This window comes from Spirosoma arcticum (assembly GCF_054779955.1).
In genome coordinates, this window is sequence record NZ_BAAGXG010000015.1 from 56,738 (window position 1) to 110,981 (window position 54,244).

Below are 54,244 nucleotides of genomic sequence, written 5' to 3' on the forward strand. Positions count from 1 at the left end.
GGTATCATGATCGTGGCGTCTCCCAACCGAACCGCTTTATGATCCGTTGGCCCCGCTCCTCCTTTTCGCCCCCCCTTGTCAGCGAATCCGTCCAGACGTAAGCCATACGCCTGTAGTTCAGTCAATAATTCGGCAGTATTCATAGCTGATCGATGCCTTCCTTGATTACTATGCTTTTGTCACTGACGTCGACATGCCTGTAAGCCGTTTTATCGATCACCACCGATAGTAACTCAGGCCGGGAATAATGGCCAACCGAGTCCATCATCCGCTTTCGTTTATCAATTAGTTTCATATCGAGATCGGCATACAGGATCCCTTCCCCTTCGGTTAGTGGCGTTGCCAGGTGTTTTCCATCCGGGGAAATGATCATCGTATTGCAGCCTCCACGCAGCGCCTTTTGCAGTTTATCGTCCGACGTGATCGACTTGATCTGCTCGTCGTCCAGCCAGCCCGTCGCGTTAATCACGAAACAACCGCTTTCCAGGGCATGATGCCGCATAGTGACTTCCATCTGATCGGCGAAAACTGGCCCCACCAGCGACCCTGGAAACTGGCTACAGTGGATTTCCTCATGGTCGGCCATCAGGGCATACCGGGCCAGCGGATTGTAGTGTTCCCAGCAGGCCAGCACGCCGATCCGGGCAATTGTCGTATCGACGGCTTTCAGGCCACTGCCATCCCCCTGTCCCCAGATCATGCGTTCATGATAGGTGGGCGTGATCTTCCGTCGTTTCAGCACGATCTGGCCATCCGTATCGAAAACAAGCTGGGTATTGTATAACGTACCGTAGTCCCGTTCATTAACGCCTAGTACCACCACCATTCCGCATTCCCTGGCCGTTGCCGCAACCAATGCAGTGATGGGCCCGGGTACAACCACCGCTTCGTCGTACAGCCTGAGGTGGTCAGGGCCTTGTGAAACCGGAGGAAGAACGAAGGAGAAGTATGGGTAATTCGGCACGCATGTTTCGGGAAATACAATGATGTCAGCTCCCTGCGATGCGCTTGCGCGAATCATGTCACAAATCTTTTCAGTCGTGGCAAGGCTATCATTCAATACTGGTTTCAATTGCGCAGCCGCAGCTTTGATAACAGATTTAGTGGCCATAAGAGAGCTGATCAACTTGATTTACAACGTCCAGGTGTCGAAAATGAAGGCGCCTTCTTTCCGGTGCAGGAGCTGAACATCAAGCACGTCAAGCGGGCTGATGGGTATCACGCCGGGCACCAGGTTAGGCTCGCCCATGCCGTACAGGGCTTGCAGCGCAAAGCGACAGGCGTACACCTTACCGCCCTCAGCAATAAATTTTAGCAGCCGATCGGTATAGGCCATGTGACCAGGGAAAGCTTCATCGCCAATTTTAGGGAACCCCCGTTGTACGCCCAGTAGAACGCCCGGGCCATACAAGAGGATCGAGGTCTCGAAGCCTTTTCGCAGCAAACGGGTGGCGGTGAGCATGTTGACCAAGCCAATAGACCCTTCAAACGCAACGGTGTGAAACGTTACCAGCGCCTTCTGGCCGGCCTCGGCCTTCACATCTTCAAATACCTTTTCTTCATAATCAACAAAGAAATCTCCAGTCTTATGTGGGGCAACTTCTACCTTAGGCATAGCAAAAACGATTAGATTGTGTTTAATACTGTTTTTTTAGATTTCTCAAAATTAATCACTAAAATAGTGTGTTTTTAAAGGTATTTATGGAGGTTTCTACGTAAAACGCGGAATTTATCATCAATTGTAGACCTATTTTATAAAATCTATAATTTTTACAAGGCAGATTTTATCCGCTTAGAGGGTCTATTTCGCTGACCACCACCGCCGACAGGCAGCGCGTGAAGGTGTTGACGACCCGGCTGACGGATGCGCCCGCTAAACGGGGTTCTTCTTCCAAACGGATACTGTTGGCGAATTCAAGCGGTGGCAAATTTTTGTTGGATTAACCGCACAAAAGTACCTTTGGCTAAAACTCGTCAAGCAGCTTTTGTACGCTTAATACCTCAGTCGATGGCCTTGGGATGAATTCGCCAACAGTATCCAAACGTGTGGATTTACACGCTACTAAATTAAAGGCTTAGTTTACCTGTCGAATCTCGAAGCGGCCGACGGTGGGTGGAGTCAAGGTCACCTGAATTAGTAAACAAGTGTTTATTTGAGTACAGTATTGGCCAGCCTCATCCAAACAGTGAGTAGCTCGAAAACCTATCATTATTGACCCGTGAATAAGTTTGTAAAGTCTTTTACATGGTACAGGCCATGTGAGTGATGTACGGTCTGAAAAGCGTCTTTACCACTTTACAGACTTATTCACGAGTCTATAAGCTTATGGTGTGCTTGCGTCGCGTTTTCTTTGCGCAATTTATCTGTTTATATCCGTACAGGCTCCCCCCTACTCTACTGGCCATTTTCGGTCAATAAATGGGTAGAAAATGCGATTTAATGAACTTGTTATTTTGCTATCAATGAGTGGATTGTGTTGATAGCACCTACCCCTGGAAATCGTTCAATAAATCATCCGAATAATTGCTCTCAAGTAGTCCGCTCATTAACTGGGTATGCTCAAGGGCCAGCAGCAAACAGAGCCGATACAGGTGAATTCTTTGCATGCGTCAATGGGTTGTACTTTTCCGCCAATGGACCGACACCCGGTAGCGGGTGCAGCCCTGTTTTATTCTTACCCCAGCGCCTCTTTCGCCTCGTTACCTCTATTTTTACAAGGGGTAGGCTCCGGTGCTGCTGACCTACGAGGCTCGATCAGGACCACAGCTTGAGAAATCGGGCAGCGTGATCAAAAATAGGTACGGTTCCAGGGCACCGACACTGCTGAAAGCCCTACACTGAGTAATCTCATTGAGATCGGGATTGTAGCGCATCTCGACAAAGAATCGATCAATGGCGTATAGATTCAGATAGTCCCGTCCATCCCGGCAACTGACCACGAAGTTACTTTGCTCCCAAACGGCAGTCTGTTGATCCTGATCGGATAAGGCATTGAATTCGTAGAGCGTCATGACCAATGAAAGATACGGCTTTTCACTTTTTTTGGCGTTCAACGTACACTTCGTAATCTGCCTGCGCCCTCATCCAATATTCGGCCGGCTTGCCTAAGGCTTGTTCCAGCTTCAAGGCCATAGCCGCAGATATATTCCGCTTGCCTTTTATTAGCTCAACGATTGCGCTGGGGTAAGCTCCAATTGTCAGCGCAAAGACTGACGGCTTCATGTCTCGCTCATCAAGGTGTTGCTGGAGTAGTACGCCCGGATGAGGGGCGTTATTAGGGGCGTGTTTAGCCTTGTCAGAACTGATGATGGTCGTCATTTGGAAGTACCGTTGATTCGTCTGGTGACAATGATATGGGCTATTTATATTAGACTTCTTCCAACCTTTTCTAAGGTCGTACGCAGTGGTCGCATATTTTGCAGGTACTCCCATTTTTGTTCATTCGACAACGTGCGCTCAATTGCATGGAATTGATCGGAGGCCTTATTTCTGCCTTGCTGAGCTAAACGAAGGAAACCCTTTGCTTTAAATTGGGTCTGTACTGACCACGCCAGTACGATTAACCCAATCAACCAGCCCCATCCGGTAGAAGTTATCGAATAGCTTAGCGATAGCACAACACCGCCTGTAATGACAGAAGCCGCCAGCAACCAGTAAGCTTGAGCCATAAATTTGTGATATTCAAACACATTGACGTGTTGCTCCTTAATCTGTACGAAGATCTGATCGAGTTCGGTTGATTTGGTATTCATGGCAGATTAAGATGATTGATTAAGGGCAGCACTCCCCGCCTTAATTGTTGATCAAAAGTAATAGGCTAAACTGATATTACCAAATTTTGGTAAACAAATATTGGTAATATTATTATGATCTATCAAGCCTCAGGATGCTCATGCAACGAAAAAGCCTTGGTCAGATTGACCAAGGCTTCCTGCTATTATGTTTCCGCTGCACCTGATTTCAATCTAAGACCTTGACGGAGGTAGACTCACTGCGTAAATGCAACGAGCAACAAGGAGTAAGTTAGGGATTAGCCGGAACGGTGACCATTCGTCCTGACCAAAGTAGAGGCCTACCACATTGATTATGATCACTAAAATTGCCACCTTAAATGGCGAGAGAAACGCCAGTAGTTTATCGATGTCATTCATAATCGAAGTCAGTAATTAATAATTAATTAGCGTAACAAAGATACGGGTTTTCACCGTTTGAGCCGAACCAGCATTCCAGGGCTCAATCAACAGATGAGGCATTTAGGTAGAACCAATTCCCTTGACTTGATTCCAAAAATCTAATCGAGTGTCAGCCGTATGGAGAAGAACGGGTTGAAGAGTCAGGTAGTAGCTATCGCCAAATTCACCGCCTGTTGTTCGGGGCTGTAATGTCCAGCTTATTGTTAACTCGTCGCCGTACCGCAAAACATCACCCTTGAGTCGGGGTGTTTCAAAGTCACCCTCGTCGGGCAGTGGTCCACAGTCAAAGTAGTCGGTGGCCAGCTTACGGGCAAACACCTCAGCAACGGATAGCTCCGGGAATAACAGAAAATCTTGGCCCTCGGACGCGCCGTTGCGATCCTGATGGTCGATAGCCAACAAGTATGGACATGGAGCCAGAGCGGTCGGATGGGGCTCGGTTTGAGCGCTTACGTTGGTCATAGAGCTGATAAGTAATTTAATAAATCAATGCTTACTACCGTTTGAGCCTTTCCACTAATCCTATGCTTAGGAGCACACCCAGCAGCATCCCTGTAATAAATACCCCTTTGTGCAGCGTAGTCAGTTCACGGTCGACAAGAATCGTCGAGAGAGCAATTATGCATCCAATAAACATAGCAGCCAGCCCGATCAGCGCCAGGCTCAGGCGTAGCAAGCGGCCAGCAGGCCGGCGCTTTTGAAGAAATGTTGGTTCCATTGTGTTAAAGGGAAGTAAGTAGTAAATCAAATGTGCCGGTCAGTACCGGATTCCTCTGAGTGATACCGGCACCTGTGGCGTACATGGTCGCCTGGAATGTGCCGGTGATACGATAAAGCCCGCTTGAGCCTTCCGTTTTGATCAAAGTAGCTTCTGAAATTGTTAGACTACCTGACTCCGCGTAATACAGTTGCGGACCGGGTAAGTAGAGCAGAAGATCCGCTAACTCTCCCCGAGGGCCGGGCGATGCCAGTGTTCCCATCTGATACGTTCCGGGGGTTCTGGTGTTCATGATCAACAAACTGCCGTTTGATCGGTACTCCTGGGGCACAATATCCCGCTGCCTGTAATTTCGGGGCTGGCCAAGGGTGAAGTACGTACTCACGTCTTCCCGGTTAATATTGCCCAGTACGCCCGAGTAAGTATTCGTGCCGGCATTTAACTCCTCCGGACCTTCCGCCAGCAGCGTCAAACCCGGCCCGTTGATCTCTATTCGTCCCGATCCGGTGTATCCTTCCAGCGAAGCCGGTACGCGCAGGTAGCCCGGTAGTGCCGGTTGTGGTTCTTCCTTTGGGCCGCACGACCAGACGGCCACCAGCCCGATTAACACCCATGCTTGTTTGATGCTGAAGCGCTTCATATCCCTTCCCCTTTCCAACCTTTTAATGTATTGGCAACAAACGCTTTGAAACGGGCAAAGGTTGAAATTGGAAGGTACTCACTAACCGCTGGCTCACTCTGAGTCAGCAGCACGGGCGTAGGCTTGTCTTCGGTTGGATCTGGAGTGAAGCGATCCGCCCGGTAACGGTGCGTATAGAAGGCAATCAGTAGCGCTTTACTGGTTTCGCTCAAAAAGGAACTCCGATGGACTTCTTTCTCCAGTTTGCGGCCGTACTTAACCCAGCTAAATTGAGCCTCTTCATTGTGATGTTTATCTTTCCAACGCTCATGGGCATATCCGGTTGGGATCAACCAGTTCAGAATTAAAGAGGCTGTCTGGTTTCCTTCACACTGGCCAAACTCTACTAAATACGGACTGTCTTTCAGGTAAAGACCCCGTTCTGCCAGAAAGCGATTCATGTGTGGGCTTGAGACATCATCACAACGCTTGCAGTGGGAACAGGTGCCGGTGTTCTCGTGAAAGGGCGAGGTGGGCCGACACTCCAGGGGCGTGTCGAGCCGCTCGTAACAGGTTTCACAGAAGAACTGAGTGTACTCGGTTGAGCTAAGCGTGAGCAGATAGGCCATAAACTGCTCCACTAGGTCATAATTAGTGCTGCTGGTCGTTGCGGGTTGCATACGCTTACTTTTTAGGGCCGTACAAGATCATTTCATTGCGGGGTTGACTCAATTCGTCGTACCGCTTTTTTGTCTCCGTACTCATGTTAGCGGCTAAAGCCGTTATTTGCTGGTAAGCCTCCGACATCCTGACGTGCAGCTCATCAATCATCTTCAAACGTTCCGCATCAGTGAGCTTAAGCGTGGGTGAATTGTAGTAATCAATCGGGATTTTGAAGTTATCGATAATCGAGCCGACTAACCCCGACAGCGCCTTGGCCCCGTTGCCGCTGGCCACGCCGACGATGGCCGAACCTAAACCCGGCACCCCGAATATTGATCCGGCGATGTTGCCAATGATAGCCAGATTCTGTTTGTTCGAGGCAGCAAGCCCCGCCTTGAAAGCTTCGACGAACTCTTTATTGGCCGCTTCAATCTCCGCTCTGATTTTGGCCTGTTCAGCGGCCGGCAGCGCGTTCAGGTCGGCTTCTGATTTGATACCGTGAGCGGCCATGATCTGGGCAACCGAAGCGGCAAAGTCCGCGCCCGGATCACTCGAACCGGCACTGATGCTGAAGGTGGGCATGGCCGGCAGGACGATGGGTGCACCTGACGTCAGCAGGATGGTCAGTTGATCGTTAATGGCCTTTGCTCTGGAGGCGCATTCGGTCATTTCGATCATGTATTTATAGGCAAAGCCGTTACCACCAGTAGCGGCAAATCCAGGATTTGCCTTTTCAAGATTTCCTGCCTTTGTGACGTATTTAGATCGGTATTGCCAGATGTTTGCGTTCATCTTCTGGATTTCCTCTACTTTATAGTAACCCAGAACTCCTTTGGAGACGATGATGCGTGAGTTTAGCTGAGTCACCGTCAACTTATTCAACCGCTCCTGAAGGATGCGGATCAATTCGAGCTTCGCGGCCTGCTCGGTACCGGTATCACCCGTCAGGCTGATGGTGGGGCCGTCGCCGTCCTGAGCGAGCAGCGTCGAGGTGGCCAGCATAGCCCCGGTGAGAATGGGAAGAAAAAGCTTTTTCATGTCTGGTTCAGTTTAACCTATGGTAGTTTTTGTTGGAAATGGTTCTGTTTCGCCCCGTTCGTAAGCAGACTGGAGTTCTGCCGACAAGGCATCGAAGCGGCCGGCCCCAACATCACTTTTCATTTCTTCGTCCCAGCGGGACTCGCGGTGTTGAGCCAGCCAAGTCGCTAACTGCCGGAGTTCGTCAGTCGTCAGTTGTTCAATGGCATCCTGGATTTCTGGTAAGGTCTTCATCGTAATCGGTTTGATTTAAGGTTTATTACGCAGTAGGTTATCCAGGAATTTGGATTTACCCGAGCCGGGTCGGCCCATGACCAGTATACCTCGGAATGCCAACGGCACGTCCCTAATCCCCATCACCCTTTTTATAAATCTGATTAGCTTACTCATATTGGTACTTGTTTTATGGTACAATTTGAAAGCTTAGCCGAATCGTGTCTGGCTGGGTGTAGCCCCGCTCCTGCCGGGCAATCAGCACCACCTGACAAGCGCCCGTTGCTTCGGGCGTGAAGCTCCATGAAGAGGCTCCCAGGGGTAAAGCGACTGGTACGTTCTGCAGAACGGGTACCGACTCCACATCACTACCCCGGCTCAGCCTACCCAAGCCCGTCTGTTGGTAGTACACCAGCTGGTGACCGTATTCCGAGTAGTAAGAGTCGGTGAGCAGTTCCAGCGGCAAGCCGTAGCGTTGGTGCAGCTTAAGTGCCGCCCCCGGTGAGGCCGCGTTGAGCTTAATTCGGTAGGGAGCCCGGATATCTAATGACTCCGACTGGCAGCCCATGGCCAGCGTGATCAGCGTGAGATAGAGTAGCTTTTTCATTACTAATCAGAATCAGAAGTGAGAATGAATTTAACGCCCACGCCGGCGTTGAAACGGGTCGGGGTGATGCTGGAGCGGAACAGGTAGTACTCCTGCGCTTTGGCCACCAGGATGGTGCGGCCCGACAGAATGAACTCCCATTCGATGCCGAGGGTAGGGCCGACGATCCAGTTAGAGCGGTTCATCAGGTTGGCCCCCTCGACGGTGCGCCGGTCCTGATTGATCGACTCGTATCCACCCGCTACGCCCCCGCCCACGTTGAGCACCCACGACTTACCCACCAGGCCCATGACCCGCGTGAAGTAAGTAGCCTCACCCAGCCACTGCGAGACCGGTACCAGTGACCGGTCATAGGCGTAGTATTTCTGGTTGAGGTGCACCGCCCCTTTCCAGTAGGCGTAACGGGTCCGGTATTGGCTGTAGGAAAGGCCAGCGAAGTAGCCAAAATTATCCTGACCGGGCAGCTTGAAGCCGTCGAGCAAACCCGCCGACAATTCCACCGAGGCCTGCCCTTCCTGGTGGATTTGAGCCCTTGCCGACAGACTCAGCAACAGGATGATAAGGGGGGCAACAATGAGGTTTCTCATGGGAATAGGGAGAGTAAGTAAGGATAGATTACAGGGGCCGAGCGGTTGCTAATTCTTCGGGGCCAATGGAGATCACAAGCTGACGGCCGCCACTCTCCTCCCCCACCTGCACCACCAAACGCCGGTCCTTCTCCAGTGTCAGCCGCTCGATGGCAATGACCTTGGTAAGCTGATCCCGGCGCGGAATCACGCCCTCACTCTCGTCGAACACCTTGATAGGATCGACCGGCACATCCTGGGTAGCCGAGCTCTCCCCTACCCGCTTCATCTGAGTGACGTAGGTACGCAGGTAGTCGATGTCGTAATCCAGTTTGGAGGTGTTCTCCAGGCCCAGCACCAGGTACATCACATCGTCCTTATAGAGCAGGTTCTTCAAATACAGGTTCATGCCCTGCGTTTTGTAGCCCACGTGTCGGATCTTCCGGCGACTGTTCATGGCCTGCTCGCCCTGCCGGTTGAGGTTGTCGGCTAAGCGGGCTTTGGAGCCCGAGCTAACCTTAGCCGCTTTACTGACTGCGCCATCGAGCAGCATCCGGGTCAGGTCGTAGGTCAACGCATCGGGGTTTTCCTTATAGGCGACCATGAAGCTAAACAGCCGCCCGTCGGCCGTCACGACCGTCAAATTGGTTTCCAGCATCGGACTGCGACTAACCGCCTTGAGCCGGAAGACGTTACCCGCTTTCTCGACGGCTTCCCCTACTATCTCTTTACTGCCCAGATCGGCGTAGCGGATTTCGTGGGGAAAGATCAGGTGAGTGGTTTTACTGGTACTCACGTAGAGGCCGTAGGCAGGCCGAATGCTTTCGGGCATCATGGGCAGCACGTAGGCGATTTGGGCCATGAGCGGGGCCGCAGCCAGGCTCAAACAGAGGGGAAGCAGGAGTAGACGTTTCATAAGGAATTATTGAGCTTTTAAGAATAGGTTATAACCCGCCCGCAGCCGGATCGTGGCTTGCCGCAGCGAGTTGGATGCGCCCATGCGGGCCGAATTAAGGACCGTGTTGGCCAGCCCCCCGATACCCGGAAGCTGCACGCCCTGAATGGCCGAGGAGCGCACCTGACCACCCACCTGAGCGTTCTGACTCAGGCCTGGTACATTGACACCCATCGAGCCATCGGTATCGTAGACGTCCAGATCGAGCGGGATGAGCTGGCCACCGAGTTGCAGGTTGCGCACCGTTAGGCGCAGGCGGTCATCGGAGAGTTGGCAAATGGCGTACAGAATCGTGTTGGTCGGGATGGTGATGCCGTCGGCCGTAATCTCTTTGAGTAGCCGCAGCTTCACTTGCTGACTATCCCGGATGGCCTGATCTTCGTGCACCACGACCGGGATCATCCAGGCGACCGTCTTTTTAGAGCCGTAGCCACTTCCCCCACTCAGCACCGCCCGGTTAGGCTGGGGCCGGGAGCCGCCCGTTGGCGCCGTGTGAAACACATCATCGGCACTGGGTGATTCATTTAGCCGGGAAGCCGTCAGGTTATCGCTGAGCGCAACGGACGCGGCTGGTTCGTCCTGGGCAGTAACCGGCGAGATCGGTTCGCTTCGGGGCTGAATTGTACTGTTGTTAGGAGCCGGCATATTGCGGCTCCGTTCGTAAGCCTGCATCTGATAGGCCAGTTGTTGGTCCGAAGCCGAAGCGGTGTAGTACGAACCCGACCGGGGCGGTTGGTAGGAATAGGTCTGACCTTTTTTGGTTCGCCCGGTAGCGGCCAGGGCAGCTGCGTTCGATCCTCTGATTACCTTCGCTCCCTGATTCGGACTTGTTGAGCCCAGACTTGAAGCGTGAGTAGCCGTGCTGACGGAAGCCGGGTCACCGAGCGCAATTGGCTTCAACCCACTCGAAACCGAATCTTCGTGTGAGACCGTGAAAATCGACAGCACCTGCCCACCGGTCGCCTTGCCGTAACCAGGCCCCTCCACGTTTCGTCCGTCCATTGAGCCACCTTTGGCAATGGGCATCTGAGCATTGAAGCCACCCGAACCGGCCTGGTTAGCCGCTTCATCCTGAGCGATGTGCCTTTCCCCCTTTCCACCCTTACCGATAAAAAAAAGGGCCGTGATGAAAGGAATCACGATTAGGGGATAGACCAACATCGGTTTTCGCTGGCGCAGGAATACTTCGTCGCTGCTTAGTTGTGTCACTGTGGCCGTGCTCATCGGGGTAGCGTAGTTGGAGTGAATGATCGGTTTCGTAAACTGTCGAGTTCCTGCCGGGCCTGCCGGTAGGCTTTATTGTTGTCAGGCTGGGGCACAAACAGCTTTTGCATGGGCTTCATGAACTGATCGGGTGAAGCGGCCGGCAAGGGTTTGCCCAGATCCTGAATGCTGACCACGAGCTTATAGACCCCACCCCCTCCCAGCATCAGCAGGGCCACTAAGACAATGGTTTGACGGGCGCGATCGGAGAGACTCATCAGGTAGTCTCCCAGCCCGATGATGTTGCGGATGAAGGTTCTCATTGGCGCTGACGTTCTTCAAGGTCCGTGTTGTCGCGTACGGCAAACTTTTCGATCAGAAAGCCGTGCGGGTTCTCGGCCGAGCGGCTCACGTTACGCAGGTAGCCAGTAGTGACCAGCTTACGAATCGTGATGTTGGTCAAGCGGACGATCTGCTGGCGGGCGAAAGTCCTGAACGCATACGGATACTGATTCATGTCCAGTTGAATGCTGTCCACCTGTACCTCCTGAGAGGCCGACGCCTGAATGAGCTGACTGTAGTAGCCCTTCTCTTTGGTGTCCAGATAAAGCCGGGACACACTCTCATCGGCGTAGGGCAGCGCTTCCCGGATGTGCTCTTCAATGGCCCTGGCATCAGGATCGAGCGTAAAGAAAAGTTCGTGGAACCGTCGGATGTGATCGCGTCCTTCGACCGGCCGGTTCTCCCGGACGTCGTTACGAAGCGCAGCAATAAGCGACTTACCCTGCTCGACGACGTAGATGCGGCTCTCCGAGTCGGTCTTTACGCTGTAAGCAAAGGCAAGGCTCCCCAGCGCGATAAGCGTGAAGGCCCCCACGCTGACAAAGGCCAGAATGCGGATGTTACGGTACGAAGTCTCCAGGTTGCGGAGTGATTTAAAGAAGGTTTCCTGTGCCATTAGTCCGAGCTTTTAGAAATGTTTCTCATGTTGTTGAATTGCTGTTTGGCGGCATTCCCATAGTAAGACCCGTAGTTGGCTGCGGTCTGACCAAGGGCGGCCGCCGTACTCCACCCAGCCCCAACTACAGCCTTACCTGCCTTCATAGCAGCTCTACCCCCGGCTACAGCCCCGGCTCCAACAGCCCCGGCTACCGGTAGTCCAACGCCCAGTGTTGTTGCCATTGCCATATTGCTCATTCGCTGTAAGGCATGACCGACGCCCGAAGAGGAAATAATGAAGCCTGAGATAGTGGGGATGGTGAGGTAGCTCAGTGTAGCAATGACCATAAAGACCAGGTAGATTATATCCCCACTGGCCGCTTCGTCGGGTACGTTGTTGGTCATTTCCAATACCTGAAGGGCGATAACCCTCCCTTGCAGGTAGCCGACGATAGACCCCAGGATATTAGCCAGTGGTAACCAGAGCGTGATCTGCGCGTAGCGGGCGATCCACATCAGATGTGAATCCTGAAAGCCGGTGAAGATGGCCAGGGCGAAAGCCAGTGGACCAACGATGGTCAGCACGATCAGAAAGAAGGAACGTACCGTCAGAATCACCAGCCGAGCCGCCAGGAAGAGGGCATAGAACAGATTCTTAAGGAACGAATTGAGCGCTTCGTGGAAATAAACATTGATCTTTTCGACGAGCAGCCTAAAGTATTGGCCCGAAACCCAGGTATCAAGATTATCCTGATCCTTATCAATCTTGGCTAACTTTTCCTGAATCTTCTGCTGACGAATCTGCTCTAACTGCTGAATCCTGGTCGTTTGGATATCGACCATGTTCTGAGTGACGGTCTCAACGGGCTTGATGAGTGCCCCAATGAAATCGGTGACCAGCGTAAAGTTGAGTACCAAAAAGCCGATAGCGAAGGGGCGCAGCAGGGGAAACACGTCGATGGACTCCGCGCGGGCGAAGTGGCCCAGCACGCGTATGCCAATGTAAAACGTGGCACCAATGGCAGCAATAGCCGAAGCCACCGCGCCCAGGTTGCCCATGCCGGCCGTCACTTCGGTGAAGGCAGTCGTAACGGCCTCTTCCATCGAAGCAAACTTCTGGTAGAAGCTGTAGTCGATATAGGTGCTGCCACCGGGTTGTTGAAGTAGAATCATGTCGATGCAAAGGGGATAAAATGAACACGACGAATGGACGTGTCGATTGATTAAGCGTGTTCGGGTTTGCGCCGGGCGTCGGCAAAATCAACCAGGGCTACCTGAATGTCTCCGTGATTAGCGGCCGTGCGCCGTTGCACCTCAACCTTTTCCTTTTCTTCCGTGGTGTAGGCTCCGTACTCCTCCAGGCTGACCTCCAGCGCATAGACTTTTGCCCGCTCGCCCAGCGCAATGAAGACCTCTTTATACTTGCGCCTTGGGTCGTTATCCTTGTTGACCGACAGGATTAACTGCTTCTGCTTTTCAGACAGACCCAGCAACTGGCGGACCTCTTCAAAGCGGTGCTGGTATTTACTTTGGTCGAGCAGGATTTTGCAGTCCGAGTTGTTGATGATCGCATCCTTGACAATGTTGTTGCCGATGATATCATCAATCTCCTGAGTGACCACCAGTGCTTCGCCGAAGTGCTTGCGGACAGTCTTGAACAGGTATTTGATGTAGTCGGCCATCGACTCCTTGGCAATGGCTTTCCAGGCCTCCTCGATGACCATCATTTTGCGGATACCCTTCAGCCGGCGCATCTTGCTGACAAAGGTTTCCATGATGATCAGCGTCACGATGGGGAACAGGATGGGGTGATCCTTGATATTGTCGAGCTCAAAAACCACAAAGCGCTTGTTGAGCAGATCCACGTTCATGTTCGAGTTGAGCAGGTAATCATACTTGCCCCCTTTGTAGAAGGGCTGCATGGTGATGATGAACTGCTCAATGTCGAAGTACTTGGCCTGATAGTTTTTCTCCTTCAGATACGCCCTAAAACCGTCCTCAGCATCGCAGTACTCATAGAATCCGTTGAAGCTAACGTCCGCTATCGCCCCCTTTTTGACCCGCTTAATGAATTCTTCCACCGCATCGCCCAGAGCGACCTCTTCGGTGCGGGAGAATGATTCGTCCTCCTTCTTCCACAGCGTCAGCAGCAAGGTGTTAATGGAAGTGATCTTATCGATGGAGTAGAAGCCATCCTCCACGTAAAAGGGGTTGAAGGTGATGGGCTTGTCTTCTTCGTAAGTCAGGTAAACGCCATCTTTTCCCCTGGTCTTGCGCTGCACCAAATCACACAGGCCCCGGTACGAGTGGCCCACGTCCACCAGCAGAATGTGGGTGTCCTGTTCGTAGTACTGGCGAACCAGGTGGTTCATAAAAAACGACTTACCCGATCCCGAAGGCCCGATGATAAACTTGTTGCGGTTGGTGATCCAGCCTTTCTCCATCGGCTCATCGGAGAGATCGACCCAGACCGGTTTACCCTGCCGGTCACACAGCCGGATGCCAAAGGGAGAAGGCGAAGACTGATAGGCGGACTCCAGATTAAAGAAACAAACGGCCTGCTCGACGAAAGTGTAGAATGTTTCGTCGAAGGGTAGGTCTCCCGCATTCCCCGGTATACCCGCCCACAGTAGCCGGGCCGCATCCATCGTGTTTTGCTTGGGCAGGCAATCCAGTTGGGCAATAGCGGCTGACGTGCGCGCCCGGAGATAATCCATCTGTTCGGGCTTCTCGGTCCAGACCATGACGTTGAAATGAGACCGGCAGACGGTGCGCTGATTTTGAATCGCTTCCTGAATGTAATCGAGCGTCGCGTCCCGATTGCTGGCGTTCTCGGCCGAGAACTGCGAGAGTGAATTTAGCGTACGGGCAGTTTGCTCAAATTCCCGCAGGGCTACCTGGGTATCGTCGAGGCAGATGTACTGGTTATAGACGTGGTTGCAGGACAACAGCAGACCAATCGGCAGAACGTTACCCACGGCAAACTGCGTACTGTCGGAAGAGAGTGGCCCATAGCCCGCCATTACGTCGACCGCCTGGGGCATGGTCTCCGTATCCGAGATGGTAAAGCACATTACATCCTTGGAGCCGATACGTACCCGTCCATCGATGTCCCAGTCCTCAAGAATGACCCGCTTGGTTCCGTCGGGCTGAAGCCGGAAGTAGTTGGGAATGATGCCCCGGTCACCCCGCTTACTGACCAGTTCGTCATCCGTCAGCCGCTCGGCCCGAATGCCGCCGTCCAAAAGGATGCGTTCAAACTGGCTCACCGCGTCGAAGAATGGTTGCAATTCTCGTGGACTGATCTGTTCACGGGGCACCAGCCGACGGCGCGTCAGCGAATGCATGTTGCTTTTCTGCTTCTGTCGATTCTTGGGTAGCTTCGAAATGTAGAGGTAGCAGTAATGATTCAGGAAGGGCTGCTCCACGAAGTGCCGGTGGAAGGCCTGGGTGAGAAAGCTGTCGTCACTGTGGTCCAGATCGGGTTTATACTTCTCCTCCGTGAACCAGTCCTGCTTGTGAATCACCGCGCCGACCGGCAGCAGCTTGATAGCTTTGACCAAAGCACTGTGCAGGCTAAGGTAATCTTCCCGGGATTGGGTGAAGATTTCAGGCAGCAGGAGCCGAAACCCCACGCTAACGTCCGCCATTTTACTCACTAAGCAGTTGTTCTCAACGGCCAGCAGGGGCATGGCGGTTTCGAGATTTCGGGCGTCTAATTTCACGGAGGGATCGGAAAGAGTTAGCAGACGAGACAAGAATGGCTTTGGGTTGATTGCGGGTTGCTTCGAGCTTCAAAAGGCCCGACACACCGTATTTATGCGATAGTCGCATGCAGTACCAGATACCTCCACCGCCGTAGCCCAGGACAATGAGCGTGGTGAGGTAGGTGTTTAGACCAAAAAGCCCGTAGAGGATCAGTGCCAGAATCAGGCTACTCACGATGATACCCGCTGAGAGGTATAGATAAGTGCCTTTCAAACCACGAAACTCCACGGGCTTTCCGATGCCCTTGTTGATTTCCAGCATTAGCCGAAGAAGCTGGTCAGAATTGCGCTGACAGCCACCAGAAACAGAGCCGCCCCAAACCAGCTCACCATCGCCTTCTGCGTGTCAGGATCACCGTTGTGCATCTTGGAGTAGACCCGCACGGCCCCGATCAAGCCGATCAGTACCCCCAGCGCCAGGATGATGGTCGTAGCTGAGGTGCCATAGCTACGGATGGTCGTCGCCGTCTGGCTGAGAGCAGCCGCCCCGTTACCAGGTTGCGCCATTACAGCGCCGTTCATGCCGAGGAGGGCCGCTACCAAAGCCGCCTGGATTGCCGAAGTCTTCGTCCGGTTTGTCATGAGTAAAAAGTGATTAATAGTAAAAAGAGTGAATTGTAAATGCACTTTATCCAAATTGTGATACCAAAGTAGTATAAAAAATTAATTAATGATTTTTGCAGTTTTTAAAAAACAATGAATTAATTAGCGACTAAACTAACAATGTGCTGACTATCAATTATATAAGTCTATAAAAAACTTTTGGTGTATATACAAAAACCAGTTCCGCCGTTTACATAAGGTCAATTGCGCGCTAAAATGAGCTAACTATAATGAATATAGGTACATTAAAATCATAATAAGACTCACTAAGTTTGACAATATGCATAATGTGTTAATTTTGTTCCACTGATCAGCAGCGAGTTCTGCTGAAAACAAGAAAAGGCCAGACGTTGCCGCCTGACCTTTTGATGGGAGAGAATAAGCCGAGCCCTAAACAGGCCCTGCAAACAACTCATCCAGATAATCCCAGTGCCTGATTAAGGTCCGTGCTTGTTGATGGCCGGACCGATCACGTTCATTGACATGCTGAATCAATGAAGGAGTAGACTGCTCGGCAGGGCTTGAGTCTGACGCTGGCCGTGTCCAGTAAAGCAGGCATCGAAAGCCGATGTAGCTGCTGAAGAGCATAAGCCAGGCCTGCCCGGCTGAATCAATGGTTCTGCCTACGCGAAGTAGCAAAAGCACAACGGCCAGAAACAGAAAGCTTCCCCATAGCAGTACGAATCGGACATGAACCTGATTCCAGATCACAAAGCGGGACTTTCGGTACGTACTGACTGTGTAACCGATCAGTACAGCCAGCAGTCCCTTGGCCAGACCAAGCGAACCTGCGCGGGCCATATCAATAATGAATCGCTCCGAAAACCGGGCTGTTGCCTGAACTACCCAGTTGGCCAGCCCGAACAGGGCCAGACCAAGTATGATCATCACAATGCTGCCAAAGTCAAGCGTCATCAGGTTCATGTCCGTAAGGATAAAAACAGTTAGCGGGTAAAATTCATGTCGGCAAATTCATCAATACCCTGTTGGTTATTGATTTGTGCCGCTAATCGGGAAGCTGCCGGATCGTTTGGCTCAGTGGCTGCTAACCGGCCGTCCTGATCGGGCTTAATTCGTTTAGCCGTGGCGATGACCTCATCAAGCAGTAATTCCTCTGGATTTTCGGTCTGAACAACGATGGGCAGGCCAATGGTTTCTTCCGAATGCTGACTGATATCGGGGCCGTTGATGTCGACTTCATCCTCATCGATATCACTTTGTATTACCCGGCTTGGTATTGGCTGCGCCGGCTGGGGGGCATTAACCTTAGCAGGGGGATCTGGTAACAAGTTTGCAGCAACAACCTTTTCCCTTTCCGGAACTACCGATTTCGGGGCGGCCGGCACTGGGGTTGGGGCTGGCTGAACAAGATGTTGCGACGAATGATCATCGTCGTCGTAATTACTGACCGCGAATCGGGATTGAACATCGTCGTCCTGGTCATCGGACTCCTCAGCCGCAGCAGCTGGTGCCGGTTTGGCTTTCTGGCCCTGGCCGCTGATCCACTCCCGGAAGTCATGCCGGTAGTATTTCCAGAACACGAACGCATAGTACGGGATGGTTATGGCGAGGATGAACTTAATAAAGTCGCCCCAGGAGTATGCACTGAACATGGTTAGTTTCCTTTTTGATGTTCACGCTGAAGGGCTTCGTGAGCGGGCTCCAGCAGGTTATACAAAATTGTACTTAGCGGCAGTCTGTACTTGAAATGCAGCTCACGTAGCATATCGTGGTGTTCATCGGCGAGCATAATCATTTTGGTGCAGCGGAGGCCCTTAGGTACCGGCTGGTTAATAACCTCGGCTAAGTCCACTACAGTCGTTGACCGGCGAACCCGCTCCTTTCGGACCGTCGTTGTTTTTTGCGGCCGTACCACTTCTGGAGCGGGTACTGATTCGCTTACCGACCGGTCATGATCGGAATCAGCGACGGGCGTTGAAGCCAGGGGCGTCGTAACGACAACCGGATCGGGTGACTCAACAACGGGCTCGGCCACTACAGCCGCCACCAGCGGCACATCAACGGTTGGCGCTGGTGGCGGAGTCGGATCAAAATCATCGTCCGACATAAAGCTACTGGCCAGCTTACTGGCCCGGTCAACGCTCTGTTGCTTGGTGACGTCGGAAAGGCGCTTATTGGTTTGACTCTTCATTGGGTTTGGAGGTTGGAACGGGAAGTAAGCTTTCTATCTCTACAAACAGATCTTTAAGTCCGCTGTGGCGCAGGTACGTCGGGGGTACAACAAACATCGTCGAGCGGTTGGCTGAATCCTGATAAGAGTCCCGCTGCGGAATGCGACTCTTCAGACTTTCGAACCCATGCTTTTTGAAACGGGCTTCCAATTGGTCAACCAGGGCTCCGTCGCGGGCTTCCTTGTACTTGTTCCAAACGATGAGGCACCGCTCAGGAGGCAACAAATCAATCTGCCTAATAGCCTTGAGGTAGCTAAAGCCCGTCGTCACCGAGAACTCAGAAGTTTCCATCGGAGCAATCAAGTAGTCAACGGATCCTAGCGCAGCTTCGTAGCCTTCGACGTCAATGTTGCCGGGCATGTCGACAAAGACCAGCCGAACATCAGGCGGCAATTTTGTCAGAAGACGGGGCACGCTGGCCGGCTCTCCTTTGACGACTAAATAAGGGTCCATGTTCTGGGCATTGAAGCGAACCCGGGTTTCCTCATCCATCTGCTCGGTTTCCCGAAACCTCAGATTGTAGAACGAAAGCTGAGAATCGACATCCAGAACGGCAACCGGAATACGGCGCTTGTAATGAAGCCACGAAGCGACCAGGACGGTGAGGGTTGTTTTTCCCATTCCACCCTTCTGGGTCGCGAAAGCAATGACTACGGGTGGTCCCGTAGTAGCCGCAGCCGGGGCGGGCTGGGTAGTGGGTGTTGACATACAATTATTCAGTTTGATTACGGGGCAATTATAAACCTATAAGTTTATATAAAAAACTAAAGGTTTATATTTTTAAGAATCTCTATGTTTTTAATCCCATAATCTTATAAGAGTAGAAGCCTCTAAATTCATAATTAATCTTCTGTATCGCTTATATACTTAGAAGCCTTTAGGTTTATAAGTATATAAATTTTTAACAACACTGCTCACTAGCAACATGGCCAACGATTGATCTCAATGAATCGCCCATGATACGTCTCCGATTCTTATAGGTTTATAAGTTTTTAGATTTATAAGTCCACTGTGTTGTCTCACCCTTAAAAACACGCGCGTAAGGCCACCGAAAAATGTTTGCTTCTGGCAAAAGCAAGATGTGTTTTTGTCATGACAAAAACCTCTGACCGCCTCACAGCGGTCATTCACTAACGGGCCTCCGAAGTCGGTCCGTTTAAACCAAATCAATCACATGGAAAAAGAATTTTACCGGGGCGGTGCTCCCGAAAAGCCCGAACACGAAAAGCGTTGCCGATTTGTGCAGGTTCGATTCCGGGCCGATGAATATGCATTGATGGAAAAGCGCAAAGCGACTACGTTAGCAACGGATATGTCTGCTTTTATTCGTTCGGTATGCCTTGAAAAACCGCTACTGATGCGGACTCAGATGGAAACTTATCAGGACATTGCCCTCTCACTAATCCGGGAAATGAGAAGTGATGTACTACGCATTGGCGTCAACATTAACCAGTCATCCCGGCGCATTAACAGCACGACAGATTACCGCGACCTACAGCGGGACGTAACCGAAATGGTCAACAACATGGGCCAACTTGATGCCCAGCTACGCGCCTTGATGAGCGCCATCCACCGGGATGGGCAAACCCTTGAACCGGCTCTCCATGGTGACCAGAATCAGTAGTGGCAGCTCACCGGCCGGGGCGGTGTTTTACAATGAGCAGAAGGTTGGAAAGGGGGAAGCAGAGCGGTTGGCGGTTCGCAACTTTGACGCCGTACAGGTCCCATCAGAAAAGTTAACCGCTACGATGGTTGCTGATAAACTGGAGTACCGGGCCGCCCGGTCCGAACGGATCAAGCTTCCAACGTTTCATGCCAGTCTGTCACTGGCCAAAGGCGAACGGGTAGGGGTTAACGATCTGATTGCAATCGCAGATCAGTACATGCAGGGCATGGGCTACGGTAAACAACCTTACGCGGTTTACCAGCATCACGATACTGAGCACCCCCACGTTCATATCGTTTCGGTGCGGGTCAACGAACTGGGTCGCAAGATTTCCGATAAGTTTGAGCGGGAGAAATCAAACCAACTTCGTCAGCAGATTGAGAAGGAGTTCTGCCTGCAGGTAGCCGAAAAGGTAGCCCTCAGGCCCGAGCGGATGGAGCTTAAGCCAGTCGAGTACGGCAAGGGTGATTTGAAGGCGGATATCTCGGCCGTCGTACAAAGCGTACTCAGAGACTTTACCTTCAGTAGCTTTTCCCAGTACAATCAACTGCTCAAAGTTTACAACGTGCAGGCGGTTGAAATCCCTATGGAGGGACTGAAGCCGGGCCTCAAGTATTCTGCCATCAATACCGAGGGCATAGCGCAGGGGGCAGCTATCAAAGCCAGCAGCTTACCTCACCGGCCAACCCGGGAAGTCGTCGAACGGCGAATCAATGCGGGTAAGAAAATCAAGGGAGATCGGGTCAGCCGCTTGCGCAAGGTTGCCGAACCCGTCCTGTTGCAGAGCCGGACCTGGGATGACTTTCAGCAGCGCCTTTCCAAGGTGGGCATCGAGCTTATGCCGCATTTGGGAAAGGATGGCAATCTGTTCGGGGTTTCCTACGTCGATACCCGGCAACGCGCGATCTATACCGGTAGCGAACTGGGGAAGCCCTATACTGCCGCGTCACTCAAGGCGAGTTTGGGAGAAACCTACCAGGCCCCGACGCTAAGGCAAGTAAGGGCCGAGCGGGGTGAGGGTGATAGCTCATTCCAGCGCCAAACGACAAACCAGTCTCAGTCGACGACTCACCAGCGGCCTGATCCCGAATACGCGCCGAACCAGCGCCAGGCCGAGGAGTCACCCAGCGCGCACGTCGAACTGATGCGCCAGATGCTGAACGCCCTCAGCGATGGCAACACCATTAATGATAATGAACACGAACTAAAGAAAATGCTCAAAAAATCACGACTAAAACCCCGATTGTCATGAGAGACGAACGCAAGGAATATAACAACGTGAACGAGATCTATTTAAGCGTCGGCTTGGTCCTGCTGGCCATTCACTTCTACGTTCATCTGCATGGCCTGTTTACTAACTACGGCTTTGCTCACCCCATTTCCGATAAGTTGCTGGCCGGGTTTTCTAAGTCAAACCTGTTTTCCAGCCATTGGACTCTAAAGCTGTTTGCGGGTGGCTGCCTTGCCCTGTACGGCTACGCCAGCCGGGGGGTAAAGTCAGTGACGCTCGAACCAAAGACGGTAGTCAGATCGCTACTTATTGCCATCGTATTGTACGTGGGCAGTACGCTGATTCTGGTTGAGAGCAGATGGCTGTTGAGTTTTGCCGGAATCAACGAAATAAGCATCGTTTACCTGGTGCTCTCGGTGGCGGGGGTACTCTATATCCTCAAGGGCGCGCAGGGCATCAACCGGCTGATGACCGTTAAGGTGGGCAAGGACAAATTCAACTCCGCCAATGAAACCTTCCCCCAGGAAGAGCGGAAGCTAGAGAATCCGTATTCAGTGAACATTCCAACCGAATACATCTACGAAGGCAACCGGAAAGGGTGGTTGAACATATCGGCTCCTTTCCGGGCGCTGCTGGTGATGGGAACCGGAGGATCGGGAAAGACCTACGGCATTATTCATCCCGTCATCCGTCAGCACATCGCTAAAGGGTTTTCTATGTACGTCTATGATTACAAGTATCCGTCGCTCTCGCTGGTGGCCTACAACGCAGTTTTGAGGCATCATAAAAAGCTGCCAAAGGACATGAAGTTCTATGTAATCGACTTTGACAATCCGGTCAAATCACACCGCTGCAATCCGCTGCACCCCGACTATTTGCCTCGCATCGATTACGTGACCGAGTGCGCGCGGATGATGCTGTTAAACCTGAACCGGAAGTGGATTGAGGAGCAAGGAAAATTCTTCGTCGAATCCCCCATCAATTACGTGACGGCCCTGATCTGGTTTTTGCGCTGTTACGACAAAGGCCAGTACTGCACTTTTCCGCACCTGATTGAATTGATCACAATCAACTACCGAACATTATTGCCGATCCTGGTTGATAAACCGGACATCGCCACGTACATGGCACCCTTTGCTTCGGCCTACCAGGGCGGAGCCGTCGAGCAGTTGGAAGGCCAGATATCTTCCGCACAAATCGGTTTAGCCCGGTTGTCGAGTCCAACCCTATACTGGACGATGAGCGGGAACGATTTCAGTCTGGACATCAATAACCCAGATGCACCTAAGATTGTCTGTCTGGGAAATAACCAGGCGCTGGAGGGTACCTACGGCGCTGCATTAGGGTTGTACAATTACCGGATCATGACGCTACTCAACCAACCGGGTAAGCATCAATCCTCAGCGGTGATTGATGAATTGCCCACAATTTACTTCAAAGGACTCTCTAAGCTGATCACCACAGCACGCTCCAACCGGGTGGCCATTACCATCGGTATGCAGGACTTTTCACAACTCGATGAAGACTACGGCCGCACGCAGGCGGAAACCATTAAAAATACGTGTGGCAACATCATCTCGGGTCAGGTTTACGACAAAACAGCCGAGGCCATGCAGAACCGGATGGGCAAGATTGTGCAACGTAAAGACAGCATCAATATTCAGTCCGAAGACGTAACGCACGGCATATCCACGGAGCTGAATTATATGGCACCGGCGGCCAAAATCTCGCAGTTATCGCAAGGCTATATGGTGGGCGTCTTGGCGGATAATGAGGGTCAGGAAAGCCCTCACAAGGCGCTCCACGCCCGGATCGCCATTGACAAAGAGGATTTTAATAACGAGCAAAAAGCGAAGGAAATGCCTAACTTTTCTATTTTTGCTAATGACGAGGTTACAATGAACGAGCGAATCGAAGCAAACTACCTTAAAATCAAGGAAGATGTTGCTCGATTGGTTAGCTCAGAGTTGGCCCGGCTTAACGATAAATACAAAAAGTAATGGGAGAGGTAGACGTGCAAGTTATAGCCCAGCGCCTGAACAGCCTGCGCAAACACCTCGGTGAACGGCTTGGCGAAAATTTAACGCTTGAAGTGTTAGCCAGCAAATCAGGCGTTGAACACCAAAAGATGGTTCGCATTGAGCACGGTAAAGGCAGTTGGGAGTCGTTGATCAAACTGCTCGTATTCTACCGAACGCACGGCTATAACTTGGACTGGATCTTGTTTCCTGACAATACCAATCTACCCATGATACTTACCTCGGGTGACGAGCTGCTGATGTTCAGTGAACTGATGCTAAAGGTAAGCAATCGACTCCAGGAGGATTACTCACAAATGACGGGTCACCTCAGAGAATTGGGTTATTTCACGTTGGACAAAAAACGCTTTACCCCTTCGGAGGTGGAAACACCCTTACCGGTGGAACTCGAACTCTGAAGGAACCACAACCGACGTCGCAGTAAAAAGCAGAATTCAAACGGGTCCAATACGGACCCGTTTTTTTTGATGGTATAGTGAAGGTGAGGGCCAGTTGCCAAACCCGTCTGACCTACACGGCCAATTTCTTCATTAAGCTCGATAGATTGCCCAGGCTTCACGCAGTACCCCTTGAGATGTCCGTAGGTCGTCTCAAATCCGAACGCGTGCTGTAGCTGCACAAAAACGCCTAAGGCGGGGTCATGGCCCACCCGCTTGACGATACCCGCAGCTGTAGCTTTAACAACCATACCCAGCGGAGCACGCACATCCACGCCCTGATGAAAGCGCACCTGATGATGGACAGGATGAAATCGCTTGCCAAAGGGAGAAGTAACGCGAAATGCCTGAAGGGGTAAATCAACGGGGAGTACGCAAGGTAACAGCATCAGATAAGGTGACTCAGGGCCAAAACTGTGCAGTAAACGCTCAATCTGATAGTAGGTCTGCGTTGTCCTCAAAAGAGTAACCTCCAGCGAATCCAGTACCCGCCTTATTGAATCAGAATGAATAGGAGTCGGCCCCAAATCAAGCGTATCAATTACGAGTAATTGCCCGTCAGACTTGGCGTGAGGTGTCTGTGCGCGAATCATGACCGAGAGTGAGAGGGCGAGGATAAGCAGACCATAAAAACGCAGTGGCATAAAAAGCTATTTTTCACAAACAAAGTTGCACATTTTAATTTTGCTATTCTATATTCATTACATTTACCCGCAACTTCTGCTTGTCAACTCGTTAAACCTCTTTGTCTTATGAATCCGTCCTTACAGTACGCCCAGACGCAGGCTGATGGCTATGACAACCTTGCCCCAACACTTTTACAGGCGAAGCAGGCCTGGCAGTACGCCCAAACCGATAACTTCTTTAGTCCAGAGGAAGCCTCGGCCGTGCTACGCCAGCAGCTGGAGCCGTACCGGGCTCAACTGGAAGCCAAGCTAAGCCAGATCGGCTACCCACCGGAACACTTGGCTAAACACCCCCACATTGAAGAAGCGCTGTTCAGTGGGCAGCGGACACCAACGATGAGCGTGTTTATTTCGCCCGACGTGAAAATGGATGGCCGGTTGCGGATTGTTATGTCGGATGACGGTCCGGTAGTCTGCATTACGCCCGTACAGCGTCAGTTAACAATTCCGAACGAAGTGGCAGGAATTCGTTTGTCGAAAGGGGAAAAACAGCAGTTAGCTACGGAGGGGGCTTTACCCCGACCCTTCCTACTGGCCGATCAGGGCGATTACGTGCCCACCTACCTGCGCGTCGACTCAATGACAAACACAGTTGAGTTATGGCGGGTACGGCCCGAACTACTGCCGACCAAGCTGCTTAACATTGACCTGACCAAAGATCAGCAGCTTCAGCTTGCCAACGGGCACGCCGTGCGCCTGAGTGGTTTGTTGGACAAACAGGGTGAACCCTTCAACGCAACGGTTAGCCTGTCGGTCACTCAGAAAGAACTTCAGTTCAGTGATTTTAGCCGATTGGGAGTTACGCTTAAGCCAGATGCTGAAAACCGGCAGCAGCTTGCCATCAACAACGAGGGAGCCAAAACGGACTTGACCCGAAGCCAGGAGATAACGTCTGGGGCAACCACGGTCAGTAATTTTCAGCGGGAAATGATGCAGGAGTTACTGGAGGGCAAGCCAGAACAGAAAATTGGTGGCCCCAAGCAAAGAATTCAATAAGCGATCCTATCCACCCCTACACGACCATGACAAAATTTGATGAACTGAAGGAGCGTTTCCCTAACCTGATCCCCGTTCAGGAGCTCCGCTCGAACGTTTCCATCGTTGAATTGGCTGTTCAGTACGGCTACGAACCGCAGGTCTACAAAGGGCGCTCACGCCCCGTCCTGGAACATCCCCGTTACAAGGACACAATCATCATCAAAAACCCACAGGACCCCGGCCAGCAGGTTTACCAGCGGGCCGGGGACTTCACGGACGCTGGCACAATCATTGACTTTATCCGCAACCGATTAGCCACTGTCTTTTCTACCTTCAACCGACCCGGCGAATCCGAATTCAGGAACATTACCAGCGTGCTTTATGATTACCTGCGCATCGATCCCGAGCACGTCAATCATAACCGAAAGGTTACCACCCGGCTGGCCGAGCCGGGTGTAAAGCAGCCCTTCACCAAGGAGCAGTTTGATTTGCGCCCACTGGGGGATGACAATTACCTCAACCAGCGAAACATTGCACCCCAGACCCTGAGTGGTCCTGAGTTTGTCAATAAAGTCGTTTCCCAGGTGACCTACTTCGACCCCGCTCGTGGTCAGACCGATAACTTCCCCACCGTCAAGGAACACCCCGAGCGCAACTATCTTCAGTACACCAACGTAGCTTTCCCTTACTTCAATGGCCAGTCTACGGAAGTGACGGGCTTGGAACTGAGAAACGAAAACGTTAAGCTGCATGCTCCCGGCAGTGACCGATACAGCAGTGTGTTTGTGTCTAACCCACCCCCCAAAGTTGAACGGTTCTTTATCATGGAAAGCGCCATCGATGCACTTTCCCACCGGCAGCTGCGCAGTATTGAGGGAGACGACAAATTCAACGCAGTCTACTTTTCAACCGGCGGACAGCTCACCCCTCAGCAAGTCAATACGATGAGCCGGTACATGGGGTCTTTTGCCAAAGCGGAGAACTACTCCATCAACTTAGCCTTTGATAATGATGCTTCGGGTCACCGGTTCGACCTTCAGTTTATTCAGCAAATGATGGCCGTTAAGTTTCCCATGACGCCAACGGTTGGCGGTGGTAACCGGATGGCCTACCTGTTACCCGAACAGGAAGAATACCGTCCGATTCGGGCAGCGATGCTGGATCGGATTGAATTATTTAACCAAAATATACAGGCTCAGTTTGTCAGATCGGAAACCGATACGCTTGGTCAAAAAGAATTAAGTAGTCAACTCATCCAGGTCAGCCGAAGCGGGCAACAGGTGCAAATCAGCATTCCCGAAATGATTGCCCCTTTGTCAGTCATTAATAAGCTACTTCTGGAAGAAACGGGGCTTAGTCAGCGAATCAAACTGGAGAAGGCCTGCGCTAAGGATTTTAATCAGGACCTAACGCGGGAAGTTCAGTTAGGAAAGCGTTATGCTTACGGCGTCAAAGACGAGACCGGCCTGGTCATTATTAATGGTATCTCGCCAGTATCGATGGTTAGGGTCATGCAGCACTTGCAGCACCAGGCAGAAAGCGAAGGCCTCACCAAATCCTTTACGCTAAACCAACGCCAGCCCTACGGCTTTGTACGCCCCCATTTTGAGTTGAAAATTGAGAATGGGCAAACCGTTAAATCTACACAAACCCAGGAGCTCAATGGACAAGTTCAAGAAGAGAAGAAAGCCCTGAAACTGCAGCAACCGGACGAACTTCGCCATATAAAGCAGGCTTTGAACCCAGAGAATAAACCGGCCATAGGCCAAGTAGCGAAGCAGGGACACAAGAAGGGCCAGCAACTTAAACCACGCCAAGAATGAACCGGCAAGCTTTAAAGTTCACCAACCTCGACGCATTCCTGTTAGTGATGGAAGAGCAAGGACTGGCTCAACATGTAAGGGGTGTTATTTATGAGGAAGACAGGTTACCTTATCACTCGGCCTATCTTATTCCATTAGACCAACTACCGAAGGTCAACTATATAGAACTGATTGATCAGTTTGACGGCACAATTACTCACGTACAGGAAATTAATTATTTAGGCACGGAGCAGTTTTACACTGATTTTATGATCTATCCGCTATCAAGGAGTGGTTACATTGAACTGGATGGTGTTTCTCTTATTACTTTTACTCCTAATCATATAGAACAGGAGTCAGGTGAGATCCACATGGTTTACGTAATCAATCTCGAGGATGGGAGCGGAGAAGAGTACTTTATAACCTTGGGGGGAGGTCTAGTTGGCCTGTCGTCTAGAGGAATAGAACAACCTCAAGAATTTAAATCGTATCAGCTAACCGCTAAGAGAATCGCTCAGTTGAAACCTAACTATCCACCCATCTGTCGACTGTATGCTGTTGAACGGCGTGAATTTGACAAGCGACGACAAACGATATGGGATGCTGTTAGGAAGACCACGGTAAACGATGAGAATCAGCTTGAATAAAAAAGAGTCACTTTTTTCGGATTGAATTTTGTGCAATCGCCTCTAACAAGGACTTCTTGTGAGATTCGCCAATTGGGAAAGGTCGAGACTGGTTCTGACGTTGTACCCAAAGTTGATGGGCTTCTACAAGGTCAATTTTCTTTTTGGAAACGATAAACGACTTATGAACCCGGACAAATAGTTTTTTTGGCAACTGGCCTTCCATCTCGCCAATGGAGAGTCGAAGGTTGATGCGGTCCTGTTCGGTGAAAATTGAAATATAGTTTCGATCACTTTCTATCCAGCAGATCGTATCAAAGTCGATCCGGTGAAATTTGCCCTCTACCCGCACATAGGTAAAGGAGTCAACGGCCTCCTCCGTCTGAAGCATTAGCTTGGCCTTCTGTACCGCCTTTAAAAAGCGCTCAAACGAATAAGGTTTGTGGAGAAAGTCAATCGCGTTGTATTCGTAACTTTTCAGGGCATAGCCGGGGTAGGCGGTTGTAAAAATATAGCCTTGCTTATCCCCAACAATGTGGACGAAGTCCATCCCATCAATGGCAAAATTCGGCATCTCGATGTCAAGAAAAACCAGATCTACCGAATTGTTTTGCAGATAGGTGACCGCCTGGAAAGGGTCACTAAAGTAGCTCTTCACTTCCAAATAAGGCACCTTGGCGATGTATTTCAGCAAATGCTGAATCGCCATTTCTTCGTCGTCCAACACAATGCAGGTGATCGCCATGGAATTCAGGTTTGGATGGAGAGTTCTACCCGGAAATAGTCCTCATCCTGATCTACCCTAAACGAATAGTTCGTGTCATAGGTTAAAGCCAGCCGTCGGCGCAGATTGGCTAAACCGATGTTGTTGGACTCAACCCGTTGTTTGCGATTTTTTTTGTTGGCAATGAACAAGTTAATCGCCGTTTGGGTCGCTTCGATGCGAATGATTAGTGGGTCACCCGCTTCATTCATCTTACCGTGTTTAAACGCGTTTTCAACCAGGCCAATCAGCAAAAATGGCGGAATCTCTTTTTCATGAGTGGGTCCTGCGACGCTGAAGTCGATGAATAACTGGTGACTGTGCCGCAGTTGATGCAGGTCAATGAATTGCTGCATGTAATTAATTTCCTCGTCAAGCACGACCGGACCCCGGTCATCCTGCATGCTGTAACGCATGATTTCGGCCAGTTTCAAAACGCCTTCCGCCATTTCCGGAGCGACATCCTGACTTTTCATGTAAAAGTAGTTAAGTGTGTTATAAAGAAAGTGAGGATTGATCTGCGCTTTAAGCGCTTTAAGCTCGGCACTTAGGGTTTCTTGCCGGAGAAGTAGACGCTGTTCTTCCGCCTGACTCTGTTCCCGTTCCCGCTCTAACTCTTGTTGATTACTGGCATTTATCGCAACTCGGATATTCTCAGTTACGGTTGGAATGATTCTGTAAACAGATAAGGTGGTTGTTAAACAGAAGTAAGCAGTCAGAAAAGCAATCAGCATGAAGACGAGCCAAATGTTAAAGTATCTTGAGATTTTAGGAGGGTTTAAGCCATTTTTCTGCAGTGTTTCTTTTCTTGCCAGTGCCCAAGACTGATTACTACCCAAAGCTGTTTCATACCGGGACGACTCGGCTGGGGTTAAATAGTTGTATTGATAGGAATACTCGTTACGTACAAAAGTGACATAGATGAGCAGGCCGATGACTGTTAAAAACCAAACGAATGAGGCCGTTCGTCCAAGCAGCATGGCCGACAGAAGAGTAAATGAATGACCAAGTGCAAAATCAGTCAGTATAGCATCACTACTTGGGTTTCCTATCCCGATCATGTGACAGAGACTCATCGTCATCACCGACAGAGCACTTGCCCAACGCATAGTTGTTTCAAGCCTTTTGTCGGTACTTATTCTAATGCTGAATCCCGCCAGACTAATTGTCTTTTTTGAGACAAGCAGAAGAGAACTATAAATAGCTGAGGACAAATTTGTAACCCCAACCAATATGTAGATTACACCTAATATAGGGTTAGGAATGAAGTAACCCGTAGCTATTTTCTCTGAAATAAGGAAAATAGCTACCAATCCTAAGTAACCGAAATTTAAAATGAGCAATAGTCTTCCCTGCGTTTTGGTAAATGGCTCCTTGAGTTGCTGGCGGGAGTTTTCCAACAGGTCTTTCAGCCCAATCTCTTCGTTCCTCATCGATTTAGCCGTTTAAGAGTAGTCAAAGCAGGAAACATACAATGGTCGCTGATTGACCTGCCAGGGGGCATTCGTTCCAACTGACTTAACCAGTACGTGGGTATTTATGCCCGCTCTATAGCTGCTAAAGAGACCCATTGATTTCAGGCTGAGCAATGCCGTCAGCGGGTCCCGCTCGTCGATTTGCCACATAGCGGAATGCAGCCCCAGGTGAGCTAATACACTCTCCAGTAAGATAGGTAGTAGGTGAGCTCGGCCTTCACTATGGTAAAACCCTTCCAATACGGCAAACGCCTGACGGGCCGGATTAAAGTACCAGCGGGTAATCGGGAACACGGGAGCCAGCTTCATAAGAAGAGGCCCCCAAAAACCGGGCATTTGAATGAATCGCCAGCATACGGGATTCGCCTGTACACCAGCAACGATCTGACCACCCTCCTTTAGGACAAAGTATTGACTTTGGTAGCCGATGTAGGCGAATGTTTTAAACGTGTAGTGCCGATAAAAACGGCGTAAAAGAGGTATGATACGGGTGAGATCATCACCCGTTGCCACCCCAAAACGTTTGTCTTTTACCGGAGCGTAACGCCGAAAAAAGTAAGTTTTCAGAAGAGCAATTGAGCGGAAGTCCTCGTTGACCGATATGGCCATCGAGCGTTCATTTTTTTCTTCGATGTACGAATAAAATAGGAAAGGGGAGGAAGTATGCTGTTGTGCGTAATCCATCGCTTTCTGTTTTAGCAAACGGCCATATCCTTTATTTGATCGGGATTCCGCTACGGAGAGGTAGCGGCCGTAAAAGCCGGTCAGTTGGCGATTCTCAATGTCAAGTTGGCGTTCATCCAGGCAATAGATACCAATCAATTCATTCCCCTGCCACAGGTGAAAGAAAGACGGGTTGGCCAGATCCCGGACTTTCGTTTCCTGATTCGTGTGTTGATACCGGATGCCCTTGGTTCCATAAACGGTGTTTTTCAACAGCGTCATTCCATCTGATTCAAGCGCGCGCCCGACGGTAATGCGTAAGTTATCGCACTCATATATGGTTTCTCCACCCGCCCCACGGGGATTGATCGACTCGTTCATGGTCGCTTCTGTCTGGATGCTTATTGACTCAAACGGAAAAGAAAGAAACAGGTTTCGTCCCCCGTTACAACTCGTTCGTCCCTCGGTATGACCTATTGGTACCAGAGTTGGCCATAGTGCTTATCTGATACACGTTTAAGACACAACTTATCCTATAAACAAAGTAGGTAAGTCTTAATCCTCAACACCGTCAGCTATGTGCAACAATCATCACCCGGTTAACTTCCCTCCATCATCGAACACAACTTATCGAGCGTGCGCGCCCGAGTGCAATCATAGCGGAGAAGAGTTTGATGCCGTACAGTTTGTTATTAGCCTGGAAAACGAAAGCGGCCAGGAATTTTTTCTGGCTGAAAGTAATGGGCTAGTTGGTTTTACGGATACCAGTGATCAGTTGCCGATTTTGGTCCAAACGTATCAGGAAATAAGCGCCCATCTAAGTCAACTACGCCGAGAATACCCGCCTACCTGGTGGATATACGCCGTAACTCAAAACGAATTTGAAACCCGACGCCGACAGGGGCAACCTTCTGAACGGGATCAATGAGCAGTCAGTATATCTTTCCACCGGGTAGTGTAACAAGGTGATAGCCACTGTTGCTTCATGTGCCAAGTAGGACTTAAGCCCTGACCCGCCACGCGCACCCGGTCCCGGCCGTAGCGGGTATTGATTTTGTCCATTACCTGGCTTAGTGTCGCCAGCCGCTCATCAGCCACGTCCGTAAATAAGCCGGGTTGCTGAAAGCTGTCCGGTACAAAATCGGAGAGAATAACCCCCACCTTCTGGTAAGCGTAACCAAACCGGTAGATGCTGTTCAGGGCAGCCGCTGCGTAGTGGGCTAACTCGGGCGTACTGCTGGTCGGGTGGGGGAGTTGCAGGGTCTGACTGTTGTAGTACTGCTTGGCCAGCTCCCCATTGGCTGATTTACGAAACCGGTTCGTGTGCAAAAAGACCGTCATCACCCGGGCCGCCGAATGCTGTTTCCGCAGCCGCTCGGCAACCCTGGCCAGATAGGTCAGCAGGGCTTCGGTCATGGTTTGTTTGTCAGGAATCAACTGGCCAAAACTGGGAGCTGCACAAAACGACTTGCGAACGGGCGGATCGGTCTCCATGAGCCGGCACGGTGTACCCAGTAACTCATACTTCAGGCGCAGACCATTAACCGTCAGGTGATGCCGCAGCCAGTCATCGGGCAGGGCCGCAAACTGAGCGGCCGTCTTAACGTCGTTGCGATTCAGTAGCGACTGGTAGCGTCGGCCTACCCCCCAGAGTTCTTTAACCGAGAAATCAGCCAGAGCATCTTCGATAGCGGACGGCGTATCCAGCAGAAAGACACCTTCGGCTTCGTCGAGTCGTTTGGCGTACCAGTTGGCTACTTTGGTCAGACTTTTCGTGGGTGCAATCCCCACCGAAACGGGAATGCCAATGCCCTGATTGACCTGTTCCCGCAAATTGCGAGCAAAGTACCGTAGATCGGGATAAACGCTTTCGTAGCCAGCCAGGTCCAAAAAGGCTTCATCGATGGAATTGACCTCAACCTCTTCCACAAAACGACCCAGTAATGCCATCAGTCTTGACGACGCGCATCCGTACAGGGTATAATTTGAGCTGTAAACGTGGATGTTATGCTCAATAATGAGATCTTCCAACTGAAAGTAGGGTGCCCCCATGGTCACCCCGATCTTTTTAGCCTCGTTCGAGCGGGCAACCACGCATCCATCGCCATTACTGAGCACAATGACGGGCTTTCCTTCCAGGGTTGGGTTAAAGCTGCGTTCTACCGAGCAGTAGAAATTGTTAGCGTCTACGAGCGATAGCATAGGCTAATGAGTGTGTTTGAGCTGCGACTTTTTAAGCCAGTAGGTGACCACCCCGAATAGCTTGAAATCGTCTCCCGGTTCACCGGGATGTACGTAAATGGGCAGGTAGGCCGGGTTTGCCGGCAACAAAACAATAAGGTCATCGGCCCGGTGGTAGCGCTTGACGGTTAATCCCCCGTTGACCCAGGCCACAACGATATGACCTTCATAATTCTTTCTGATCCGGCGATCAACAATCATAATGTCCCCGCTCCAAAGGCCATCGTCGATCATTGAATCACCACCACAGCGCACGAAGTAAGACGTCTCCAGGTGCGTGTCGCACAATTCATCCAAGGAGCAGATCTTCTCAATGTGATCGGTCGCCGGGGAAGCAAAACCGGCTGGTACCAGCGAGGAATAAAAGGGGAGTTTCAAGCCGGTCGCTGAACGGACCTTCAACTTCTCCATGCGGAGCGACTCTGGTTTTTGTGTAGTGTCATCACTCATAGGCGGTCGTAATAGTATAGTTGAAACATAAAACAAGCGGCTATACTATAGTTTTATTATAATACTTGCAAATCCACTTACACACAGGGCTTTCCTATAAGCGTAAAAAAAGGTTGAAAAGGGGAAAGAAAGTCGGCTCAAATTGGCAACGCAACAAGACATACAAGGGCCAATAACTGCCTTTTTTGTGTAAAATATTTACAAAAAACATTACTAAACAGTTGTAAATTTAGTAAAATGATTGTACCTTTAATCTGTAATCAAAACAGAAAAGGACATGACACTGGCAACGGAAGTACCCTTTGATTTCGATTTCAAGTATACCCCCGGCGAAGCAGCCACCCGCGACTATCCCGGCGATGGCCCAGAGGTTGAAATCACTACCGTTCGGCTCAATGGCGTAGCAATCCCGCTGGAAGCCATCACCGCCGAGATGTACAATCAAATGGTCGATGAAGTATTGAACAGCTACTACTAATCCCTTTTTCCGATGAAAACTCAATCGACTATTCCAGCCACCACCCGTTCAGAAGCCGTAAAACTGGCTTGGCAGATTGCCAGAAACGCCGGTTTGCCCTTCGCCCAAGTACAAGCCCAGGCGTGGGCCACCCTTAAGCTGAAAGCCAAGATGCAGGTTCAGCCGGTCAGCTTCTGCTATTTCAAAGAGGACGGTAGCCGACGCTATGCTACGGGTCAGTATGCCACCACTACGACCAAGCCCCTTGTCATTTGCTATTACGACACGGAAGCAAACGGGATTCGGTCATTTCGCATTGATCGTTTGATTGTCGCCTAATCACATACGGCCCGGCTCTATGCCGGGCCACTAACCACCTCTTTAGCTAGCTGACTTTATGAACACCTATAGCAAATACTGTCCGAATGTATTTCTGGCTAAATGTCCAGAACAGCACCAAAAGGGGGAAACGATAACGCTTACAACAAGACATGGGAACGAGAATGAATGCATTGTTTTCAATCTCATCTATGAAAAAGGCGGATTCTTCTTTTACTCGGTCGTGCGGGCCGATGGCTTCAATGTTCAGGAATGGGCAAAACGTCGTGCGGAAAAATATCAGGTATGGGCCGCCAGTGCAGAAAGCCAAGCCGATGCAGCGCACAAACGCTCCCACGACTACGTAAAAGGTATCCCGATGGGCCAACCTATTCTCGTAGGTCACCACAGCGAAAAACGCCATCGCCGGGACTTAGATCGTTCGTGGAATGCACTGGGTAATGCGGTGAAACTAACCGAGAAAGCAGAAGCGCACGAAGAACGGTCGTCCTACTGGGAAAGTCGGGCCAACACAATCAATCTGTCGATGCCGGAAAGTGTAGACTTCTATGAATGTGAGCTGGAAAAGGCCCGGCAAAAACACGAAGGTTTAAAGTCTGGGGCTATCGAGCGGAGGCACTCGTTTTCATTGACCTATGCCAAGAAGGAAGTCAATGAACTCCAAAAGAAACTGGAGATAGCCAACCGTCTTTGGAATTAGCATTAACCACCCCGAAGGTCGGACGGGGTAAGTTCCGGCCACCCCTTTTTCCCCTTTCCAATTTTTACCGCTATGGCAAAGACCAACGCCACCGAAGCAACCAACACCCCTACCGGCTTACTGCCTTATCAGAAGGTTCACGAGTTGACCGGCGAAATTATTGACAAATACAAGATGCTGGAAGGGCACCCCCGTCAGTATCGCTTTGACGCTAAAGAAGGCGTATTCAACATCAACGGCACCGATAAGCTGGGGCGTAGCCTGACGTTTCAGCCCATTGCGTGGCGCATTTTTACCGATGCTATTCTGGGTATGGGTACCAAGAACTGGGCTGAACTGTTCTTCATTGACGATAAGAATTGTGTAGCGTCTATCCTGTTTCACTCCTACAGCGTGGAGAATATATTCAAGATGGTCGAGCCGCTTTATTACGACGATCTGACACTGGCCGATGTGGTGATTACCGCCATTGCCGAGAAGAAGGAGTACACCAAGTCCGTTCCCAAAGGCACGTACTATATCGCTTCGTTCAGCTACAAAATGGCGGACGTTGAGCAGACAAGCGTATTGAAGCGGTACGCGCAGGATCGCAAGATTTACCGGCAGGAAACGCTGACCGATGTAGCCAACGTGAAAACGGCCCTGAACTATTATAACCCTTTGGCCCATGCCGAAGGCTTGGAACAGTTGCCCGAAGGTGTAAGCAATGCGGAGGTGCGCGACGCGGTAGAGCAGCACTACCAGGAGCAGAGCGAGGGCAACACCGAGCAAACCCCGGCTTAATTTATTACAACCCGTTCCGGTCGCTCAGGTGACGAGCCAGCGACCGGACCTAAAACCTACTTTTCTGATGCCTTATTCAAGACGCAGCACCGCCCCCATTGAATCAACTCAACAAGAGATAAGTGCCATCGGTAAACTTCTGTTATGCGCGTGGAGTGCTGAATATGCCCTGCGTGTAACACCCACCGTTCAGGACGCTGAGTTCTGCAAGAACTCCTTAGAGTGGACGTTCCCCCAGGCCTACTATGCCGCATTCTTTTCAGCCCGCGCGGTGCTGGCTTCGGATGGCATCAACATTGCCAACCAGAAAGGCGTGAACCTGCTGATGAATCAACGGGCGGGCGCGGGTTTCTACGGCCCCAGCATAGCCACGGAAAGCAACCCTTATTCGGCCCTGATGGTCTACCAATTGGGCGTTAATGTTCCCACCGTTTGCGTCTCAAGCCTGGAAGCCGTCGCCCTGAATCGAAAATTAGTTGATAGCGTTCATGCCATTGCCATCATTCACGAAACCTACATCCTACACCGCATCGGGGAGATCGCTTATCAGAAGCTAATTGCGGAGGCTCCAGCGTACTTGATTGATAAGTTTGTCGGAGCGCGGAGCACATTAATAACTAATGACAAATAAAATGAACACGTTCTTTGAAGACTGGAAAAGTGGAATTGTTCAACCCGATCAAATAGATGACTACATCGATCGGTGGCACTCAGGCAATTCAGATTTACCCCTGGCGGCTTTTTTAGGTCTAACCCAAGACCAGTATGCCAGATGGCTGACAACGCCCCAGCAGTTACTGCAAATACTTCAAGAATCCCCCTAAGTGCACTCTCTATGTTCACCAATCCCGAGTTCTACCTAACCCCATTTACACCATCTGGTTAGCCGAATGATTAGCCCGTATCAGGGCAAGAACTGGCTACCGAATTAAACAGAGTCCTTATTTTTGTCTTAGCAATTCAACCAATGCACCCATGAAAGCTATTCAGCATTCTTCATTTCCGGCACAACGCCCTTTGCATGATTTGACCAACCGTGATATATGCGCAATAATTGCGGCCCTGTTGACCTTTAATCTGCCCGTTGGTGCGGCCCTTATCGCACAGGTCGGAATCGGGCTGTATCTTCTCTTTACTCAGGAAGAAGCTAAAAGCGATATGAAACGATTACTGCGGGGGCACTACCTGAGTACCGATCCTCAAATTATAGAACGGCTGCAAGCCTATGAGCAGGGGGAAGAAGCCGAGGAATCCGACACGTTTTCGCCGGAAGAGCGGCAACAGTGGTATCAACTGGTCGGCTCACTCACTCGGACCAGCCCAAAGCCCCGGCTACCGCTCTATCAGTGGCGTCTGGATTTGATTTTATTAGGGGCTGCGTTTTTTTATCAGCTTACGGAGCTGAACCGCCTGTATCCTGACGCTGTGGATCGCCTGTTTTTCAGACGCTTTTGATTCATCGCGCTGGTTCGCAATGAAAGAGATCAAGGAGGGGTGCCGGGTAATCGTCAGCGTTTACAAATGGGATATATACATCCGCTCCTACAAAGCGACGGTGAAGGGCTTCACGCCGGGCGGACTCGTGAAGGTTGACCCCGATAGGTACCCCGGCATCAAATGCGTGTCGGCCGATAATGTCAAGGTTGTCAGCGGTTCAGCCATTTGATTGCTACCATGGACTGCTGGCTTAAACCCAGCGCTTTATCGAACTCGAACCCAGGTGTTATAAACAGCAAAACAATCGTTTTTTTAACCTGGAAACGCCTTACACCTCGACCGATTTTGTCCGGGACGCAGCGATCCGGCAACGCTGCGTCTTTGGATCATGTACTTCGACTTCAGTCGATGGCGGACGTCGGCGAACACGATAAACCAGCTGAAGAGGTACGTCGGGCCTTGGAAGACATTCGACAGGTAATGGGGTCAAGTGGTGGATGCGGAAGGCACTGGCATGGCTAATCAGCATTAACCATCCTAAATTAATGGCTTACATAAAACGACATACGTTTGATGAATTGCACACGCTAACGTATGCTTAACAGCAGTTTGTTGTGGGCCTGTTTTGGCTAACCATGCGGGCGGATGGTCCCATCAATGGCGTCGAGCGAACGATGGGTGAAAAGTGGGCCGGGTTGATCGGCATTAGTCGGCTGGTGTACGAAGGCAAGATGGAAGCACTCGATAAACTGGCTGAAGCCAGGTTAAAAGAAACCGAAATCAAATAACCAGCTTAACCAACGAGGATTACCAGTTTATCACAGCCGCCACGGTGGAGGAGGTTGTCATTGGCGACCGATGGTAGAACCGTACTGCTTATTGCATTCGCCCCTGCATTTTGTTGACTGGCGAATGCATCTTGACGCTAACAAAGACAGCAAGGCTATTGTGATGGAATTACAGATTCACCATTCCTCGGATCTGCTGTAAACAAGAGAGGCCAGCCTATACTAGCTGACCTCTACCAAAATTGTAATCAAAACAAATAATATGTAGCAGTACGGACGTGCTTTGGTAAAGGTTCGATTGTGTAAAATATTTACAAATAAACTTACCAAACAGTTCTATTTTTTGTAATTAATAATTACCTTCAGTCTGTAATCAAAACTTAATAACATGCGACTAATTAAGATTGACCCCCAAGCCCAAACCGTCGAGGCCATTGATACGCCCGGCACCCTTGGCGACCTGTACCGGCTCATCGACTGCCGGATGATTGATGTATGCGCCCGGCAGGACAATGGCGATTCGCTCACGGTAGACGACGAGGCCCTGTTCTTGGAGCCGCAGCCCCACGCTTTCATTTTTAACGGGCAGGGACCGATCCACGGCATCGCTCTGCTAACGGGAACCGACGAGGAAGGCGGTACAGAAGAGCCAGCTATGTCGGTCGAAGAGGCCATCCAGTGTATTGAGTGGTTAGGCAACGTATACACCAGACCGTCACTGACGGTAACGTCATTGCCCAGCCAGATATTTGGCTTTGCTTTTCTGAATTAATGCATCCAACCGGGAGGGGTGTGGTAGACCGTCACACCCTTACCTACAAACCTTTTTTCCCTTTTCAACCATGTCATACCGTACGATGCGTCGATACGCCAACTCTGATTTAGGTGAGTTCCGAAACAAACTTTTCAGCAATCAGGCCCTGCGCGTTTCCGGAGCGGCCCAGGTCTTCGGCACACTCTTTCACGGCCTGCTGCTCGAAGCTAAGTTAGCCGATGATGTCAGCCCCAAAATGACTAGCCAACTCAACGCCATGCGTGAGTCGGCGCTGGGTAGCAAGTTTCTGGCTAACGTGCTGCAAGCCGCCCAAGTCGAACAGGTGCGGACCTGGGTTGAGCCGCTAACGGGCCTGCCCTGTAAAGCACAGCTTGATATCTGGGCAGCCGAGAACGAGCTGGTCGTTGACATCAAGACCACCAGTGCCCGTTCCTACGGGGAGTTTCTCAAAAGCTGTGAGGACTACCACTACGACCGGCAAGCGGCCTTCTATCTGGATGGTACACCGGAAGCCAAGCGCTTTGTGATTTTAGGTGTTCAGAAGCAGGCTCCCTACGAAGTGTTCTACTTTGAAGCAACAGCCTGCCGGGGGTGCATTGAAGGCGGTCGCAAGAAGTACCAGGGGCTTTTGAAAGGGGTGCAGCGCACCGGCTTCGTGCCCTCCTCGTGGGGCCTTAAAACAGTACCTCAGCCAACCCCGGCACTTCATGCCGCCTAACGCTTTTTAGCTATGCACTTCGCTAAGATCACTAATTCACACAGCAGTAAAAACAGGTTACAGGAGTACGTCGGTAAGCAGGTCAAACAACTTGAGTGCCAAACGGTGGAGGACCCTCAGGCTTTCGGCAAGCATCTGGAGCAGTTGGTTCACCGGGCGAATTTGAAGTTTCCCCGTTGCCGACCACTGGTGGCCTACTACCATAAGGCTCACACGCAGGGTGACTATAGCGCCGGGGTGGGGGATGTCGTACAGTTCAGCTTGTACGCCCAGCGTGGCGAGTTCAAAGGTGTACAGGCGCACGTGCCTGTCACGCTGGGCGAGGGCTTGCAGGCCAACTTGTTCGCTTGAAGATTCGAAAACCGGGTTCAGCAATGAACCCGGTTTTTTACTACCACCCACAATCCCCTCGGTATTATGAGATTTGCCCGATTATTTGAGTTTAAAGCTGGTCAGTTACTGCTGTGCATTACAACAGACAGCGACGTAGACGGCTATGTTTTGAGTCTGAAAACCTACCATCAGGGAGTTTTCATCCGAACGGGCTTACCCTTTTCCGATCTTAGCGATGCCAGTGAGTCAATGGATGAACTTACCCAGCCGAAAGCCGAACGGTTGCACCAGACGCTAACTCAGTTCGGCACCGATCCCGATCAGAAGGCGCGCAGCAAAACGGGGAATGAGCCGATTGAAAACGTTGAAAAGTGGTTACGTGACGGACCAGATCAGTCAGGACAGTTAGGAGAATACTAATGAAGCCTCTCTCTTTAACTTCGCGCGGGCCACCGGCAACGCATGGCCAGGTGCACCGGATTGACAGCTAAGGGTGTTAAAATGGGGGCGGTGCACCTAATTTTACTTCTAACAAAGATTTTTCTCGATTATCAACCTCAAAATTATGGCATCGAACGCTGAACATATTCGAATTGAAATATTATTCAACTCGGTAGAGGTTGAGCTCGATCGGCGCTGGGCGTTCGGAGAAGTGCCGTCTACCTTCAAAGACCGTCCTGCAGAACACCTCCGCCGAATGGTTAAGGCTTGGTGGCAGATCTACCACGAGTCGGCTGCCGCAGCCAAGGCCCAAAACCGCACCGCCTGGCGACGCAATCCAGCTAACCCGGCCGTCGCTTTGGACACCGCATCACTAGTTGATAGTTTGGGCCAGATCAGCAAGCTTATCAATCTGGATGCCATCCGGGCGTATCGGACGGTTGGATCAGCAGAGTTATCGGCCGTTTGTCTACTCGGAATGATCACGACCTATTACGTTGAGATTAGAACCCAAACACCCACCTGATGGAAACTTTCTTAGTAGATTCGCCCCTAATCAAAGCAGATGATGAAATGGCGTTGGAGTCCGACCTGATAATTCGACATGCCGCTGAGCGGTATTTGGAAGCAGTTAAGAAGGCAGATGAATTAAAAGTAGGAGCGGAAGACCGATTATTTTCAGGAACTCCCGGTTCAATCTACCTCAAGAGGCTGGGCCATCGTGCGCTGACCAAAGAGGAGAAGGAAACTATTGTTAGTGCAAAAGGCACCGAAGAAGACAAGCGGGCAATGGTTGATTTTAGCCTAGCCCAAGAAAACCTCAGTCAGCGACTCAAGCCGATTGGTCAGTTCGTACGCCTGGTACTGGATCAGGCTGAGCTGGCCAAGGCGAATTATTACGCTCGTATGAATAGACCGGTCTTATGGACACCCGATGAAATGATTCGTGTCGTAGACGTACTCACCCGATTACAGATTTAACGACCCGACTAAACGGCCTAATTCGCAATGCTTGACCTGTTCGGCACCCTACTGCTCGGTATAATCCTGGGAGCAATCCTGGGGGTATTGGCCCTCAAAGTATGGGAACTCGTCCGACACTTCAAGAAATAGGGTACGCTAAATAGAATCTGGCTCACCAGCTAACGAGCATCTAGGCAGGAATCATTTTCTTTCTCTATCAATCATCGCAGGGTTATATCCAGGCTATAAGATTATAATCTTATAGGACTATAATCTTATAAAGCTATAGGGTTATAAAATCATGATTCAGGCGAATTGCATTTTTATTCCTTTTTCAACTAAAGCTTAACCTAGGGGGGTAGCCAACATTTGTACGAAATGTTCCACCAAAACTACTTAAACATCTGTATTTCAGCAGTATAAATTTTATACAGACACGCTCAAACCTCGGATGCGGTCAAAGTGGGTAGGGCATGCTACCGTTTTTACTAATCAACGATACCGCTTAGCTGGTCACCCCGCAAGTGTTCGCGCCGAATGCCCAGCTTTTTCATGCGGAACTCCAACGTGCTGGCTTTCAACTGCAAAAGTTCGGCGGCACCGCCCCGGCCGCTGACCTTGCCCTTACAGTGACGCAGTACCCGCAGAATGTGGTCGCGCTCATTGTCGGCGGCTGTTTTGAGGGTCGGATCTTCCGCTATTAGTGCGGTTACCGGTCCGGCCGTGGCCGAAGGGCCGGGTTTGGTGGTGGGTAAATAAAGCTCCTGAATGACCTTGCCCGGACTCAGGATTGCCGCCCGTTCCAGCACGTTCTCCAACTCGCGGATATTGCCCGGCCAGTCGTAGGCCAGAACCTGCCGCATGGCCCGCCCCGATACGCCCTGCAAGGGCTTACCCAGTCGCCGGGCCATCTTTTGCACGAAGTGCGTGACCAGCAGCAGCAGGTCGTCGGGCCGCTCCCGCAGGGGCGGCAGCGTCAGGGGAAAGACCGATAGCCGGTAGTACAGGTCGGCCCGGAACCGCCCGGCCTGCACCTCGGCGGCCAAATTACGGTTGGTGGCCGAGATGATCCGTACGTCGGTCGGGATAACCTTGTTGCCCCCCAGCCGCTCAATCTCCTTTTCCTGAATGGCCCGTAGCAGCTTGGCCTGCAAATCCAGGGGTAGCTCGCCAATTTCGTCTAAGAACAGCGTGCTGCCGTGGGCCAACTCGAACTTGCCCACGCGCCGGTCGGTGGCTCCGGTGAAGGCACCCCGCTCATGGCCGAACAATTCCGATTCGATCAGGTTGGCGGGCAGGGCTGCGCAGTTGATCTTGATGAGGGCTTTAGCCCGGCGGGACGAGGCCTGGTGCAGGGCGCGGACGACGAGTTCTTTGCCCGTGCCGCTTTCGCCCATAATCAGCACGGTGGTGTCGGTAGGGGCTACCAGCCGCAGGTTGTGGTGCAGGTTTTGCAGGGCCGGACTCTGTCCGACCATCTCACCGAGGTTATACTGCTGTTCGACTTCCTCAATCAGGTAGGCGTTCTGCTCCTGCAACTGCTCATTGAGCCGCTGAACCTCCTCATTAGTCAGGATGTTGGCAATTGCAATTGAAATGGTATGGGTAACCGTCTGAAAAAGCGTAAATACAGCAGGTTGAAAGTACTCTTTCTGCAGGGCATTGATGCAAAAGAAGCCGATGGATTTACCCCGTACCGTGAGGCCTGCTGCCAGGCAGTCGCGGTACCCCATCTCCAGAAGGCCCGTACCGCTGATCTGGGGGTAGTCCGGGAATCGTTCCACGAGCTCCTGAAAGTCAAATAGCACCGGCTCCCCGGCCGTCGCCAATTCCTGCATCATCCATTCTGCGGCAGAACCCGTATGCGGAATATTGGCAGAAACGGCGGCAATGGCCTCGTTCCATTCGCTCGGACTCACATCCGGCAGCACAGCCGCTAGGTCCGTGTGGGTTTTTTCGTCCGCACTGACCACAAACAAACCACAGTCGTGAAACCCAAAGAGGGGTTTAATCTTGTCGACAATCAACCAGAGCAAGTCATTGGTTGCTTTCACCTGAGCAATTAGCTCGGTAATCTTAAGTAACTGAGTCTTTTCCCGTTCCCTTTCCAGAATCTCCTCGTTGGCCAGAATGTTGGCTACCGCTACGGCAATCAGGTCAGCGATGGTTTTACACAACCTTAGATGCGCTTCCGTGTAGGTGCCTTCCTGTTCAGAATCGAGGAAGAGTACACCCAATTTTTTACCCCTGTGCATCAGCGGGGTAAACATAAGCTCTCTTATTCCCGCTTCCCACATCACCTCCCCAAAAGGATGCTCCGGGTAGTGTCCCCTAAACTGCGCTACCGTTATGACGCCGGTGTGGTTTAAGGTGTACTCGGTAAACCGGTCCATCGGTAAAAACTGGTCGTAGCCCTTCTGCTGCAACTGAGTGGCGGCTTGATGACCCTGGTAATTGTCCACATTGGTCCAATCCTGCCAGTACTTTCCAGTTTTATCCAGCACCAGAATACCCGTATCGTCCACGGGAATCACCGGCTTTAAATGCTCGAAGATAGCAGTAAACAGTTCTTTTCGTTCCCGCACCGCAGCAATGGTTTGGCTAATGGTTAGTAAGAGGGACGTTTCATCGGGTGCCAGCAGCGTTGGCCGTTCGAGTACCTGATCTATTTGTTCCATAGCGATGGGAATTAAATTCACAGAATGATACGAGACAGACTGTGGTTTCACAATATACTACGAAAATTAATTTCGGCTAAAAATCATTAACTGCTGACTATCAGTGGTTTATTTTCTGGCACAAATTTTATAATACGCTTATTGAACCTCAGTGGAGTACGCTACTTCTGAACTTAAATTAAACTTAACTATGAAAAACTTTATGAACACCCTGCTGCTGGTCAATGGCCTGCTGATGCTGTCGGCAGGGTTCACGGCCTTGACCAGTTGCCGTCGGGACAACAATGGGGTGGGGCTGCCGAGCGATGCCAATACACCCGCTCAGCGCGACAGTTTAACCGCTACCGTGCCGCTTCCAGCCCGTAACTACATCAACGCCGTTAACCTCAACAACCTCGATTCGCTGGTTGCGGCCTTCGCCCCGACCGGTACGGTGGTGGACGTTTCGCGCCGGATCGAAGGACGCGAGGCCGTGCGCACCTGGGCCAGGAATGAAGTCATGGGTGGGCGCTTGCAGGTACTGCGGGCAGACCAGCAACAACCGGATCGGGTACGGCTGCTGGTTCACTGGGCACCCCGTGGCTCGACGGGCTGGCGGGCTTACTACACCTTCACCTACGCCAACGGCTTGGTCACTCTGGCCGATCTGCAATACGCCTGAGCAACAGTAAATGAGACGGGGTGTAGCGGCCCCTTAACTTAATGACCAGTTAACTAAATGAAACTACTGCTTATTTGTCTGTTCGGCTGGCTGGCCGTTGCGTGCACTCCGACCAATCAATCAATCGAACCCATGACTACCAACGACATCGTCCGCACCGTCACCGACGTGTTTGTGGGCACCGACGAACGCGACTGGGCGCGGGTTGGCCGCTCCTTTGCTTCCCAGGTTCTCTTGGATTACACCTCTTTCGTGGGCGGGCAAGCTACCACCCAAACGCCTGACCAACTGGTAACGAGCTGGCGGGCCGTGCTGCCCGGCTTCGAGTATACTCATCACCAGTTGGGCAACTTTGAGGTGGAACAGACCGGCGGGCAAGCCACGGCGTTTTGCTACGGCACCGCCACCCACTACCTACCCCAGCCCGATGGCCGCAACCTCTGGACCGTTGTTGGCACCTACAACTTCCACTTAGTCCGGTCTAACGATACGTGGCGGGTTGACCTCATGCGATTCAACTTTAAATACCAGGAAGGCAACTTAGACTTGCCCCGACTGGCGACGCAACGAGTGCGGGAAAGGTAGAAAGGTAGCGAATAGATTAGCGAGTGTTGATCGGGCTACGAAATAAGCGTTTCCACACGTCAATTGATAAGTAACAGCTACGGGCTTTGTACCTAACGCTTCGGTGTGCGTAACGGTCTACTAATGAGCACAATCCGTTCTTACAGGTTGCCATCAAATTTTGATAACCAATCAGTTAACTGAACTAATTCAACATCATGAACAAGCGAATGCTTAAGTCAATGCTTATCTGGGGCGGGCTGGTCAGCCTGTCAACGACCGCCTGCAACCGGACCGATTCGGCCCAGCCATCGGCCCTACAACCCGGTCCCAACCGGGTCACCTTTCAGAGCGAAGGAGCCGAACTGGTCGGCAACCTGTTTCTGCCCACCAACTACCAGGCCGGGACTCGCCTGCCAACCGTAATCGTGATTGGTCCCTGGACCCAGGTGAAAGAGCAGGTGGGCAACCGCTACGCCGAACAATTGGCCGCCCGGGGGTTAGCGGCCCTCTCCTTCGACGCCCGCTTCTGGGGCGAAAGTGGCGGAGAGCCGCGTTACTACGAATCGACCAATGAAAAAACGCGCGACATCCAGAGTGCCGTTACCTTCCTGCGCACGGTGGGGGCCGTTGATTCGACCCGCATCGGTGTTCTAGGAGTGTGCGCCGGGGCCGGAGCCGCCACAAGGGCCGTCATTGCCGATCCCCGCATTCGGGCACTGGCCACGGTAGCAGCCTGGCTGCAACACCCCCAAACAACGCTGACCATCTACGAGGGGGCTGCGGGCGTTCAGCGACGCATCAACTTAGCCAATGCCGCCCGGCAACGCTATGACCAGTCGCGGCAGACGGATTACGTGGCGGCCTACGACACGCGGCCCAATTCGGGAGCGGCCATGTTCTTCCCGGTCGACTATTACGGCCGGGCCGAGCGGGGCGCCATCCCGCAGTGGACGAATCAGTTTGCCGTCATGGGTTGGCGCGAGTGGCTGGAGATGAATTCGATTGACGGCATTGCCGAGCGCATCACGGTGCCGACGCTAATGGTCCACAGTGACAGTGCCGCCTTACCTGCCAATGTTCGGCGGTTCTACAACCTGATTCCGGCCACTACGCCCAAGAATCTGATCTGGACCGAGGGTGAGCATACCCGCTTTTACGACACCGACCCCTACGTGAGCCGGTCGGCGACCCAGGTTGTTGAGCACTTCCGGCAGGTTTTCCGGTAGACTCGCCCCCTTGGGGTGGCTACCGGACCAGTGATCGGAAGCCATCCCAATAGTACGACAAACGCTATGATTCGGTCAATATTTCTGCTGGTCATTGGGCTAAACGTAGTAGCCGCTCTGTGGAATGCCCTTGACAAAGCGGGTAAAGACTGAAAGACAGTAAAAACCACAAATTAACTCGAAAACGAAGTTCAGCCATGATAATCCGTCGTTACGCCCATCTGGACACGCTGACGCCCGCTTTAGACGCCCAGAATATTGCCAAAGTGCTTAGTTTCCTGACCGACGACTGTTTGTTTCAGGCGGGTAACACCCCGATTCTAATCGGAAAAATGGCCATTAGTAATCAGCTTCGGGGCTTCTACCAGACGGTTAGGGCGGTACAGCATCAGGTGCAGGACATTTTCGAGGGCGAGAACCGGGCCGTCTACCACGGCTTCGTGACCTACACACGACTCGATGGTAGTACGTTGCGGATCCCGGTCTGTGATGTGTTCATGATGACCGGTGAAAAGGTGGCGGGCTACTACATCTACGTTGACTGGTCGGCGCTGTAACGCTAATCTAATTAACTCATGAATCGATCTATCATCGTCCTGTTCGTGGGACTGCCGCTGACGACCCTGTGGGCGCAGCCAATTGCTGCCAGTTCTCAAACCAACGGTGTACTGACTATGTATCATCCCAATCCCGACGCGGCTCCCGATCAGCGCGAGCGCAACCGCAAGGTGGTCGACAACTTCTTTGTAGCCCTGGAGACCTACAACTTCGATCTGCTTAACGAGGTGTTTGCCCAGAACGGGCGGCAGTTTAATCCCTACGTGCCCGAAGGTTTCCCCAAAAGCTTCGATGGCCGGGCGGCTATCCACAAACAGTACAGTTCGCTGCCCGAACGCTTCGCCAGCATGAAGTTTTCCCGCACGATCTACGCCACCGAAGACCCTAACTTCTTTTTTGCGCAGTGGCGGGGCGTGATTGTCATCAAAACGGGCGGTACCTACGAGAACGACTACATCGGCACGTTTCGGCTCAAGGACGGGCTGGTGACTGAGTACACCGAGTACTTCAACCCCATTGTCATGGCCAAAGCCTTTGGCATCTCACTAAGTGAGAAGTAAGCCGGGTTTACCTCGGTTCAGAAATTCACTAATCTAAATTCATCCGCTGATTATGAAAACCGTCTTTATTGGGCTAACACTGTTGGCTCTCTCGGCGATAGCTGTTGCCGTTTCGGCCTGCCGGTCCGGTAATGAGGCCGACGCCCCAGCGGTCAACCCGACCAATCCGCCGACCCAGCCAACGACGATTCGGTTGGACGGCCCCGTTGATACCACACTGATGGCAGTCACCACCCGGCTAATTACCGCCCTCCATGCGGGCAACGCGACGGCGGCTGAACAGCTATTTGCTGAAGACGCCCGATTTGACAGTGTAGGCCGTATTTACCAGGGGCGTCGGCAGATTATGGATCGGTTTCTGATCCCGGAAGTCATTCGGTTGAACGGGCGCTACGAGGCCGTAAGTGCCCGGCCCGAAGCGGGGCAACCTACCGTCGTGGTAGTGGAGTACAATTTCACGACGGGGGGCGGTGGCCGCGAGCGCTTCACGTATCGGTACACGATCCGAAATGGTCTGATTCAGGACGTAATTGGCCGGTACGTCTAATTAATTATCAACCCATTTGACCGGCCTAACGATGCACCTGCTTGAGTCAATGCTTATTCTTTTTAAGTAATCACCCAACTAAATCGCTCTAAAAATTATGCAAACTTTTCTGCTTCCCTCGCTCCGTGCCAGTGTCGCTGGCTTGTTGACACTGATGCTGTTTGGCACTCAACTGATGAGTTCCGCCCAGACCCCGTCTACTACTACCAATCCGAATGTGGCCTTGATTCAACGCTATTATCAAGTGTATGCGCAGGGCGATCCGCAAGCGCTTCGCCCCTTCTTTGCCCCCAATATAGAATACCGCATTCCCGGACATGGCCCCCTGGCCGGTACTAAACGGGGCGTGGACGAAGTTTTAGCGTTCTTCGCGGAGCTGGCCAAGGGCGGCTTCCGGGCCGACCCAATTGTGCTGGCCCAGGAGGGGGATTGGGTAATCGACCTGCACCGGGGCTATAGTACCTTGGGCGTTGGTCAGGTAGATATCACTTGGGCATTGGCCTTTCGTATTCAGAATGGGCAAATTGTGGAGGCCATAAATTTTGCGTTCGACCAGGCGGCCGCTGACATTTACTGGTGGGCCAACTATCCCCTCAAACCCATTCCCGACCGGTTGCTCAACCCGTCTTCTACCCCCACTACCGCCCTATCGCTGACGGCTCCAACGTATAACTGCACGACGGGGGCCATTCGGTTCAATACGGCGGGTGGCAATGGCTCGCCAATTGAATACGCAGCCGCCGGTATCACCGTCTGGACGACGAATCCAAACCAATTTGTCGAAGCACCGCTGCGGACAGCAAACGACGTACAGCCTTTCACGCTCCAGGCCCGTCAAAACGGTCAGGTCGTTAGCTACACCTGGGATTTAAGAGCTGCCTGCGGTCGGGGACGATTAGGTATTTCGGAGCCAGCGACTACCCTCGGGGTAACGGTACTGGGTAATCCAACCAGCGAGGCCGTAACAGTCGACATTAACGGGGTAGAAGGGCAACCCCTGACGTTGCGATTAACTAATGCACGGGGTCATTTGATCGAAAATCGAACCGTCCAACAAACCCGTTCTATTGAACGGCAAACGTTCGATTTGCGCCGACAGCCGTCAGGTCTGCTGTTGTTGCAGGCGATCACTGGTCAGGGGTCCCAGACTGTGAAGGTCGTAAAACCTTAGCCCGCGACACCGGCCCTTTTGTGAGCCGGTCGGCGACGCAGGTTGTCGAGCACTTTAACCGCACCTTACGGTGAGGTTGGGCATTCTGGCTTGCGCTTGTCTTGACTATTCCCCCATCTGGCTTTGCGCCAACTCCCGTAACCCGGTTTAATGTCCGTAAGAGAAATCGGATGAGGGTGGTTGGCGCAAAGCCTCCCTGTTAATGATCGTATGCGAACAGTACGTTTAATCACCTTTTTAACCGTCAGCTTGTTTTCGCTGAACGGGTGCAGACCGCAGGGAAACCCCGAAACACCCCTGCGGGTGTACATCTTTCAGCGGGGTCAGCTCATAAGTAACGATGCCTCCGTGGTGTCGGCGGGCATCAATCAAGGGCAGCGTCTGGTATTGGGCAACACCTGCTTTCTGATTCAGCACCCGCGTGGAACGCTGCTATGGGACACCGGACTGTCAGATTCAATCGTTGCCTATCCTGATGGAAAGCAGGAAGGACCAGCCCTGCTCCGGCTCAACCGGACCCTGACCGATCAGTTGGCGCAAATTGGTATCACGCCTGACGAGGTCGATTACTTAGCCCTCTCGCACTGCCACACCGATCACGCCGGTAACGCGAATCTATTCCGGAAAGCCCAGTTTTTGATTCAGCGCGAGGAGTACCAACTGGCCTACGGGCCGGATGCGAGTCAGTACTATTACAACCCGGCGTTCTATAATCAACTCACCAACATCCGCCAGATTGAGGGCGACTTCGACGTTTTCGGAGACGGGCGGGTGGTGATTATGAGCGCCCCCGGCCACACGCCCGGTCATCAGGTGTTGTTTCTTAATCTCCCCCGTACCGGCCCCGTTCTACTCTCGGGCGATCTGTATCACCACCAGTTGAACCGGCAGCTTCAGGCCATGCCCGTTTTTAATTTTAGCCGCCCTCAAACGTTGCGCAGCATGATGCGGCTCGAAGCTTTTCTAACCCGAACCGGGGCGCAGTTGTGGATTCAGCACGACTCAGCCTTCAACGCCATGGCCCACTTCGCCCCGGACTTTGTGGAGTAGTTCGGTATAAACCGGCTATAGGGGACGCTGACCTTCGCCCCGCGTTGAATCTGGTCGGCTGTGCCCGGAGCTCCGCTTATGGGCTACTCATTTTCTTTTAGCTTAAACCAACCCGGTATGAGCTATCAACTTTTAGGCAACAGTGGTTCGCGGGTCTCCGAACTGTGCCTCGGCACGGGGTGGGGCGGGGGAGCCGACAAAGCCAAGTCCCGTCGCATCTATGACGCCTTCCGCAATATTTCGTTACGTCTACCTTTACCGGGTCCCAAGTACTCGCTCACAATCCTTGCTGAATGGCTCGTTTAGCGGTCCTCGATCAGACCGCCCGGCGCGAATTTGAACGCCCCCCGCAATTCAATCATGCCCAACGCAAACTCTTCTTCGAGCTACCCACTTGGTTACGGCCCCAGTTACGGGGGTTAGACACGCCGGCCAGCCGGTTCGGCTTTATCCTCCAGTGGGGCTACTTTCGGGCCAGCGGTCGATTCTTCAAGCCCGCTACCTTCGCGCTGGGCGACATTCTGTTCGTAGCCCGCCAACTCAAGATAGACCCCTTAGCCATCAACCTGCGCCACTACCGGCGCAACACGCTAAACCGGCACCGGCAGATGATTCGGCAGGCCCTGGGCTTTACGCCCTTTTCGGGACCCGGTAAAGCGATGGTTCAACAGGAAGCCGGACAGTTAGTCGGTCGCCAGCTTCACCCCGAACGGCTGTTCTGGGCGCTCTGTAGCTTCATGCGGTCGCACCACATTGAGGTGCCCACCTACTTCGGCCTGTGTGCTTTGATTGAAGCGGCCATTAACCAGTTCGAGGACCAGATTGATGAGCGGATCGCCACCCATCTGACGGTCGAACAGGCGGCTCTGTTGAACGAGCTACTTACCAAACTGCCCGATGATGCATCGGGCCGCAGCATCCACCAACTGGCCCGGCTCAAGAACGCTCAGGAACTGATGCGCTTGGACGTCATCCGCCGGAACATGAGTCTGTTGAAAGACCTCAAAGACCGCTACCATCACCTGCGGCCCTTGCTGAGTCGGCTCGACTTGTCGAAGGAGATGATTGAGTATTACGCCGAATACGTGCTCCGGGCGGAAGTGTTCCAGATTAAACGCCGGACCCGCCGGTACCTGATCCTAACTTGCTTTGTGCAATACCAGTACTTTCACCTGAGCGACATCCTGCTACAAACCTTTCAGCAGGCTACCACCCTGGCCTTCGCTCAGGCGAAAGAACAACGGGACCAAAAGCTGCTTAAACTCCAGGAAGAGAACGTAGTGACGGTCGAGCAGGTGTTGACCAACTACTTAACCCAGGCCGATGTCGCCCGGCGAATGCAGGACGTCGCCTTCGCCTTGGACCAGACCCAGGATGAGAAGTATGTCGGCTGGATGAGCCTCATCAAAGGTGGAGATATTGACCAGTTTCTCAAGTTAGTGCCAGCCGTCGAACGCCTGCATGGGCAGTCGAAGAAGCACCTACAGGGCAGCTTCCTGCACCAGGCCCTGGGCGAAGGCTCACGTACGTTGATGAACCGCATCGCCGACCTGTTGCGGCACATTGAGTTCGCCGGCCAACACTCCGATAACCCGGCCATGCAGGCGCTGGCCTTCTACCAGCAGAAAGGCGGCCACATCAGCAATATCGCCCAAGCCGACGACTTACCCGTCGATTTCTTAAGCCGCGACGAGCGCAAAGCGGTGCTGGGCGAGGAGACGGACTTCGCCCTCTATCGAACGCTGCTGGCCCGCTCGGTACTGGACGATCTCAAAGGCGGGCGCATCACGGTGGCAACCTCCCACACGTATCAGGCCTTTGAGGACTACCTGATTGACGAAGAGACTTGGCTGAACCAGAAGCAAACGCTGCTGGAGCGGGCCGGACTGCGCCATCTCTCCAATTGGACAACCGTCAAAGAATCGCTGTCGGAGGCCCTGCAAGCCCAGATGCGTCAAACCGTGGACGCCATCACGGCGGGTGAGAACCTGTTTGTGCGGCCCCGCAAGAAGGGTGGTCTGCGGTTTGTGACGCCCAAGAAGGAAGCCGCAGCGCCGGTCACCAGCTTCTACCCCCATGAGTACTACGTATCCATCTTCGAGGTGCTGCACACGGTCAATCGCTACTGCGGCTTCACGGGTGCGCTGACCCACCGCATGGAGCACAACCAACAGCCGGTGCTGGCCGACACGGTGAACTTTGCAACCTTGATCGGCTGGGGCTGTAACCTGGGCCTGCACCACATGGCCAAGACCTCGTCGGTGCCCATCAGGGAGCTGGAACGGGCCACCAACTGGTACTTCTCGGCTCAGAACCTACTGGCGGCCAACGACCGGGTGGTGGCCCTGATGAACCAGTTGCCCATCGGCGGGCGGCTGCGCGAGCAGGAAGACGTGTTTCGTTCGGCCTCGGATGGCCAGAAGTACAGGCTCGCCCTGGACTCCATCCACGCCAACTACTCGGCCAAGTACTTCGGCAAGGACAAAGGCATTACCGTCTACAGCTTTATCAGCGAGCACTACCCGGTCTTTTATACGACGGTGTTTTCGTCGGGAGACTATGAAGCCTGGTACGTCTTAGACGGCTTATTGCACAACGCCTTGAGCATACCCGCTGAGCTGACTCACTCGACTGATAGCCATGGGGTGACCGAACTCAACTTCGCCCTGACGCATCTGCTGGGCATGGCTTTCCAGCCGCGCATCAAAGCCTTCCATCGGGCCACGCTCTACGGTATGCCCGGCATACCCTTGGAGGCACCCGCCGACCTGGGCTTCAAAAACGGTGGCTTGGTCAATACCAAACTCATTGACGAGCAGTGGGACACCATCTTGCGGTTGCTGGTGACCATCAAGCTCAATCATGCCCTGCCCTCCGCCTTGCTTCGTCGGCTAACCTCGTATGCCAACCAACATCCCCTGCACCGGGCGCTGGTGGAACTGGGTAAGATCGTGCGCACGACGTATCTATTGCAGTACATGCACGAGGACCAGACTCGTCAACGGGTGAATCACCAACTCACTAAGATTGAGAATATGCATCAATTGGCGGGCGAGCTGAATCTGGGCAAGAACGGCTTGATCCGTTACGCCAGCAAAGAAGACCTGTTAGTAATGGTCCGCAGCAAGCAGCTATTAATTAACTCGATGACCTGCTGGAACATGCTGCGCATCACCCAGAAGCTGACCGAAGTTTCGTCCGCAGAATGTGAGGAGATTTTAGCGTCGTTAACGGACACGGCCCCACTGAGCTGGAAGCACATTAACTTTCAGGGTGAGTATGACTTTTCGGAAGATACGCTGCGTAACTTAGTGAACATCAATTTGAAGAAGATCATCAGCGAAGAGAAAAAATTGAGTCAGTAAAAGACTGTTTATGAATTGGTTACCTAGGTTAGGTGGAACATTTCGTACGAATGTTGGCTACCCCCCAACCTACCGTTAGGGAGTGGTTCGAGCCGCTGCCGTGCTTGATGCCTGAAGAAAACCTGTCAATTCTTATACCGCGACCGTCGAGAGCACCGATCTTAGCTATCCCGCATTTTAAGCCCATTTAAGTAAGCCTGTTCGCGAATTTGTAATCGTTGCCAAAACGCCCAATCTGGAGCTGATAAATGCTGTTCCAAATAACCATCTATAGTTTGATTAGCAGCTAAATTCTGGCCGTCAGCTGTCCAATCACGGTGCGCTTTGATGACAACGACAATGCGTCCTAAAGAATCTAACTCGTTGGTGAATCGGTTTGAAACAAGTTTCATCAGAAGTAAAGGCATAAGCATTGATCAATAATTAGGAAAGTGACAATTCGCCCCAAATTGTAGGATTCACTGCCCACCTGAATATACTCGTGACCGAACGACCAGGTATCACTCCGATTGTAGAGCTTGCTGTCACTGTGACGGTATACTTCTACCTGGCGGATGTCGTTTTCTGCAATTAAGCCTTGCAGTCTGCTGACTACCGTTTCTCCTGAAAGCATAAAGTTAATGAAATTGAAACGCCCCGATCAGGTTTGGAGCAATTACGGTCGGGGCGTTTCTTTGCTAGGTGGCAGTGAAATATCATTCCGATCAACGAGCGTCTGTTCGGTACGTACATTAGTCTATTCCTGGCCGACGTTCGTTTTAACTTTTATCGTTAGGAAAGTTTCAGCCACTGA

66 protein-coding genes (1 of these 66 only partly in view) are annotated in these 54,244 nt (G+C 51.9%); 31 read left to right on the forward strand and 35 right to left on the reverse strand.

Going from position 1 to position 54,244, the window contains the following annotated elements:
• From ACYVHB_RS25840 to ACYVHB_RS25970, 27 genes are all read right to left on the reverse strand, one after another.
• Positions 1-143 carry the start of an MSMEG_0568 family radical SAM protein gene (locus tag ACYVHB_RS25840; RefSeq protein WP_461054716.1) on the reverse strand. Its footprint begins 967 nt before the window's first position, so 143 of the gene's 1,110 nt are visible here — the first part of the coding sequence; the start codon lies at positions 141-143; the stop codon falls past the left edge of the window.
• Positions 140-1,111, reverse strand: a complete 972-nt coding sequence (locus tag ACYVHB_RS25845) for a Nit6803 family nitrilase (RefSeq protein WP_461054717.1) — start codon at positions 1,109-1,111, stop codon at positions 140-142. Before ACYVHB_RS25845 ends, ACYVHB_RS25840 begins: the two co-directional genes overlap by 4 nt.
• A 21-nt stretch (positions 1,112-1,132) precedes the next feature.
• On the reverse strand, positions 1,133-1,615 hold the full coding sequence (locus tag ACYVHB_RS25850; RefSeq protein WP_461054718.1) for an MSMEG_0572/Sll0783 family nitrogen starvation response protein: 483 nt from the start codon (positions 1,613-1,615) through the stop codon (positions 1,133-1,135).
• Between the two features lie 169 nt (positions 1,616-1,784).
• Positions 1,785-1,928: a hypothetical protein gene (locus ACYVHB_RS25855; RefSeq protein ID WP_461054719.1), complete on the reverse strand. Its 144-nt coding sequence runs from the start codon at positions 1,926-1,928 to the stop codon at positions 1,785-1,787.
• Positions 1,929-2,742: 814 nt separating this feature from the next.
• Complete coding sequence (locus ACYVHB_RS25860; protein WP_461054720.1) at positions 2,743-3,012, reverse strand: hypothetical protein; 270 nt, start codon at positions 3,010-3,012, stop codon at positions 2,743-2,745.
• Between the two features lie 22 nt (positions 3,013-3,034).
• The gene (locus ACYVHB_RS25865) at positions 3,035-3,319 is read right to left on the reverse strand and encodes a HigA family addiction module antitoxin (RefSeq protein WP_461054721.1); all 285 of its coding nucleotides are present in this window, start codon (positions 3,317-3,319) and stop codon (positions 3,035-3,037) included.
• 44 nt (positions 3,320-3,363) lie between these two features.
• Positions 3,364-3,753 carry a hypothetical protein gene (locus ACYVHB_RS25870; protein ID WP_461054722.1) on the reverse strand — a complete coding sequence of 130 codons (390 nt, stop codon included), beginning with the start codon at positions 3,751-3,753 and terminating at the stop codon, positions 3,364-3,366.
• A 501-nt stretch (positions 3,754-4,254) separates the two neighbouring features.
• Positions 4,255-4,656, reverse strand: a complete 402-nt coding sequence (locus tag ACYVHB_RS25875; RefSeq protein WP_461054723.1) for a hypothetical protein — start codon at positions 4,654-4,656, stop codon at positions 4,255-4,257.
• 34 nt (positions 4,657-4,690) lie between these two features.
• The gene (locus ACYVHB_RS25880; protein WP_461054724.1) at positions 4,691-4,912 is read right to left on the reverse strand and encodes a hypothetical protein; all 222 of its coding nucleotides are present in this window, start codon (positions 4,910-4,912) and stop codon (positions 4,691-4,693) included.
• Between the two features lie 4 nt (positions 4,913-4,916).
• Positions 4,917-5,552, reverse strand: a complete 636-nt coding sequence (locus ACYVHB_RS25885) for a hypothetical protein (RefSeq protein ID WP_461054725.1) — start codon at positions 5,550-5,552, stop codon at positions 4,917-4,919.
• Positions 5,549-6,211, reverse strand: a complete 663-nt coding sequence (locus ACYVHB_RS25890) for a hypothetical protein (protein WP_461054726.1) — start codon at positions 6,209-6,211, stop codon at positions 5,549-5,551. The genes ACYVHB_RS25885 and ACYVHB_RS25890 overlap by 4 nt, the downstream gene beginning before the upstream one ends.
• Before the next feature lie 4 nt (positions 6,212-6,215).
• On the reverse strand, positions 6,216-7,232 hold the full coding sequence (locus ACYVHB_RS25895; RefSeq protein WP_461054727.1) for a hypothetical protein: 1,017 nt from the start codon (positions 7,230-7,232) through the stop codon (positions 6,216-6,218).
• Positions 7,233-7,244: 12 nt separating this feature from the next.
• A complete protein-coding gene (locus ACYVHB_RS25900; protein WP_461054728.1) occupies positions 7,245-7,466 on the reverse strand; it encodes a hypothetical protein in 222 nt (73 codons plus the stop codon).
• A 169-nt stretch (positions 7,467-7,635) separates the two neighbouring features.
• The gene (locus ACYVHB_RS25905) at positions 7,636-8,052 is read right to left on the reverse strand and encodes a hypothetical protein (protein WP_461054729.1); all 417 of its coding nucleotides are present in this window, start codon (positions 8,050-8,052) and stop codon (positions 7,636-7,638) included.
• A 2-nt stretch (positions 8,053-8,054) separates the two neighbouring features.
• Positions 8,055-8,639: a conjugal transfer protein TraO gene (locus ACYVHB_RS25910; protein WP_461054730.1), complete on the reverse strand. Its 585-nt coding sequence runs from the start codon at positions 8,637-8,639 to the stop codon at positions 8,055-8,057.
• A gap of 28 nt (positions 8,640-8,667) precedes the next feature.
• Positions 8,668-9,534, reverse strand: a complete 867-nt coding sequence (gene traN, locus ACYVHB_RS25915; protein ID WP_461054731.1) for a conjugative transposon protein TraN — start codon at positions 9,532-9,534, stop codon at positions 8,668-8,670.
• 6 nt (positions 9,535-9,540) lie between these two features.
• The gene (traM, locus tag ACYVHB_RS25920; RefSeq protein ID WP_461054732.1) at positions 9,541-10,797 is read right to left on the reverse strand and encodes a conjugative transposon protein TraM; all 1,257 of its coding nucleotides are present in this window, start codon (positions 10,795-10,797) and stop codon (positions 9,541-9,543) included.
• A complete protein-coding gene (locus ACYVHB_RS25925) occupies positions 10,794-11,099 on the reverse strand; it encodes a hypothetical protein (RefSeq protein WP_461054733.1) in 306 nt (101 codons plus the stop codon). The genes traM and ACYVHB_RS25925 overlap by 4 nt, the downstream gene beginning before the upstream one ends.
• A complete protein-coding gene (gene traK / locus ACYVHB_RS25930; RefSeq protein WP_461054734.1) occupies positions 11,096-11,734 on the reverse strand; it encodes a conjugative transposon protein TraK in 639 nt (212 codons plus the stop codon). The genes ACYVHB_RS25925 and traK overlap by 4 nt, the downstream gene beginning before the upstream one ends.
• A complete protein-coding gene (locus ACYVHB_RS25935) occupies positions 11,734-12,888 on the reverse strand; it encodes a hypothetical protein (protein ID WP_461054735.1) in 1,155 nt (384 codons plus the stop codon). Before ACYVHB_RS25935 ends, traK begins: the two co-directional genes overlap by 1 nt.
• A gap of 50 nt (positions 12,889-12,938) precedes the next feature.
• Complete coding sequence (locus ACYVHB_RS25940) at positions 12,939-15,473, reverse strand: TraG family conjugative transposon ATPase (RefSeq protein ID WP_461054736.1); 2,535 nt, start codon at positions 15,471-15,473, stop codon at positions 12,939-12,941.
• The gene (locus tag ACYVHB_RS25945; protein WP_461054737.1) at positions 15,388-15,744 is read right to left on the reverse strand and encodes a DUF4133 domain-containing protein; all 357 of its coding nucleotides are present in this window, start codon (positions 15,742-15,744) and stop codon (positions 15,388-15,390) included. The genes ACYVHB_RS25940 and ACYVHB_RS25945 overlap by 86 nt, the downstream gene beginning before the upstream one ends.
• Positions 15,744-16,064, reverse strand: a complete 321-nt coding sequence (locus ACYVHB_RS25950) for a DUF4134 domain-containing protein (RefSeq protein ID WP_461054738.1) — start codon at positions 16,062-16,064, stop codon at positions 15,744-15,746. Before ACYVHB_RS25950 ends, ACYVHB_RS25945 begins: the two co-directional genes overlap by 1 nt.
• 411 nt (positions 16,065-16,475) lie before the next feature.
• Positions 16,476-17,009, reverse strand: coding sequence for a hypothetical protein (locus tag ACYVHB_RS25955; RefSeq protein ID WP_461054739.1), 534 nt, complete (start codon positions 17,007-17,009; stop codon positions 16,476-16,478).
• A gap of 20 nt (positions 17,010-17,029) precedes the next feature.
• Positions 17,030-17,698 carry a hypothetical protein gene (locus ACYVHB_RS25960; protein WP_461054740.1) on the reverse strand — a complete coding sequence of 223 codons (669 nt, stop codon included), beginning with the start codon at positions 17,696-17,698 and terminating at the stop codon, positions 17,030-17,032.
• Positions 17,699-17,700: 2 nt separating this feature from the next.
• Positions 17,701-18,237, reverse strand: a complete 537-nt coding sequence (locus ACYVHB_RS25965) for a hypothetical protein (protein ID WP_461054741.1) — start codon at positions 18,235-18,237, stop codon at positions 17,701-17,703.
• The gene (locus tag ACYVHB_RS25970) at positions 18,218-18,985 is read right to left on the reverse strand and encodes a ParA family protein (RefSeq protein ID WP_461054742.1); all 768 of its coding nucleotides are present in this window, start codon (positions 18,983-18,985) and stop codon (positions 18,218-18,220) included. Before ACYVHB_RS25970 ends, ACYVHB_RS25965 begins: the two co-directional genes overlap by 20 nt.
• A 466-nt stretch (positions 18,986-19,451) precedes the next feature.
• Here ACYVHB_RS25970 and ACYVHB_RS25975 point away from each other — a divergent pair, with 466 nt between their 5' ends.
• The 4 genes from ACYVHB_RS25975 to ACYVHB_RS25990 are packed head-to-tail and all read left to right on the forward strand — an operon-like array spanning position 19,452 to position 23,611.
• The gene (locus tag ACYVHB_RS25975; protein ID WP_461054743.1) at positions 19,452-19,901 is read left to right on the forward strand and encodes a plasmid mobilization protein; all 450 of its coding nucleotides are present in this window, start codon (positions 19,452-19,454) and stop codon (positions 19,899-19,901) included.
• The gene (locus ACYVHB_RS25980; RefSeq protein WP_461054744.1) at positions 19,882-21,195 is read left to right on the forward strand and encodes a relaxase/mobilization nuclease domain-containing protein; all 1,314 of its coding nucleotides are present in this window, start codon (positions 19,882-19,884) and stop codon (positions 21,193-21,195) included. Before ACYVHB_RS25975 ends, ACYVHB_RS25980 begins: the two co-directional genes overlap by 20 nt.
• Positions 21,192-23,174 carry a YWFCY domain-containing protein gene (locus ACYVHB_RS25985; RefSeq protein WP_461054745.1) on the forward strand — a complete coding sequence of 661 codons (1,983 nt, stop codon included), beginning with the start codon at positions 21,192-21,194 and terminating at the stop codon, positions 23,172-23,174. The genes ACYVHB_RS25980 and ACYVHB_RS25985 overlap by 4 nt, the downstream gene beginning before the upstream one ends.
• Positions 23,174-23,611 (forward strand): helix-turn-helix domain-containing protein, encoded by a 438-nt coding sequence (locus tag ACYVHB_RS25990; protein WP_461054746.1) that lies wholly within the window; start codon positions 23,174-23,176, stop codon positions 23,609-23,611. Before ACYVHB_RS25985 ends, ACYVHB_RS25990 begins: the two co-directional genes overlap by 1 nt.
• Here ACYVHB_RS25990 and ACYVHB_RS25995 read toward each other — a convergent pair.
• Positions 23,536-24,294 (reverse strand): M23 family metallopeptidase, encoded by a 759-nt coding sequence (locus ACYVHB_RS25995; protein WP_461054747.1) that lies wholly within the window; start codon positions 24,292-24,294, stop codon positions 23,536-23,538. The two genes, ACYVHB_RS25990 and ACYVHB_RS25995, sit on opposite strands and share 76 nt — an antisense overlap.
• Before the next feature lie 108 nt (positions 24,295-24,402).
• Here ACYVHB_RS25995 and ACYVHB_RS26000 point away from each other — a divergent pair, with 108 nt between their 5' ends.
• From ACYVHB_RS26000 to ACYVHB_RS26010, 3 genes are read left to right on the forward strand one after another with little or no spacing between them, the layout of a single operon-like run.
• Positions 24,403-25,332, forward strand: a complete 930-nt coding sequence (locus tag ACYVHB_RS26000; protein WP_461054748.1) for a DUF3945 domain-containing protein — start codon at positions 24,403-24,405, stop codon at positions 25,330-25,332.
• 26 nt (positions 25,333-25,358) lie between these two features.
• Positions 25,359-27,137 (forward strand): toprim domain-containing protein, encoded by a 1,779-nt coding sequence (locus ACYVHB_RS26005; RefSeq protein ID WP_461054749.1) that lies wholly within the window; start codon positions 25,359-25,361, stop codon positions 27,135-27,137.
• On the forward strand, positions 27,134-27,763 hold the full coding sequence (locus ACYVHB_RS26010; protein ID WP_461054750.1) for a hypothetical protein: 630 nt from the start codon (positions 27,134-27,136) through the stop codon (positions 27,761-27,763). The genes ACYVHB_RS26005 and ACYVHB_RS26010 overlap by 4 nt, the downstream gene beginning before the upstream one ends.
• A 7-nt stretch (positions 27,764-27,770) precedes the next feature.
• On the opposite strand, the gene ACYVHB_RS26015 is transcribed toward ACYVHB_RS26010, so the two are convergent.
• From ACYVHB_RS26015 to ACYVHB_RS26035, 5 genes are all read right to left on the reverse strand, one after another.
• Positions 27,771-28,487 carry a LytR/AlgR family response regulator transcription factor gene (locus ACYVHB_RS26015; protein WP_461054752.1) on the reverse strand — a complete coding sequence of 239 codons (717 nt, stop codon included), beginning with the start codon at positions 28,485-28,487 and terminating at the stop codon, positions 27,771-27,773.
• A 5-nt stretch (positions 28,488-28,492) separates the two neighbouring features.
• Positions 28,493-29,938, reverse strand: a complete 1,446-nt coding sequence (locus ACYVHB_RS26020) for a sensor histidine kinase (protein ID WP_461054753.1) — start codon at positions 29,936-29,938, stop codon at positions 28,493-28,495.
• Positions 29,939-29,950: 12 nt separating this feature from the next.
• Positions 29,951-31,024, reverse strand: coding sequence for a GNAT family N-acetyltransferase (locus tag ACYVHB_RS26025; RefSeq protein ID WP_461054754.1), 1,074 nt, complete (start codon positions 31,022-31,024; stop codon positions 29,951-29,953).
• A gap of 540 nt (positions 31,025-31,564) precedes the next feature.
• Complete coding sequence (locus ACYVHB_RS26030; RefSeq protein WP_461054755.1) at positions 31,565-32,845, reverse strand: Y-family DNA polymerase; 1,281 nt, start codon at positions 32,843-32,845, stop codon at positions 31,565-31,567.
• Between the two features lie 3 nt (positions 32,846-32,848).
• Positions 32,849-33,295: a LexA family protein gene (locus ACYVHB_RS26035; RefSeq protein WP_461054756.1), complete on the reverse strand. Its 447-nt coding sequence runs from the start codon at positions 33,293-33,295 to the stop codon at positions 32,849-32,851.
• Positions 33,296-33,611: 316 nt separating this feature from the next.
• Between ACYVHB_RS26035 and ACYVHB_RS26040 the strand changes: the two genes are divergently transcribed.
• From ACYVHB_RS26040 to ACYVHB_RS26105, 14 genes are all read left to right on the forward strand, one after another.
• Positions 33,612-33,812: a hypothetical protein gene (locus tag ACYVHB_RS26040; RefSeq protein ID WP_461054757.1), complete on the forward strand. Its 201-nt coding sequence runs from the start codon at positions 33,612-33,614 to the stop codon at positions 33,810-33,812.
• Between the two features lie 12 nt (positions 33,813-33,824).
• Positions 33,825-34,130: an SH3 beta-barrel fold-containing protein gene (locus tag ACYVHB_RS26045; RefSeq protein ID WP_461054758.1), complete on the forward strand. Its 306-nt coding sequence runs from the start codon at positions 33,825-33,827 to the stop codon at positions 34,128-34,130.
• 58 nt (positions 34,131-34,188) lie between these two features.
• Positions 34,189-34,830, forward strand: a complete 642-nt coding sequence (locus ACYVHB_RS26050; protein WP_461054759.1) for a DUF3560 domain-containing protein — start codon at positions 34,189-34,191, stop codon at positions 34,828-34,830.
• A 72-nt stretch (positions 34,831-34,902) separates the two neighbouring features.
• A complete protein-coding gene (locus tag ACYVHB_RS26055; protein WP_461054760.1) occupies positions 34,903-35,613 on the forward strand; it encodes a hypothetical protein in 711 nt (236 codons plus the stop codon).
• Between the two features lie 67 nt (positions 35,614-35,680).
• Positions 35,681-36,244: a hypothetical protein gene (locus ACYVHB_RS26060; RefSeq protein WP_461054761.1), complete on the forward strand. Its 564-nt coding sequence runs from the start codon at positions 35,681-35,683 to the stop codon at positions 36,242-36,244.
• Between the two features lie 344 nt (positions 36,245-36,588).
• On the forward strand, positions 36,589-37,068 hold the full coding sequence (locus ACYVHB_RS26065) for a hypothetical protein (RefSeq protein WP_461054762.1): 480 nt from the start codon (positions 36,589-36,591) through the stop codon (positions 37,066-37,068).
• A 19-nt stretch (positions 37,069-37,087) separates the two neighbouring features.
• Positions 37,088-37,279 carry a hypothetical protein gene (locus tag ACYVHB_RS26070; protein WP_461054763.1) on the forward strand — a complete coding sequence of 64 codons (192 nt, stop codon included), beginning with the start codon at positions 37,088-37,090 and terminating at the stop codon, positions 37,277-37,279.
• A 385-nt stretch (positions 37,280-37,664) separates the two neighbouring features.
• Positions 37,665-37,838 carry a hypothetical protein gene (locus ACYVHB_RS26075; protein WP_461054764.1) on the forward strand — a complete coding sequence of 58 codons (174 nt, stop codon included), beginning with the start codon at positions 37,665-37,667 and terminating at the stop codon, positions 37,836-37,838.
• A 388-nt stretch (positions 37,839-38,226) separates the two neighbouring features.
• Positions 38,227-38,610 carry a DUF3846 domain-containing protein gene (locus tag ACYVHB_RS26080; RefSeq protein ID WP_461054765.1) on the forward strand — a complete coding sequence of 128 codons (384 nt, stop codon included), beginning with the start codon at positions 38,227-38,229 and terminating at the stop codon, positions 38,608-38,610.
• A 70-nt stretch (positions 38,611-38,680) separates the two neighbouring features.
• Positions 38,681-39,331 (forward strand): PD-(D/E)XK nuclease-like domain-containing protein, encoded by a 651-nt coding sequence (locus ACYVHB_RS26085; RefSeq protein WP_461054766.1) that lies wholly within the window; start codon positions 38,681-38,683, stop codon positions 39,329-39,331.
• A gap of 12 nt (positions 39,332-39,343) precedes the next feature.
• Positions 39,344-39,682, forward strand: a complete 339-nt coding sequence (locus ACYVHB_RS26090; RefSeq protein WP_461054767.1) for a hypothetical protein — start codon at positions 39,344-39,346, stop codon at positions 39,680-39,682.
• Positions 39,683-39,748: 66 nt separating this feature from the next.
• Positions 39,749-40,084 carry a hypothetical protein gene (locus ACYVHB_RS26095; protein WP_461054768.1) on the forward strand — a complete coding sequence of 112 codons (336 nt, stop codon included), beginning with the start codon at positions 39,749-39,751 and terminating at the stop codon, positions 40,082-40,084.
• A gap of 145 nt (positions 40,085-40,229) precedes the next feature.
• Positions 40,230-40,631, forward strand: a complete 402-nt coding sequence (locus ACYVHB_RS26100) for a hypothetical protein (RefSeq protein ID WP_461054769.1) — start codon at positions 40,230-40,232, stop codon at positions 40,629-40,631.
• Complete coding sequence (locus ACYVHB_RS26105; protein ID WP_461054770.1) at positions 40,631-41,086, forward strand: hypothetical protein; 456 nt, start codon at positions 40,631-40,633, stop codon at positions 41,084-41,086. Before ACYVHB_RS26100 ends, ACYVHB_RS26105 begins: the two co-directional genes overlap by 1 nt.
• Positions 41,087-41,556: 470 nt before the next feature.
• On the opposite strand, the gene ACYVHB_RS26110 is transcribed toward ACYVHB_RS26105, so the two are convergent.
• Positions 41,557-43,746, reverse strand: a complete 2,190-nt coding sequence (locus tag ACYVHB_RS26110) for a sigma-54-dependent Fis family transcriptional regulator (RefSeq protein ID WP_461054771.1) — start codon at positions 43,744-43,746, stop codon at positions 41,557-41,559.
• Positions 43,747-43,936: 190 nt separating this feature from the next.
• Between ACYVHB_RS26110 and ACYVHB_RS26115 the strand changes: the two genes are divergently transcribed.
• The 10 genes from ACYVHB_RS26115 (at position 43,937) to ACYVHB_RS26160 (ending at position 53,451) form a co-directional block, all read left to right on the forward strand.
• A complete protein-coding gene (locus tag ACYVHB_RS26115) occupies positions 43,937-44,407 on the forward strand; it encodes a nuclear transport factor 2 family protein (protein ID WP_461054772.1) in 471 nt (156 codons plus the stop codon).
• Between the two features lie 57 nt (positions 44,408-44,464).
• Complete coding sequence (locus ACYVHB_RS26120; RefSeq protein ID WP_461054773.1) at positions 44,465-44,992, forward strand: nuclear transport factor 2 family protein; 528 nt, start codon at positions 44,465-44,467, stop codon at positions 44,990-44,992.
• A gap of 197 nt (positions 44,993-45,189) precedes the next feature.
• Positions 45,190-46,200, forward strand: a complete 1,011-nt coding sequence (locus tag ACYVHB_RS26125; protein WP_461054774.1) for an alpha/beta hydrolase — start codon at positions 45,190-45,192, stop codon at positions 46,198-46,200.
• A 197-nt stretch (positions 46,201-46,397) separates the two neighbouring features.
• Positions 46,398-46,757, forward strand: coding sequence for a nuclear transport factor 2 family protein (locus ACYVHB_RS26130; protein ID WP_461054775.1), 360 nt, complete (start codon positions 46,398-46,400; stop codon positions 46,755-46,757).
• A gap of 18 nt (positions 46,758-46,775) precedes the next feature.
• On the forward strand, positions 46,776-47,318 hold the full coding sequence (locus ACYVHB_RS26135; RefSeq protein ID WP_461054776.1) for a nuclear transport factor 2 family protein: 543 nt from the start codon (positions 46,776-46,778) through the stop codon (positions 47,316-47,318).
• A 52-nt stretch (positions 47,319-47,370) separates the two neighbouring features.
• Positions 47,371-47,865: a nuclear transport factor 2 family protein gene (locus ACYVHB_RS26140; RefSeq protein ID WP_461054777.1), complete on the forward strand. Its 495-nt coding sequence runs from the start codon at positions 47,371-47,373 to the stop codon at positions 47,863-47,865.
• A gap of 97 nt (positions 47,866-47,962) precedes the next feature.
• The gene (locus ACYVHB_RS26145) at positions 47,963-49,036 is read left to right on the forward strand and encodes a nuclear transport factor 2 family protein (RefSeq protein WP_461054778.1); all 1,074 of its coding nucleotides are present in this window, start codon (positions 47,963-47,965) and stop codon (positions 49,034-49,036) included.
• A gap of 210 nt (positions 49,037-49,246) precedes the next feature.
• Positions 49,247-50,086, forward strand: coding sequence for an N-acyl homoserine lactonase family protein (locus ACYVHB_RS26150; RefSeq protein ID WP_461054779.1), 840 nt, complete (start codon positions 49,247-49,249; stop codon positions 50,084-50,086).
• A 117-nt stretch (positions 50,087-50,203) separates the two neighbouring features.
• Positions 50,204-50,392 (forward strand): hypothetical protein, encoded by a 189-nt coding sequence (locus tag ACYVHB_RS26155; RefSeq protein WP_461054780.1) that lies wholly within the window; start codon positions 50,204-50,206, stop codon positions 50,390-50,392.
• The gene (locus tag ACYVHB_RS26160) at positions 50,380-53,451 is read left to right on the forward strand and encodes a Tn3 family transposase (protein WP_461054781.1); all 3,072 of its coding nucleotides are present in this window, start codon (positions 50,380-50,382) and stop codon (positions 53,449-53,451) included. The genes ACYVHB_RS26155 and ACYVHB_RS26160 overlap by 13 nt, the downstream gene beginning before the upstream one ends.
• A gap of 161 nt (positions 53,452-53,612) precedes the next feature.
• Here the strand turns inward: ACYVHB_RS26160 and ACYVHB_RS26165 are convergent, their stop codons facing one another.
• Positions 53,613-53,858: a hypothetical protein gene (locus ACYVHB_RS26165; RefSeq protein ID WP_461054782.1), complete on the reverse strand. Its 246-nt coding sequence runs from the start codon at positions 53,856-53,858 to the stop codon at positions 53,613-53,615.
• Between the last annotated feature and the right edge of the window lie 386 nt (positions 53,859-54,244).

What these genes read in the sequence shown, in the direction of transcription:
- ACYVHB_RS25850 (WP_461054718.1), bottom strand. Translation starts at nt 1,615, where the DNA reads ATGCCTAAGGTAGAAGTTGCCCCACATAAGACTGGAGATTTCTTTGTT.
- traM (WP_461054732.1), bottom strand. Translation starts at nt 10,797, where the DNA reads ATGAGCACGGCCACAGTGACACAACTAAGCAGCGACGAAGTATTCCTG.
- ACYVHB_RS26055 (WP_461054760.1), top strand. Translation starts at nt 34,903, where the DNA reads ATGGCAAAGACCAACGCCACCGAAGCAACCAACACCCCTACCGGCTTA.
- ACYVHB_RS26025 (WP_461054754.1), bottom strand. Translation starts at nt 31,024, where the DNA reads ATGAACGAGTCGATCAATCCCCGTGGGGCGGGTGGAGAAACCATATAT.
- ACYVHB_RS25985 (WP_461054745.1), top strand. Translation starts at nt 21,192, where the DNA reads ATGAGAGACGAACGCAAGGAATATAACAACGTGAACGAGATCTATTTA.
- ACYVHB_RS25975 (WP_461054743.1), top strand. Translation starts at nt 19,452, where the DNA reads ATGGAAAAAGAATTTTACCGGGGCGGTGCTCCCGAAAAGCCCGAACAC.
- ACYVHB_RS25845 (WP_461054717.1), bottom strand. Translation starts at nt 1,111, where the DNA reads ATGGCCACTAAATCTGTTATCAAAGCTGCGGCTGCGCAATTGAAACCA.
- ACYVHB_RS25945 (WP_461054737.1), bottom strand. Translation starts at nt 15,744, where the DNA reads ATGCTGGAAATCAACAAGGGCATCGGAAAGCCCGTGGAGTTTCGTGGT.
- ACYVHB_RS26110 (WP_461054771.1), bottom strand. Translation starts at nt 43,746, where the DNA reads ATGGAACAAATAGATCAGGTACTCGAACGGCCAACGCTGCTGGCACCC.
- ACYVHB_RS26035 (WP_461054756.1), bottom strand. Translation starts at nt 33,295, where the DNA reads ATGGAGAAGTTGAAGGTCCGTTCAGCGACCGGCTTGAAACTCCCCTTT.
- ACYVHB_RS25965 (WP_461054741.1), bottom strand. Translation starts at nt 18,237, where the DNA reads ATGAAGAGTCAAACCAATAAGCGCCTTTCCGACGTCACCAAGCAACAG.
- ACYVHB_RS26010 (WP_461054750.1), top strand. Translation starts at nt 27,134, where the DNA reads ATGAACCGGCAAGCTTTAAAGTTCACCAACCTCGACGCATTCCTGTTA.
- ACYVHB_RS25980 (WP_461054744.1), top strand. Translation starts at nt 19,882, where the DNA reads ATGGTGACCAGAATCAGTAGTGGCAGCTCACCGGCCGGGGCGGTGTTT.
- ACYVHB_RS25960 (WP_461054740.1), bottom strand. Translation starts at nt 17,698, where the DNA reads ATGTTCAGTGCATACTCCTGGGGCGACTTTATTAAGTTCATCCTCGCC.
- ACYVHB_RS26120 (WP_461054773.1), top strand. Translation starts at nt 44,465, where the DNA reads ATGAAACTACTGCTTATTTGTCTGTTCGGCTGGCTGGCCGTTGCGTGC.
- traK (WP_461054734.1), bottom strand. Translation starts at nt 11,734, where the DNA reads ATGGCACAGGAAACCTTCTTTAAATCACTCCGCAACCTGGAGACTTCG.
- ACYVHB_RS25900 (WP_461054728.1), bottom strand. Translation starts at nt 7,466, where the DNA reads ATGAAGACCTTACCAGAAATCCAGGATGCCATTGAACAACTGACGACT.
- ACYVHB_RS25880 (WP_461054724.1), bottom strand. Translation starts at nt 4,912, where the DNA reads ATGGAACCAACATTTCTTCAAAAGCGCCGGCCTGCTGGCCGCTTGCTA.
- ACYVHB_RS25905 (WP_461054729.1), bottom strand. Translation starts at nt 8,052, where the DNA reads ATGAAAAAGCTACTCTATCTCACGCTGATCACGCTGGCCATGGGCTGC.
- ACYVHB_RS25910 (WP_461054730.1), bottom strand. Translation starts at nt 8,639, where the DNA reads ATGAGAAACCTCATTGTTGCCCCCCTTATCATCCTGTTGCTGAGTCTG.
- ACYVHB_RS26040 (WP_461054757.1), top strand. Translation starts at nt 33,612, where the DNA reads ATGACACTGGCAACGGAAGTACCCTTTGATTTCGATTTCAAGTATACC.
- ACYVHB_RS26085 (WP_461054766.1), top strand. Translation starts at nt 38,681, where the DNA reads ATGTCATACCGTACGATGCGTCGATACGCCAACTCTGATTTAGGTGAG.
- ACYVHB_RS26065 (WP_461054762.1), top strand. Translation starts at nt 36,589, where the DNA reads ATGAAAGCTATTCAGCATTCTTCATTTCCGGCACAACGCCCTTTGCAT.
- ACYVHB_RS26070 (WP_461054763.1), top strand. Translation starts at nt 37,088, where the DNA reads ATGAAAGAGATCAAGGAGGGGTGCCGGGTAATCGTCAGCGTTTACAAA.
- ACYVHB_RS26135 (WP_461054776.1), top strand. Translation starts at nt 46,776, where the DNA reads ATGAATCGATCTATCATCGTCCTGTTCGTGGGACTGCCGCTGACGACC.
- ACYVHB_RS26030 (WP_461054755.1), bottom strand. Translation starts at nt 32,845, where the DNA reads ATGCTATCGCTCGTAGACGCTAACAATTTCTACTGCTCGGTAGAACGC.
- ACYVHB_RS26165 (WP_461054782.1), bottom strand. Translation starts at nt 53,858, where the DNA reads ATGCCTTTACTTCTGATGAAACTTGTTTCAAACCGATTCACCAACGAG.
- ACYVHB_RS26145 (WP_461054778.1), top strand. Translation starts at nt 47,963, where the DNA reads ATGCAAACTTTTCTGCTTCCCTCGCTCCGTGCCAGTGTCGCTGGCTTG.
- ACYVHB_RS25970 (WP_461054742.1), bottom strand. Translation starts at nt 18,985, where the DNA reads ATGTCAACACCCACTACCCAGCCCGCCCCGGCTGCGGCTACTACGGGA.
- ACYVHB_RS26000 (WP_461054748.1), top strand. Translation starts at nt 24,403, where the DNA reads ATGAATCCGTCCTTACAGTACGCCCAGACGCAGGCTGATGGCTATGAC.
- ACYVHB_RS25895 (WP_461054727.1), bottom strand. Translation starts at nt 7,232, where the DNA reads ATGAAAAAGCTTTTTCTTCCCATTCTCACCGGGGCTATGCTGGCCACC.
- ACYVHB_RS26080 (WP_461054765.1), top strand. Translation starts at nt 38,227, where the DNA reads ATGCGACTAATTAAGATTGACCCCCAAGCCCAAACCGTCGAGGCCATT.
- ACYVHB_RS25885 (WP_461054725.1), bottom strand. Translation starts at nt 5,552, where the DNA reads ATGAAGCGCTTCAGCATCAAACAAGCATGGGTGTTAATCGGGCTGGTG.
- ACYVHB_RS26115 (WP_461054772.1), top strand. Translation starts at nt 43,937, where the DNA reads ATGAAAAACTTTATGAACACCCTGCTGCTGGTCAATGGCCTGCTGATG.
- ACYVHB_RS25990 (WP_461054746.1), top strand. Translation starts at nt 23,174, where the DNA reads ATGGGAGAGGTAGACGTGCAAGTTATAGCCCAGCGCCTGAACAGCCTG.
- ACYVHB_RS25950 (WP_461054738.1), bottom strand. Translation starts at nt 16,064, where the DNA reads ATGACAAACCGGACGAAGACTTCGGCAATCCAGGCGGCTTTGGTAGCG.
- ACYVHB_RS26005 (WP_461054749.1), top strand. Translation starts at nt 25,359, where the DNA reads ATGACAAAATTTGATGAACTGAAGGAGCGTTTCCCTAACCTGATCCCC.
- ACYVHB_RS26095 (WP_461054768.1), top strand. Translation starts at nt 39,749, where the DNA reads ATGAGATTTGCCCGATTATTTGAGTTTAAAGCTGGTCAGTTACTGCTG.
- ACYVHB_RS26015 (WP_461054752.1), bottom strand. Translation starts at nt 28,487, where the DNA reads ATGGCGATCACCTGCATTGTGTTGGACGACGAAGAAATGGCGATTCAG.
- ACYVHB_RS25925 (WP_461054733.1), bottom strand. Translation starts at nt 11,099, where the DNA reads ATGAGAACCTTCATCCGCAACATCATCGGGCTGGGAGACTACCTGATG.
- ACYVHB_RS26130 (WP_461054775.1), top strand. Translation starts at nt 46,398, where the DNA reads ATGATAATCCGTCGTTACGCCCATCTGGACACGCTGACGCCCGCTTTA.
- ACYVHB_RS26160 (WP_461054781.1), top strand. Translation starts at nt 50,380, where the DNA reads ATGGCTCGTTTAGCGGTCCTCGATCAGACCGCCCGGCGCGAATTTGAA.
- ACYVHB_RS26100 (WP_461054769.1), top strand. Translation starts at nt 40,230, where the DNA reads ATGGCATCGAACGCTGAACATATTCGAATTGAAATATTATTCAACTCG.
- ACYVHB_RS26020 (WP_461054753.1), bottom strand. Translation starts at nt 29,938, where the DNA reads ATGAGGAACGAAGAGATTGGGCTGAAAGACCTGTTGGAAAACTCCCGC.
- ACYVHB_RS26050 (WP_461054759.1), top strand. Translation starts at nt 34,189, where the DNA reads ATGAACACCTATAGCAAATACTGTCCGAATGTATTTCTGGCTAAATGT.
- ACYVHB_RS25935 (WP_461054735.1), bottom strand. Translation starts at nt 12,888, where the DNA reads ATGATTCTACTTCAACAACCCGGTGGCAGCACCTATATCGACTACAGC.
- traN (WP_461054731.1), bottom strand. Translation starts at nt 9,534, where the DNA reads ATGAAACGTCTACTCCTGCTTCCCCTCTGTTTGAGCCTGGCTGCGGCC.
- ACYVHB_RS26060 (WP_461054761.1), top strand. Translation starts at nt 35,681, where the DNA reads ATGCCTTATTCAAGACGCAGCACCGCCCCCATTGAATCAACTCAACAA.
- ACYVHB_RS26125 (WP_461054774.1), top strand. Translation starts at nt 45,190, where the DNA reads ATGAACAAGCGAATGCTTAAGTCAATGCTTATCTGGGGCGGGCTGGTC.
- ACYVHB_RS25890 (WP_461054726.1), bottom strand. Translation starts at nt 6,211, where the DNA reads ATGCAACCCGCAACGACCAGCAGCACTAATTATGACCTAGTGGAGCAG.
- ACYVHB_RS26045 (WP_461054758.1), top strand. Translation starts at nt 33,825, where the DNA reads ATGAAAACTCAATCGACTATTCCAGCCACCACCCGTTCAGAAGCCGTA.
- ACYVHB_RS25860 (WP_461054720.1), bottom strand. Translation starts at nt 3,012, where the DNA reads ATGACGCTCTACGAATTCAATGCCTTATCCGATCAGGATCAACAGACT.
- ACYVHB_RS26155 (WP_461054780.1), top strand. Translation starts at nt 50,204, where the DNA reads ATGAGCTATCAACTTTTAGGCAACAGTGGTTCGCGGGTCTCCGAACTG.
- ACYVHB_RS25995 (WP_461054747.1), bottom strand. Translation starts at nt 24,294, where the DNA reads ATGCCACTGCGTTTTTATGGTCTGCTTATCCTCGCCCTCTCACTCTCG.
- ACYVHB_RS26140 (WP_461054777.1), top strand. Translation starts at nt 47,371, where the DNA reads ATGAAAACCGTCTTTATTGGGCTAACACTGTTGGCTCTCTCGGCGATA.
- ACYVHB_RS26105 (WP_461054770.1), top strand. Translation starts at nt 40,631, where the DNA reads ATGGAAACTTTCTTAGTAGATTCGCCCCTAATCAAAGCAGATGATGAA.
- ACYVHB_RS25865 (WP_461054721.1), bottom strand. Translation starts at nt 3,319, where the DNA reads ATGACGACCATCATCAGTTCTGACAAGGCTAAACACGCCCCTAATAAC.
- ACYVHB_RS26150 (WP_461054779.1), top strand. Translation starts at nt 49,247, where the DNA reads ATGCGAACAGTACGTTTAATCACCTTTTTAACCGTCAGCTTGTTTTCG.
- ACYVHB_RS25875 (WP_461054723.1), bottom strand. Translation starts at nt 4,656, where the DNA reads ATGACCAACGTAAGCGCTCAAACCGAGCCCCATCCGACCGCTCTGGCT.
- ACYVHB_RS25870 (WP_461054722.1), bottom strand. Translation starts at nt 3,753, where the DNA reads ATGAATACCAAATCAACCGAACTCGATCAGATCTTCGTACAGATTAAG.
- ACYVHB_RS25955 (WP_461054739.1), bottom strand. Translation starts at nt 17,009, where the DNA reads ATGAACCTGATGACGCTTGACTTTGGCAGCATTGTGATGATCATACTT.
- ACYVHB_RS26090 (WP_461054767.1), top strand. Translation starts at nt 39,344, where the DNA reads ATGCACTTCGCTAAGATCACTAATTCACACAGCAGTAAAAACAGGTTA.